A 57,105-nucleotide genomic window follows, 5' to 3' on the forward strand; every position below is an offset into this window, starting at 1 on the left:
GAATGTTCGCTTTGCGACCTTAACGTAACCTCGATTATGCGTAGCGTCGATGGCTTGGCTATGTATGGGAGGATGAAAGCGTCTCCATTTGCTGATTCAGGATGGCCTGGTGCTGAGGACGCTGAGCGCAGGGAACCGGCGAGACTTGCAGGAAGCGGTGGAAAACCGGCGTGGCCGGCACTCCACCACCGCCGCCAGCTAATTACCTATTGAGGATTAGTGCCGTGGTCGGTGACGCCCCTCTGGCAGGCTTCACCTGGAATGGGAGGCACCCCTTCAGCGGTTTAAGCAAGAAGTACGGGCTAAAGGGCTAAGCATCTGTGCTGCTTGGCTGCCCACCGCCTATCACAGGAATGAAGATGACCTCGCATACCACGGCGCGTTGATGGTGAGATTTGGTCAAACAGAATGTCGGCCGGTGACAGTAGCGCAGCGCGCTCGGAGGTTTAATATCCGTTAACCCGGCCGACATTATCTGTATTATTGCTGCTTTTTCTCGTTCTCCATAACTTCTTTAAAATCCGATTTCCGAATCAATCCATGTATGCCTTTGGTCCCATCAACAACCTGCGAAACTTCATAGTCCGTAGCAGCTGACAAATAGGCCAAGGCCGTCGCCCGATCCATCCCCAGCTTCTCATGCAAAAAGCGGATCGACTCACGCACCGCATCCTTCATGGCTTCGTCAAGGTCCTTATCTAGCCCAATGGGAACCCAGTGCGTAGGGGTTTCCCCAAATGGCTTTTCGAGGGATCCGGACGCGGAAGGTATTTGAGCATCTCCTTTTTTCAGCACAGTGAGGCGAAAGGTTGGGCGCAAGCTATGCTCTAACGCGGTCAGCGCAACCTCGCCGTCCCCTTGGGCCATATGTGGATCACCCGTGTAAAAGTTTGCTCCGTCTACTAACACAGGAAGATATATGGTGGATCCCACACCTAGATCGTTGATATCGATATTGCCACCATAGATATCAGGAGGAACGCTATGTACGGCGTCCTCTGTATCGGCGGCCACCCCCATAACGCCCATGAACGGTGCTGTTGGGAATACAACATCGGTACCCGCGTCTGTTTTCATGATGGCTTCCCAAGAACCATCATCAGCCTTTCGGATTGGCGTGAAAATAGAAACATTATGGTAGTCGCCGGGATTGTCGGCACCTCTGCCAATCGCTGGGGCGCCCACTCCATAGTTATGCTGCTTGAGTTCGACACGTTCTTTTAGCCCGGAAGCCAGCCGTAATTCCCGATGGTGTCAGTACTACCTAGCAAAAAGGTGGGCACTCTTCAGCACCAACGGCCGGCTAAACTATGAGCTCAAGAACACAGCAAGATATCGTCATCAAGCTAATGCGTATGTCGTGTCCTCATAACGACATTGATTAGCCCAAGGATCGGAAGACGTTATCGAAGAGAGCTTGGCTAAGCTGATGCAAGTGAATCCGGATCTTCTGGTTGGGACGTCGATGGGAAGATGGCTGGCGGGCATTCTGTGAGCCGAAGCCGGTATTCCGGTTGTCGCCATCAATCCTGTGACGGATTCTGCCCACACTTTCACGTCCTGGATAGGCCCGGATGTCGATCATCAGGGTAGGCCTATCAACTGACAGACGAAGTGGTTTCTGGCTACTATTCTTTCACCCGCTGGGGCAGCGGGCTGTTGCTGCTGGATCAGGGGATGAACCGCTTCCGTGGAATGACACCGTCGGGGCGCTTGGGGATTATTTTCCGGTTTATAGCTTTGAGGGTGGCAGCCACCGGGTTGAGCATATGGAAGAAGCGTTGAAGCTGATTTGGGAATATGTGAAGGATTGAAACCGAAAACCAGGACTGTATGAACGGATAGACCGAACCATGAATTATGACACTCTCAAGCAGTGCCACCGCGATGAGCGAGGCGGCTGCCCCGCCAATCTCAGCCTGCGGGTTCATCGGTCTATGAACTGGCTGCAGCGAGCAGGGCAACTTGAAGACCCCTGGATTGGAGCGGGCAAATAAGTTCCTTTGCTTGTGAGCGACTCTGCCAGGTCGATTTGCAATTAATAAAAGCAAGAAGGCCTGAGGTCGTTCAGGCCTTCTTGATATCTCAGAAGAGTAATTCCGGCAACCAGGTTGCGATCTCCGGGAAGATCATGATCAGGATGATCCCAACAATTTCTACCAGCACAAACGGTATGATCGACTTGTAGATATCGCTCATCGTGACCGACGGAGGCACTACACCTTTCAGGTAGAACAGGTTGAAACCAAACGGTGGTGTCTTGTAACCAATCTCCATGTTGATCACGAACAGAATACCGAACCAGATTGGGTCAAAGCCTAAGGCAGTAATAATCGGGATAAACACCGGCAGAGTGATCATCATGATGCCGACAGGATCCAGAACCATCCCCAGAAAGAAGATGATGATCATCATGGCAATGACGGTTCCCCAGGCTCCGCCTGGAATCATGGCCATGATGCTTTCTATCAGAGCCTGGGCGCCCATGCTCTGATAGGCGGAGCTGAATGCGTGGGCCGAAAACAGGATCCACATGGTCAAGCCAGTCAGCTTGAGGGTGCGGATCGCGGCTTCATTCAGCACTGACCATTTGAACTCGCCGTAGACCGCTGCTGAAATCAGCGCACCGAGGACACCCATGGCTGCGGCTTCTGTCGGTGTGGTGAGCCCGCCCATGATGGAGCCCAGTACCATTCCCACCACGCTGATCGGCAGGAGAACAGAGCGCAGGGCGCGGAACTTTTCAGGCCAGGATGCCCGGTCTTCTTTAGGAAGCGCTGGTGCCAGGTCTGGCTGCAGGGCGCAGCGGACAACAATATAGAGGGTGGTGAGTACCATCAGCATAATGCCGGGCATAACACCTGCAGCAAACATCTTGCCTACGGATACACCCGTAATCAGGGCATACAGAATCATCAGGATACTTGGCGGAATCAGAACACCCCAGCCGCCACCAGTATTGATCACCCCGAGTGCCATCTGCTTGTCGTAACCCCGGGAGAGCATGGAGGGGAGTGCGATCGCACCCATAGCGACCACTGCCGCACCGCTGATGCCCACCATGGCTGCAAATACCGCACAAATACCCAGAGTACCGATGGCCAGGCCGCCCCGGAGGCCGCCGAACCAGAGATACATCATGCGGTACAAGTCTCGCGCAACACCTGTGCGTTCAAGAATCATTGCCATGAATACAAACAGTGGTATGGCCACCAATGTAAAGCTTTCCATGGTGCCCCAGATCTGGGAAACCACCATGTAGAAGGAGTCAAAGCCCCAGGTGAAATAAAGAAAAACAACAGACACACCACCCAGTACGAATGCCAGTGGCAGGCCAAGTAACAGGAAAAACAGCAGCGAACCAAAGAAAAGAAGCGTCATGACTTCAATGCTCATTATGCTTCTCCTTCTTCAGAATGGCTTTTCCGCTCAGCGGGGTCGTAATAGCTCAGGTTAAATGCGATGGCGATATCCTCCAGCAACCTCACAATGCCTTGCAGCAGCATCAAAACAGAGGCAACAAAGATGGCTCCCTTGGCTGGCCAGATAGGCGGGTTCCAGGCAGAAAAGGAGGTTTCCCGGCTTTCGAACGACTCAGAGGCCATGTCAAAGCTGAACCAGACCAGCGCCAGCATGAAAATGAAAAACAGAATAGAGGTGAAAATGTCGACAAAGCCTTGGGCCCTCAGCTTAAGCGTCGAGTGCAGCAGATCGACATTCACGTGCCCGCGGTGGGCCATGATGTATCCGCCAGACATTACTGCGTATACACCGAACAGCAGCTGTGTCAGTTCATTTGTCCACACCGAAGGTGAATTGAAAAAATAGCGCAGAGCTACTTCAAGTATCAGAAAGACAAACATGGGAAAGACGATCAGGGCTATACATCGGCCAACGTACTCGTTGAGCCTGGTGACGCCTTTCATGAATGCGCTGACTACGCTCATGGCACTCTCCGGGGGACTTAGATGTGAACTGAGAAAACAGGCCCCGGGGGTTAATCGGGGCCTGTGGTGTTGCGTTTAAGATCAGAGGTAGCCAAGTTCGCCAAGGAACTGCTTGAGCAGGCTCAGAGCCTTCTTGGCCTCATCGCTGCGCTTGGCTTCTTCATCCCACATGCCCTGGGCGGTCTGGGCAAGCTTCTGCTGAACATCATCAGGCATCACGTTTACTTCAACACCTTGATCAGCAACGGCCTTGGCCAGGGCGATACGCTCTTTGTACAGATACTGGTTGGTACGAATCCAGAATTGCTCATCCAGAGCCTGCTTCACTACCTGTTGGAGGTCTTCAGGAAGTTTGTCCAAGGCCTTCTGACTGACGATGATGACATCGGTGCCGGCAATGTTCAGCGCAGGCTGAACGTGGTATTTGGCAACATCATACAGGCCCATGCTCGCAGCACCCTGGGCAGCGCCCCAGTGGGCGCCGTCTACAATGCCGGAATCCAGTGCGGTGTACAGTTCACTGCCCGGGATATAGGAAGCGGAAGCACCGGCTTCGGTCAGGAACTTCTGAAGCGCACCGGAGGAACGGATTTTCAGCCCCGTGAAGTCTTCCCAGCTGTTGATGGGTTTGCTGGTAACCATTTCGGTCGGGTAAACCTTGTCGGTTGCCCAGTAAACGCCAGACTTGGCGGCTTCATCCCGCAGCATTTGTTCGAAGCCCATGTTCTGGTGGAAGTACGCGGCTTCCCAAACGTTTCGGAATGCGAAGGGCAGGCCAGAAGCAATGCCGGCCAGGGTCATCTTGTCCTGGGCATAACCGGGAGAAATCGTACCCATTTCCAGAATGCCACGACTCACGGCATTGAAGGTTTCTGTGGCCTTGAACATAGCGCCTGCTTCAAACAGCTGGAGCTTGATCCGGCCTTCAGAGCGTTCTTCGATCACATCCTTCAGTCGACCAAGGCTGTCCTGGTAGGAGCTGCTGGAGCCTGGCCAGTGGGACTGAACCTTCCAGGTGTAGGTTTTTTCAGCGTATACAGGTGCGCTGGCGATAACAGCAGATACACCCAGTGTTAACGCGGATGCATAGGTAGTAAGGTTTTTTCTGAATGTGGCAAGGAAGCTCATAAGTTTGCTCCAGTATTTGTTATAGTTGCATTGCTCGTGTTTCGCAGTGCAGAATATAAGACTGCACCGTGAACTTTTGTTGTTCGACTTTATCACAAGATTTGCCATTTGCAATAGGACGTTTTTCTCCTGTTTCAGAGGGGGAGGGCGACACCCAGGAGATGTACATGATCAAGAAATATAGCCAAGAAAAAACGATCCATCTTGTCATAGATCGTCCGGATAAAAAGAACGCCCTGAACCGAAACATGTATGAGCAGTTGGCAGGTTATGTGCGGGAGGCAAGTTCTGACCAGCATGTGCATGCCATCGTCATCTCGGGTGCTGAAGGTGTGTTTACCGCCGGCAACGATCTTGATGATTTCCGGGCGCGGGCTACGGACGAAAACCCGAAACCCTCTGCCGGCCTTGCATTCATTGAAGAATTGATGGCGTGTGATACTCCGGTGATAGCGGCGGTGGAAGGGTTGGCGATTGGTATTGGCACCACTATGTTGCTCCATTGCGACAGCGTATTTGCGGGGCGCTCGGCCAGGTTCAAAACTGCCTTTGTCGATTTGGGGTTGGTGCCGGAGGCTGCTTCAACTGTGACCATGCCATTGCACCTTGGCTCCCGGATGGCTGCTGAATTGCTGTTGCTTGGTGAAACCCTGGATGGCACCCAGGCCGGTGAGTGTGGCCTGGTAAGCCGGGTGGTAGATGATGGACGGGCTGTGGATTCGGCCCTGGCCCTGGCGGGCAGGCTGGGAGAAAAGCCCCGAGACGCATTGCGGGCCAGCAAGCGTTTAATGAAGGCGCCATGGCGCGACAAGGTGCAGCAGGCATTGGACCGGGAGCGCAGTGTGTTCAGTGAGCGCTTGCGTTCCGATGACTGCCGTGATGCCCTGAATCGTATGCAGCGCCGTTAACCGGCGCTGTTCTCCCAGTAAGGCGTTCTTAGCTCCCGCTTCAAGACTTTGCCAATGGTAGAGCGAGGCAGTTCCTGTCGGAACTCTACGGCACTCAGGCGCTGGGTCTTGCCCAGATGCTGGTTGGCCCAGTCCCGGATTTCCTCTTCTGTTTCCTGGCATCCGGATTTCTTTACCACCAGAGCGAGGGGAGTTTCGCCCCATTGGCTGCTGGGTATGCCGATAACCGCAGCATCGGATACCGCAGGATGGCTGAGGACGACTTTTTCCAGGTCTACGGCGTAGATGTTGAAACCGCCGGAAATAATCATGTCTTTCCTGCGGTCGAGAATATGAACAAAGCCGCCTTCGTCAATGCGGCCCATATCGCCGCTGCGATAAAAGGCAAGCCCATCGGGGCTTTGCCACAGCATCTCCCTGGTCTGCTCCGGGCGGTTTACGTAACCCCGCATCATGGAAATCGCGCGCCCGACAATCTCGCCGATCTCACCCTGAGGCAGCTCCTTGCCATCTTCGCTGACCACCCTTACTTCAGCCCCTTCGGTGGGCACTCCGACGGTATCCCATTTGTCCGGATAGGCAGCGCAGTCGAGGCTGGTGGAAATGCCGCCTTCTGTGAGGCCATAGACCTCCCGGATATTGCCTGGCCAGCGTTTCATGGTTTCGGCGATCACATGGGCCCGGAGCGGCGCACTGGTACAGAGCTTGAGCTTGAAGCTTGAAAGGTCAAACTGGTCGAAGTCCGGAACCGCCAATATGCGCTCAAACTGCACGGGCACCAGCATGGCGTGGGTTACTTTGTGCTGTTCTGCCAGTTCAAGGAAGCGACGGGCATCAAACTTGGCCATCAGCACGAGGGTGCCGCCATAGAAAATGGTCGGTAGCACCGATACCAGGGTGGTGTTGGAGTACATTGGTGTCGATACAAGGTTAACGGCTTCACCGTTGAGCCCGAACCGGCTCATCCTGACCATTTGCCGCTGGCGGAACCGGTAGTCGTGGAGTATGCCCTTGGGAGTTCCGGTCGTGCCTGAACTGTAAATGATGTTGAACGGATCGTTCAGTGTTACCGGCGCCGGGTCTGGCTCGGCGGGAATCGAGCCCAGCCAGTCCTTTAAATGCTGTCCGGCAGCATCGTTGTCCAGCCCGATCACCTCATCGTGATTCAGGCCGGCCCTGAGGCTGGCTTCGGCCCAGATATCGAGGTTTTTACGGGAAACGAACAGGAACCTGGAGCCGCAGTCACGAATCATCAGAGCCAGGGATTCGCCGCTGGCCATACCGGAAAGCGGCACCATGCAGCCACCCGCCACCAGGGTTCCCAGATATAGGGCCACCATTTCCCTGCTGTTTTCCGACAAGGCCGCAACGCAGTCGCCTTTTTTAAGGCCGGTTTGTCGCAGCTTGTTGGCAATGCGGTTGACCTCATGCAGCAGACCGGCCCAGCTGAGCGCTCCCTTTTCGTCGATGATCGCGGTCTTGTCGCCTTGTCCGCTGGCAAAGGCCTGAATACGAAAACCGATGGCCTCCATGGCTTCGCCGGAGTCAGTGGGGGCGTATACGGGCATTTCGTCAAATCGCGTTTTCATTTTGTCATCCTTTGATGTTTTAGTTTTGCTAGATGAAATTAACTTCCAATTATATTGACTCATAACCGTTGCGCGTGACAAATTATCTGGAAAGCAAAATAGAACACACAAAAATAAATCATGTTAGCGGGGAGGATTTCATGGGGCGATTTGATCAGCGAGTGGTAATCGTCACCGGGGCCGGAAGTGGTATCGGGCGGGCAACCGCACTCAGGCTGGGTCGCGAAGGGGCATCCGTTGTGCTTGTTGATGTCGCCGAGGGCGGCTTGCTCGAAACCGAGAATCAGATGGCCGATGGTGTATCTGTGCTGCGTCGGGTGGCAGATGTTGCTGATGAGGCTGCGGTAACTGCCCTGGTAGCCGAAACCATGAAGACCTTTGGCCAGATTGATGTGCTGTGCAATATCGCCGGTATCGCCAGTATTTCCGGAGCCCATCCGCCGGTCACCGAGAACAGTCGTGACGAGTGGGAGAAAGTGCTCGCTGTAAACCTGCTGGGAACCATGCTGACGATAAAGCACGTTGCACCTCACATGCAGGCCCGCAAGAAGGGCAGCATTGTCAATACTGCATCGGTTGCCGGTATTCGTTCGGGGGCTGGAGGCAATGCCTACAGCGCATCAAAGGCCGGCGTGATCAATCTGACCATGACCGCAGCCTGTGACCTGGGGATGGACAACGTGCGGGTAAACGCTGTTTGTCCGGGGCTGGTTGAAACCGGTATGACCCAGAAAGTCTTTGACTATGCCCGGGCACACGAAAAAGCCCACAAACTTGGCTCCCGTTGTGAACTCCGCCGTTATGGCGACCCTGCAGAAATTGCTGCCGCCATCCTTTTTCTCGCCAGTGACGACGCAAGTTACATTACCGGCCAGGCCCTGGCCGTTGATGGCGGGAACACCGCGTCCCTCAACCTGCCTGGAATGAAAGCCTGATGAGCAACAGTAGTCTGCACATTACCGGTGGCAAAGACTTGCCGGGTTTTCACAACATGCTGGGCTACCGGCAGGTGTCGTGGGAAGAGGACGAGGCCGTGATCGAGCTGGAAATCCAGGCGGATCACCTGAATCTGGGTGGTGTTATCCATGGAGGAGTACTTACCTCCCTGCTGGATATTGCCATGGCCGAAGCCGGCACCTACTGCCCCTATCCCGGGCGCATGCGCAAAGCCATTACGCTTTCGCTGACCACCACGTTTACCGGGCAGTGCACCGGGGGCGTAATCCGGGTGACCGGTCGTAAGCGCGCGGGTGGAAGCAGGATTTTTAACAGTACCGGTGAAGTTCACGACGAGCTGGGCAACCTGCTTGCAATCGGTGAGGGCACTTTCCGGATTCGTTCTGGTAGTGAGAAACCTGAAGGCGTTCCCGTCTGAATGCCTGCTAAAGCGATTGCCGGCGTTAGTAGCAGTCGCAAATAATTGAACAGAGAGGAAACGGATATGTTCGAGCTGTCTGACAAGGCCAAGAAACTGCAGGCCGAATTAACCGAGTTCATGAATGCCTATATCTACCCGAATGAAGAAAAGCATCACCATCAGGTGGCAACCGCGGAGAACCGCTGGGCACCGGTTCCGATCATTGAAGAGCTGAAAGAAAAAGCGAAGGCTGCCGGGCTGTGGAACCTGTTCCTGCCAGAAAGTGATCTGGGTGCCGGGCTGACAAACTTCGAGTACGCACACCTGTGCGAGATTATGGGCCGTTCCGAGATGGCTCCCGAGGTATTCAACTGCTCCGCGCCGGACACCGGCAACATGGAGACCATTGCCCGTTACGGAAACGAGGAACAGCAGGAGCAGTGGCTGAAGCCGCTTCTGGATGGAAAAATCCGATCCTGCTTTTCCATGACAGAGCCGGACGTCGCTTCCTCTGACGCAACCAACATTGCTTGCGAGATTCGTCGGGAAGGTGACGAGTACGTTATTAACGGTCGTAAGTGGTGGTCTTCAGGTGCCATGACCACCACCAGCAAGATTGCCATCGTTATGGGCAAAACCGATCCCACCGCTCCCAAGCACCAGCAGCAGTCGATGATTCTGGTGCCACTGGATGCACCCGGGGTGAAAATGATTCGCCCGCTGACGGTATTCGGTTATGACCATGCACCGCACGGCCACGCCGAGATTCACTACGACAACGTGCGTGTGCCGGTCAGCAATATCCTGCTGGGTGAAGGTCGCGGCTTTGAAATCGCCCAGGGGCGCCTCGGGCCGGGCCGTATCCACCATTGCATGCGCACCATCGGTGTCGCCGAGCGGGCCCTTGAACTTATGTGCAAGCGCGCGAATGCCCGTGAGGCCTTTGGCCGCCCGCTGTCCGAATTTGATTCCATCCGGAAAGACATTGCCCGTAGTCGCATCGACATCGAGCAAGCTCGCCTGATGACCCTTAAGGCTGCCCATATGATGGATACCGTAGGCAACAAAGTGGCCCGTCAGGAAATTGCCATGATCAAGGTGATTGCCCCGAGCATGGCCCTGAAGGTCATCGACCGCGCAATACAGGTGCACGGTGGTGCTGGCGTCAGCCAGGACACCTTCCTGGCGTCGGCCTGGGCGAAAGTCCGTACCCTGCGCCTGGCAGACGGCCCGGATGAGGTTCACCTGGATTCCGTCGCCAAACTTGAATTGCGTCAGTATCGCTGAAACAGCTGTTACCCAGAGTGATAAGGATTCGGAAATGACTAATCCATTATTTGATATGACCGGGAAAGTGGCTGTTATCACAGGCTCCACCAAGGGCATTGGCCGGGCCATTGCCGAAGAAATGGCCCGCTGTGGCGCCCGGGTTGTGATCTCCAGCCGTAAGGCTGAAGCCTGTGAACAGGTAGCCAGTGAAATGCGGGCCCAGGGCTTTGATGCCATGGCCATCGCTTGCCACGTCGGCAAGAAGGAGGACCTGCAAAACCTGGTCGACAAAACTAACGAAGCCTGGGGCACCATCGACGTTCTGGTTTGCAACGCCGCGACCAACCCGGTGTATGGTCCGACCGCGGAAATGACCGACGATGCCTGGGACAAGATCATGGACACCAACGTCAAGGGAACCTTCTGGCTCACCAATATGGTGCTGCCACAGATGGCCGAAAAAGGCTCAGGTTCTGTGGTGCTGCTGTCCAGTATTGCCGGTATTCGCGGCAACACCACTATCGGCACTTACGGTGTGTCCAAGGCGGCAGAAGCTGCCCTGGCGCGCAACCTGGCCGTTGAGTGGGGGCCGAAGGGTATCCGTGTAAACAGCATTGCGCCGGGCCTGATCAAGACCGATTTTGCCAAAGCGCTTTGGGAAGACCCGGTTCGCGTAAAGCGGGCAGAAGACAAAACCCCGCTTCGGCGCATCGGTGATCCGATCGATATTGCCGGCCTGGCTGTTTTCCTCGCGACCCCGGCCAGTGCCTACATTACCGGGCAGGTGATTGTTGCCGACGGTGGTGAAACCATCTGCTGATACCGGGAAACCGGAACACCCCTGCCGCCGGGCACCTGTCTGGCGCCAGGGGTAGTCAGAACATAACGACAAGAGATAATCATGAGCATGACTCCAGAGCTGGTAGCGGTTCTGCCAGCCCACAAATTCGATGAAGCCCGCCTGCTCAACTGGCTTCAGCAGGCATTGCCGGAATTCGGTAACCAGATGGACGTGAAGCAGTTTCAGGGCGGGCAATCCAATCCCACCTTTCTGCTGGATACCGGCAACAGGCGTTATGTACTGCGGAAGAAGCCCCCGGGAAAGACGCTGCCTTCGGCTCACATGGTGGAGCGGGAATACCGCGTTATGCGCGCGCTCGCTGAACACACGTCCTTTCCGGTACCCAATGCTCGCGTACTGTGTGAAGACAGTGAGGTCATTGGCACTCCCTTCTACGTGATGGATTTTCTGGAAGGCAGGATTCACTCCCATTCAGCACTCAAAGAGCTGGAGCGTGAAGAGCGAATGAGGGCTCATCACTCAGCCATCGACACGCTGGCAGCTTTGCACTCTGTGGATGTCAACGCTATTGGCCTGGCAGATTACGGCCGCCCGGAGGGTTATGTGTCCCGTCAGGTGGCTCGCTGGAGCAAGCAATATCTCGCATCCCGGACGGATGACCTGCCGGCCATGGACAAGCTGATGGCCTGGCTGCCGGAGAACCTCCCGGCCAGGGACGAGACTTCGATTGCCCACGGTGACTACCGGTTTGGCAACCTGATGCTGGCACCGGATCGCCCGGAAGTAATCGCGATCCTGGATTGGGAGTTGTCGACTCTCGGGCATCCGCTGGCAGACCTTGCCTATTACTGCCTGCCATACCACCTGCCTGCTGATATGCCCGGTATGCGTGGCCTGAATGGCGAAGATCTGCAGGAGCTTGGTATACCAAGCGAGCAGGAAACGATTGCACGGTACTGCGCGCAAACCGGCCGGGACGGTATCGATGACTGGCACGTGTTCCTGTCGTTCTCATTATTCCGGCTGGCGGCCATTCTTCAGGGCGTTTACACGCGGGCTCTGGATGGCAATGCTGCCAACGCCAATGCGCTGGAAGTTGGCAAGCGTGCCAGCCTGCTGGCGGATATCGGCTGGCAGATTGCTTGTGAAGGCCGGAAGCCATGTGCGGAGAAGCGATGATGCAGGGAAAGATTGCCAATCGAATTCTGATTACCAACGATGACGGCATCAATGCGCCGGGTATCGCTATCCTTGAAGCCATTGCCCGGCGGTTGGCCGATGAGGTTTGGGTTGTGGCGCCGGAACATGACCGCAGCGGGGCTGGCCAGAGCATATCCATTCACAGTCCGTTACGGGTTTATCAGGTTGGGGCTAATCGTTATTCGGTTTCAGGCACACCGGCCGATTGCGTGTTGTATTCCCTGGCCGAGTGGTTCGGGGAAACACCGCCAGACCTGGTGCTCTCCGGTGTGAATTGCGGAGCGAATATCAGTGATTCGGTCCAGTACTCGGGTACCGTTGGAGCGGTACTGAGTGCACACCACATGAACATTCCGGCCATTGCGCTGAGCCAGGCCTACCTGAACCGGGACGACGTCCGCTGGTCGCCGGTGGAAACCTTTGCGGAAGCTGTCATTCGCAGGCTTTACCGCCCCGACCAGGTTCTGGCGTGGAATGTAAACTTTCCAGCCTGTGAAGCGGCCGATATTACCGCAGCCCGATGGTGTCGGCAGTCCAACGGCTCTATCCAGAAGCCAACACTGGTCGCAGGCCGTGATGCGCGCAGCCTGCCTTACTGGTGGCTTGGTTTTGACCGGAGCTCACGCCACATTGTGGCGCCGGATGCGGATGTGACCGTACTTCGTGAAAAAGCCGTTGCCATTTCACCGTTACGCCATGATGAGCCCTTGCCCGGGGCTGTTGATTATTTTGATTTGTCCGCTCAAGCGGTTGACTGAATTAACCCAGGGGGAGAACAAGAATATGTTTACACGCCACTACAAGGTTTGGCCGAAAGATCTGCCCAAAACCATGACCCTGCCGAAAACCAGTCTGTACACCAACCTGGAAGTCTCGGCACTGCGCTATCCGGACCACGATGCCATCGTTTTCTACGATGCGCCCATGACCTATGCCAGGCTTAAGCGAGAAGTCGATACTATGGCGGGTTACCTGCAGGCCCAGGGGGTCAAGAAGGGTGACCGGGTCCTGCTTTATATGCAGAACTCCCCGCAGTATGTGGTCTCCTACTATGCCATCCTGCGGGCCGATGCCGTGGTTATTCCTGTGAATCCCATGAACCGCGCGGCGGAGCTTGAGCACTATATTTCGGATACCGGCTCCACGGTTTGCATGGCGGGCCAGGAACTGGCGGGCTTCATCGCGCCGTTGATTGGTGAGACCAACCTGGAACAAGTGATTGTTGCGTCTTACAACACCTACATTAATCCGGAAACCGACCTGACGTTGCCGGCTGAAGTTGCTGCGCCCGCGTGGTCCAGGGATATACCGGGAGTGGTTACCTGGGAGGCGGCCCTGGAAGCCGGACACAAGCCCGGTGAACATACTGCCGGCCCGGATGACCTTGCCGTTATTCCGTACAGCTCCGGTACCACCGGGGCACCCAAGGGCTGCATGCACACTCACCGGTCGGTGATGGCGACAGCCGTGCACCGGGTATTCTGGAATCTGTCCACTCCGGATAGTGTTCAGCTATCCACGCTGCCGTTCTTCCACGTAACCGGCATGACTGGCTCCATGAACGGTCCCATATTCTGCGGTGCCACTTCTGTCATCATGACCCGTTGGGACAGAACCACAGCGGCACGTTTGATTGAGCGTTACAAGGTTACCGGCTGGACCAATATCGTCACTATGGCGGTGGATTTTCTGTCAAACCCGGAGCTGGGTAGCTACGACATCAGCAGCCTGAACATGATCGGGGGTGGTGGTGCCGCGATGCCTGTTGCGGTGGCGGAAAAGCTCAAAAAGCTGACAGGCCTTGATTACATCGAAGGATACGGCTTGTCTGAAACCATGGCAGCTACCCACATCAACCCCGGTAACAACCCTAAACCGCAATGCCTGGGGATTCCGGTATTCGATGTTGATAGCCGGATTATCGATGTCGACACACTTGAAGAAAAAGGCGTGGGAGAAACCGGCGAGATCGTTTCCTGCGGGCCTCAGGTCACTCTGGGCTACTGGAATCGCCCCGTGGATACCGAGGCCTCGTTCGTCGAAATCGATGGTAAGCGTTTCTTCCGCACCGGCGATCTGGGTTACTACGATGAAGATGGTTACTTCTTCATGGTGGATCGGGTCAAACGCATGATCAACGCGTCTGGCTTCAAGGTCTGGCCGTCTGAGGTAGAAGGGTTGATGTACCGTCACCCATCCATCCACGAAGTTTGCATTATTTCTGCCCCGGACCCCAAGCGTGGTGAAACGGTCAAGGCTTGTATTGTACTAACGCCTGAGGCTGAAAACACAACAACCAAGGGCGACATCATCAGTTGGTGTAAGGAGCAAATGGCGGCCTACAAGGTACCAACCATCATTGAATTTGTTGATGAGTTGCCAAAATCACCGACCGGAAAGCTGATGTGGCGGACACTTCAGGAGCAGGAGTGGCAGAAGTAGCCTCCAGAGGCTTCTTATGCGTTCATGTACCGCTGTGCGGAATATAATTTTATTTAATTGACAGAGTGGAAATGTAATGTAATTGTTTAGGTGGATACTGCGGAGACTGTTCCGCAGTATCTATGCCTCGCGCTCTCGCATAAAAACAACCAACGGAGGGGCAGTTTTGAACCTTTTCTTCCAGCAAATCATTAACGGGTTAACTCTCGGCAGCATCTACGGACTCGTAGCGCTCGGGCTGACCCTGGTCTACGGAATTCTCCACGTTCCCAACTTCGCACATGGCGCGCTCTACATGGTTGGAGCCTTCATGTCGTATTTCTTTATGGTCGACCTGGGTGTCCACTACTGGATAGCTATGGCGGGCTCAGCTGTCGTCGTCGCTATACTGGCCGTTCTCTGTGAGCGCCTGGTGTTCCACCCGCTAAGAAACTCTCCTCCGATCCACGACAAGATCGCAGCAATCGGGATACTTCTGTTCCTGGAAGCGGTGGTTCAGATGTTCTGGGGCTCTGATTTCCGCCGCATGAGCTCGCCGTTCACCGGCATCCTTAATTTCGACGGACTGATCATTCCAGAGCAGCGGTTGTTGATTATCGTGGGCGCATTTGTGCTTGTGTTCGCGCTGCAGTTGTTCCTGCGCAAGACCATGACCGGCGCCACCATTATTGCCATGGCCCAGAGTCGGGAAGGGGCATTTCTGGTGGGAATTGATGCTAACCGGGTCGCGATGATGACATTTGCCATTTCGGGTGCCCTCGCGGCGATCGCCGCGACACTCTATGCGCCTATTAACCTGGTTTACCCTGCCATGGGACACCTGGTGATCATGAAGGCCTTCGTAATCATCATTATCGGAGGAATGGGCAGCATTCCAGGAGCCATCGTTGGCGGCATGATCATCGGATTTGCCGAAGCCCTTGGCGGTTTCTACATCTCTACTGATTACAAAGACATCATCGCCTTTGGTCTGTTGGTGGTCATTCTTTCTATCCGCCCGCAGGGCCTGTTTGCGAAGGGGGCGCACTGATCATGTTATTCAAGATTGGTCGATATCTGATGACGCCCGGGGCCAAGATGGCGCTCCTGGCCTTTGCCCTGGTGTTCCCTTTCCTGGCTTCAAATGAATACCAGGTCTATGTGATGGCTTCGGCCTTTGTCTGGGCCATTGCAGTATACGGACTGAACATCATTACCGGTTACTGCGGCCAGCTTAACCTGGCCCATGGCGGCTTTTTCGCCATTGGCGCTTACACCCTGGCATTGCTGACGGCGGACGCAGGTTGGAGTTTCTGGCCGGCGTTTGTTGCAGCCCTGCTGGTGAGTGCCGCGCTGGGTTTCCTGGTGGGGATCGTGTCCTTGCGTCTCAAAGAGCACTACTTCGCCATTTTCACCTTGTGTGTCGGGTTTATCATCTACCTGCTGATCGATAAGTGGGAAGAGTTGACTCATGGTGCTATTGGCGTGCGTAACATTGCAGCGCCTTCCGGGTTTGGCCTGGTGGATTTCACAGAAACAGTGCCTTTCTACTATCTGGTCCTGGCTTTTCTGGTGTTCTGCATCTGGTTCATGGGGCGGCTGTCACGGTCCTTGCTGGGGCGCACATTTATTGCAATCCGAAACGGGGACGAGCTCGCGCAATCACTGGGTATCAACCTGATGCGTAACAAAATCCTGGCGTTTGTACTGTCGACTACCTATGCCGGCCTGGCCGGAGCCCTATACGCAGGCATGGTTCGAATTATTGGCCCGGAAGAGGCAAACATTGTTCATACCTTCGACATGATTACCTACCTGCTGGTAGGCGGCATCGGCACGCTGATGGGACCGCTACTGGGTACGGTAGGGATTGTCTGGATCACCCAGTCCCTTCAGTTCCTTGAAGAGTACCGGATGATCATCTTTGGCCCGATGCTGGTCATTCTTGTGATTTTCTTCCCCCGGGGTATTTCTGGTCAGTTCCTGACCTGGATGCACCACAAGGCGCAGTCCATGGTGCCGGGGAAAAAGCGCAAGGAAAAAAAAGTGCAGAACGCCAGCACCGAGGAGGCCAAGAATAATGCTTAAGGTAGAACATCTGACCAAAATGTTTGGCGGCCTTGCCGCGGTGAATGATGTGTCGGTCGAATTCGAAACCGGAAAAATCAACGCAATTATTGGCCCTAATGGTGCCGGTAAAAGCACCTTCTTCAACCTGATATCCGGGCTGCATCAGCCAACCTCCGGCCGCATCACTCTGGACGGGGTAGATGTGACGCATATGCCCTCTGACAAGGTAGCCCGCCTGGGTGTGGGGCGTACGTTCCAGACTACCAATCTGTTCGATCAGGCCACGGTTCTGGATAACCTGATTGTAGGGCACAGGTTGCGCACTGAATCGGGCCTGTGGGATGTGTTGATCAACAGCAAGCGTTTGCAGCGGGAAGAGAAAGCCGCCCGTGATAAGGCAATGGAAGCGCTCGACTTTGTTGGTTTGAACCATATTGCCGGGCAGTTTATTGCAGATACCACCCAGGAAGAGCGTAAGCGGGTTGCCTTTGCCCTGGCACTGGCGACAGACCCGAAGATCATCCTGTTGGATGAGCCTGCCGCAGGGGTAAACCCCGAAGAGACCGAGGGCTTTGCCGAGCTTATGCGCAAGATGGTCAATAACGGCCTGACGCTGTGTCTGATTGAACACAAGATGGACATGATCATGAGCCTGGCAGACAAAATCATGGTGCTCGATCACGGCGAAAAAATTGCAGAAGGTACACCGGAGGAGATCAGAAACAATCCCGCAGTGATTGAGGCCTACCTGGGAGGTGACGAAGATGCTGCAGCTTGACCACGTAGACGTTTGCTACGGCAGCTTCAAGGCGCTGTCAGATATTTCAATGACCGTGGATACGGGCGAGCTGGTGGTTCTGCTTGGTGCCAATGGGGCGGGCAAGTCTACCCTGTTTAATGCCATCAGCGGTTTGGTGCGGCCATCTGTCGGTGATATTCGTTTTGAAGACAAGCACCTCAATGGCATGAAAGCCAGTGCCGTGGTGTCAGCGGGTGTCGTGCAGTGTGCGGAAGGCCGCAAGCTGTTCCCACAGATGAGCGTTCTACAGAATCTGATGATGGGAGCTTTTGTGCACCGTCGTGACAGCGGTGGCAACAAGAAGCGCCTGAATGAAGTTCTTGAACTCTTCCCGATACTCGAAGACAAGGCTGACCAGCCAGCGGGCTCGCTTTCCGGCGGGCAGCAGCAAATGGTCGCTATCGGACGGGCGATGATGAGCAGGCCAAGACTGCTGATGCTGGATGAGCCCTCGCTTGGCCTGGCACCGCTGGTGGTTAAACAAATGTTCGAGACCATTCAGCAGATCAACAGTCTGGGCACTACCGTGCTGTTGGCAGAACAGAATGCCTTTGCAGCCCTGAAGATCGCTGACAGGGCTTATGTCATGGAAAACGGTCACCTGGTTATGGAGGGTGACCGGGAAATGATGTTGGGCAACGAGCAGGTTCGCAAGGCCTATATCGGCGCCTGATTGGTGATAAACAAAGCAAACCGAAGCGCAACAAACCAGGAGAAAACAATGAAAAAACTTAGAACCTTGGGTCAAGCAATTGCCGCAGCTACTCTGACAATGTCCCTCGCCGCCGGCGCTAGCGCCGGAGAGGTAAACATTGGCTTTACCGGTCCTCTGAGCGGTGGTGCCGCCCTTTACGGTGAAAACACTTTATCTGGCCTTCGTATGGCGGCAGAAGAAATCAATGCGTCCGGCGGATTCGACCTCGATGGTGAGAAAACCAAGGTGAACATCGTGTCCCTTGATGACCGTTACTCTCCTGCCCAGGCTGCAACTAACGCCAAGCGGCTCAAGCAGGAATCTGGTGTGCCGGCCGTATTTGTTCCTCACTCGGGGGGCACCTTTGCGCTGCAGGATTTCAACGAAAAAGATAACTTCATCGTGATGTCCTACAGTAGCGTGCCCAGTATTACCGAGAGTGGTAATACGATGACCCTGCGGATTCCGCCAACGTTTGATGGGTATGTAAAGGCCTTCACAGATTACGAAATGCAGAATAATGGCAGTAAAACAATGGGTATGGCCGGTGCAACCCACGAATACGCCAAGATCTGGGCATCGATGATCAAGAAGGAATGGGAGTCCAAGGGAGGTGAAATCGTTGCCGACAACCCCATGGACTACAACAAGTCGGCTGACTTCTTTACGGGTATCAGCCGGATCATGGCTTCAAGCCCGGACGTTCTTTTTGTGGGTGGTGCTTCCGAGCCTACCGGACTGGTGATCCAGCAAGCCCGCCAGATGGGATATCAAGGCGGCTTTATCGTAATGGACCAGGCCAAGATCGATGAGGTGGCCGAGGTCGCCGGTGGTCTGGACATGGTAGAAGGTGCTATCGGTGTAGTTCCCTTAAGCGTTTACGAGACAGAAACTGCCAAGAACTTCATCAAGCGCTATCGTGACAAGTACGGTAAAACTCCGGGTTCCGAGGCGGCCTACAACTACCTGGCATTGCACGCCCTGATAGAGGCTATGGATGCGACAGAGTCTACAGACCCGAAAGTTATCCGCGCTGCCATGGGCGATGCCCTGAAGAGCATGGATGTCAGCTATAACCCCTACGAAGTAACAGAAGTAACCGAGAATGGCGGCTTTGTAACACGTACAACGCTGGCTGTTGTGAAAGATGGCAAGATTGTGCGCGAAGAAATCAAAAAGTAAGCCTTAGTTCGTTAAAAAGGCGGCACCTCCAGAGAGATGCCGCCTTTTTTGTGCCACAAGTCCAGAGTCAGAGCACATACATGGCGAGGTTCTCGACCACACAGGCAGGCTTATCTTCATTTCTGACTTCAACCACTGTCTGGTAAGTGGCCAGCAGGCGGTGATCATCCACCCGCTTCACTGATACCAGCTCAACCCGGGACCGGATATCTGCCCCAGCCTTGACGGCTGCGGGAAAGCGGAGTTTGTTCAAGCCGTAGTTGATGGTGGCTGAAGTTCCCGTCACCTTGATGACTTCGCTGTTGAGCCTGGGTATCAGTGAGGCGGTCAGGTAGCCATGGGCGACCGGGCTCTTCCAGGGGGATTCGCGGTTGGCCCGGTCGACATCCACATGGATCCACTGATGGTCGCCGGTGGTTTCGGCAAAGGCGTTTATCATGGCCTGGCTCACGGTTACCCAGGGGCTGTGGCCAATGAGCATGCCCTGATAGGCTTCAAGATCATTAATATCAACAGTAATCATAGAACCTTCCTGAAAGTGGATTGATGACGGGCTCAAACGTTGTAGCCAGGAGACCTGGCATCAAGCAGTCTCAGAAGGGCGGGCCAGGTGAGCTTTGCTGCCTTGCCGAGTGAGCCTGATTGATCCGCCGTGGTGTCGATAGCCTGTTGGGTGGGCATGTATACCGGGCCACAACTCTGCGCTTTTACCTGTATCTCGCAGGCCTTCATCAGGAAGTAGAGGTATGTGAAGGTTTCCGGCACGTCGCGGCCCACGGTCAGAATGCCGTGGTTGCGCAAGATCATCATGGATTTGCTACCCAGATCCCGGATCAGGCGCTCCCTCTCATCAAGGTTGAGCGCTACGCCTTCATATTCGTGGTAACTCAGGTGCTCAAGGCACAGCATGGCGGTCTGGCTCAGGGGCAGTAGGCCATCACGGTGGGCTGATACCGCAACACCATCTGCTGCATGCAGGTGCATGACGGCTCCGGCATCTTCACGCCCCATATGTACGGCACTGTGGATGGTAAACCCCGCCGGGTTAACCCTGCGCAGCCCGCCAGCCTCCACGACTTCGCCATTTTGGTCGACTTTCACCAGGGATGAGGCGGTCATTTCATGGAACAGCAATCCGTAGGGATTGATCAGAAAGTGATGATCAGGCCCGGGCACCCGGGCTGACAGATGGGTGAACACCAGGTCGTCCCAGCCAAACAGGGCTACCAGTCGATAGGCAGCAGCCAGTTCGGTTCTTATTTTCCATTCGGCTTTTCTCAGATCAGCCTGCATTTCGTCCGGGTGGTTTTTTGTCATGATTGTTCCTCCGCAGAGAATGATTACTCAAGGTTATTCCGGGCATAAAAAAGGGGTGGCATAGGCCACCCCGAAAGAGGGTCCTGACTGAATGTGGAGGCAGACCCAAGGTTCACTGATTCAGTATCAGTTGGCTTCCAGCAGGGCGGCATAGCGCTCCAGGTGGAAATCGTCATCGCCCAGCTGGTGGTTGATCATCACCAGGCGCTTGGCGTAGTGGGCAAAGTTGTATTCCCAGGTCATGCCAATACCGCCGTGGGACTGTATGCCCTTCTCGGAAATAAACTGGGCGCTACGACTAATTACGTTTTTAGCGGCCGCAATTACCCGGCGGCGCTCGTCACTCTGAGGCTCATCAGCCACGCTGGCGGCAAGGATGGCCATTGAACGAGCCTGCTCCAGTTCGGACATCATGTCGGCCATCCGGTGCTGAAGCACCTGGAACTTTCCGATGGGCACACCAAACTGCTTGCGCTGTTTGAGATAGTCCAGGGTCAGGTCACAGGCGACTTCCATAACGCCGACAGCTTCACCACAAAGAGCGGAAATGGCACGGCCAACCTGGTATTCAATAACATCGGCAGCCTCACCTTCGTTGCCCAGCAGAGCGTCTGCGCCGACTTTGACGTTGTTCAGGAATAGATCGCAGCCCTTCGCGCCGTCGATGGTCGGGTAGCTGCGACGATCCAGGCCTTCAGCATTGGCGTCGATGACGAACAGGCTGATGCCAGCGGCATCACGGCTGTTGCCGGCTGTGCGGGCAGAAACCACCAGCAGGTCGGCACTATGGCCACCGATTACGACCGCTTTGCGACCGTTAAGAACATAGTCGCTGCCGGCTTTCTCGGCGGTAGTTTCTACGTCGTTGGTGTTGTAGAAGCTCTGAGGCTCCTGCAAGGCAACGGCTACCTGGGTTTCGCCCGTTGCTATGCCTGCCAGCCACTGTTCTTTCTGCTGTTCATTGCCGGCCTGGCTGATCAGCCCGCCGCCGAGAACCACAGACTGGAGGTACGGCTCGATGCACAGACCGCGGCCCAGCTCGGTCATCACGCTTTGAACTTCAACGCCGGTGCCGCCAAAGCCGCCGAGTTCCTCGGGGAATGGCACCGCCATCAGGCCCAGTTCGCCTAGTTGCTTCCAGAAACTTTCACTGAAGCCAAGCTCTGATTCGCTGTATTCCAGCCGTTTTTCGAAGCTGTACTCACCGCGAACCAGACGAGCCACGGTGTCCTGCAGCATTTGCTGCTCTTCGTTGAGTCGGAAATCCATGGTCGCCTCCTTAAAGTCCCAGAATCATTTTCGAAACGATGTTCTTCTGGATCTCGTTTGATCCACCGAAAATAGACAGCTTGCGGTTGTTGAAGTAATGGGCAGCCAGGGGCGCAGCATCCGGGTCAGACAAGAATTCGCCGTCATAGGCCTGGTCCATCTCTTCTTCAACAAACGGAATGGCGTAAGGTCCGATCGCCCGGCGTGCCAGGTCGTTGATAGCCTGGCGAATCTCGGTGCCGCGCACTTTCAGCATAGAGCTTTCCGCTCCCGGAACGCCGCCGCCTTCTACCGAGGCAACAATTCTCAGGTTGCTGATCGCTGCTGCCATCAGGTCGATTTCGACCTGCGCGATACGTTGGCTGAAGGTCGGATCCTGAATCAGGGGTTTGCCGTTCTTCACCCGACGGCTGGCCAGCTGCTTGAGGTGTGTCAGTGCTGCTTTGGACAGGCCGATGCCCGCCAGGCCGGTACGCTCGTAGGTGAGCAGGTACTTGGCGTAGGTCCAGCCTTTATCTTCTTCACCCACCAGGTTCTCGACGGGAACCTTCACGTCTTCGAAGAAGACTTCGTTAACTTCATGCTCACCGTCTAGCGTGATGATCGGACGAACGGTAATACCCGGGGTGTTCATGTCGATCAGCAGGAATGAGATGCCTTCCTGCGCCTTCACTTCTGTGTTGGTGCGTACCAGGCAGAAGATCATGTTGGCGTGCTGGCCCAGCGTGGTCCAGGTCTTCTGGCCATTAACGATGTAATGGTCGCCTTCGCGCACAGCCCGTGTTTTCAGGGAAGCCAGGTCAGAACCCGCGCCTGGCTCGGAATAACCCTGACACCACCAGTCTTCGCCGCTCAGAATCCGGGGCAGGTATTGCTGCTTCTGTTCTTCGGAGCCGAACTTGATGATGACCGGAGCCACCATATTTACGCCGAAGGGAATGGAGCGGGGCACACCGTAACGGCAGGACTCTTCATCCCAGATGTGCTTCTGGACCGGTGTCCAGCTGACACCCCCGTACTGTTCCGGCCAGTGCGTGGCGTACCAGCCTTGCTCGCTGAGGATTTTTTGCCACCGCTGGTGGTCTTCCTTGCTCAGCTTGCGAAAGCCTTTCACCTTGGCTGCGATGTCTTCAGGCAGCTTGGCATCCAGAAATGCGCGAACTTCATCGCGGAAAGCCAATTCCTCGGCTGTGTAATTCATGTTCATAGGTAACCCTCACCGTGCTCTTAGCGAAAATGTATACCGCATAGCAGAATTGTTCCATGATCCATCAACCAAACGGTGGATGTCAATGCTAACGGAATCAACTGTCAAAAAAATGCATCGTTGTAGACATGCAAAAAGATAAATGGACTTGTTGATCTAAAATTCTTCATCTATATTCGTTGTCGTGGAAGATGGTACTGCATAATGAAATGCAAATAACCCACCATTCCGCTGTGCGGAATTATTGCGGTAGGGTCTGTACCAGTCCCGGAGATTTAACAATAAAGACGCTAACCAACTCCGATGCGAGGTTTTTCAAGATGACAACAACAACCCGTTTTGCCACCCATCCGCTGGTCCGCGCCGTAGCCCTGGCGGGTGCACCTCTGCTGATGCTTGGCTCGGTAACTGCCCAGGCGCAGAGCAACACAGAGCTGGAAGAGCTGCGTGAGCGCATCCAGGTTCTGGAAGGAAAGCTGGAAGGTGCTGTGTCGACTGCCCCTGAATTGCGGGACGACAACCCATATCTGTTACGTGATGGTGATGGCATCAAGATTGGTGATACCACAATTTCGTTTGGGGGTTTCATCAAGGCTGATGCAATCTTTGGCTCTGGTGGTGATGGTACGCTGAACAGTTATACCATTGGCTTGCCAAGAACGTTTGCCAAGGCGGCAGGAAGTGATACCAGTGATTGGAAAACCGGGTTCAGTGCGCGCGAGTCGCGCATCAGCATAGGGACAAAGACTGAGGATGTAGCTGGTCATAACTTGACCACATACGTCGAGATGGATTTCAACCAAGATTTGAATGATGCCCTTAATGAAACGGGTAACGAGATAGTTTCCAACAGTTACTCCCCGCGCCTGCGTCAGGCTTATGGTTCATGGAATGGCTGGGACTTCGGCCAGACTTACACCACGTTTACTGATTTGGCGGCGATGCCGGAAATTCTGAACCAAGGCAAGCAGGCAGCCTTTATTTATGTGACTCAGCCGCAGATTCGCTACACCATGGCAGCTCCTGGTGGCAAATTGATGGTGGCGCTGGAGAATCCCGAGGATGGTTTCTACGGAAGGTCATATGACGACCAGTCGTATCCGGATCTCGTCGCACGATATCAAATCCGTGGCAACTACGGGTTCTATTCCGTAGCGGGTATGGTTCGTAACCTTGAAGATGACGGCGCGGACGATACAAAAGTAACTGGTGCGGTTTCTTTAAGTGCGCGTATTCCGACGATTGGCCGTGATGACCTGCGTCTCCAATACAGCTATGGCACACTTGGCCGTTATATGGGGTTGTTAACCTATCCGGATGTTGATCTGGCCGAGCAGGCTGCCGGTGAGGTAGAGCCATTGAAAACCTATGGGGTTACAGCTGCCTATCGTCACTTCTGGAGTCCGGCCTGGAGAAGTAACCTGACAGTTTCACACACAGAGATTGTGAGTGATTTATTGAATCCGGTTGCAAGACCCGTTGCGAATGGCACGCTCAGCTATTTCGACTCCTCCACCTCAGTCCACGCCAACCTGCTGTGGTCCGCTCATAAGAACCTGACTCTGGGTCTTGAATATGCCTACTGGGACTTTGGCGAGATTGCAGGCAGCGGCAGCCAGCAGTATGAGCAGGTAATGGCTTCCGCCAAGCTGTCATTCTGATCAGCGATTTCCGTTGAGTTAAAACGAATATCAGGTATTTCATCGCTTGCCCCGGGTGCGCTGCACGCCGGGGCTTTTTTATGCCAGCGCGAGAAGTTTAGGCCTCCAGACGCCGGGCACAAAAAACCCCTCCGTAGAGGGGGTCAGGAGTGCTGTTTCCGGAGGAATCAGCTGAAGGCCTGAATACCGGTCTGACCACGGCCCAGAATCAGGGCGTGGACGTCGTGGGTGCCTTCGTAGGTGTTAACCGCTTCCAGGTTCATAACGTGGCGGATAACATGGTATTCATCGGCAATACCGTTACCGCCGTGCATATCGCGGGCTACGCGGGCGATGTCCAGGGCCTTGCCACAGTTGTTACGCTTCAGAAGGGAAACGGAATCCGGGGTGGCAATGCCGGCATCCATCATGCGGCCCAGCTGCAGCACAGACTGCAGGCCGAGGGTGATTTCAGTCTGCATGTCTACCAGCTTCTTCTGGATCAGCTGGTTGGCGGCCAGGGGCTTGCCAAACTGCTTACGCTCCAGGGTGTAGTTGCGGGCTGCATGCCAGCAGAATTCCGCAGCACCCAGTGCGCCCCAGCTGATGCCGTAGCGAGCCTTGGTAAGGCAGCTCAGCGGGCCTTTCAGGCCTTCAACTTCCAGGCGGTTTTCTTCAGGAACGAAGACTTCGTCCATAAAGATAGAGCCGGTGTCGGATGCGCGCAGAGAGAATTTGCCCTGAATTTTCGGAGTTTCCAGGCCCTTGGCGCCTTCGCGCTCGATCACAAAGCCGTTTACCACGCCGTCCAGCTTGGCCCAGACCACACAAACGTCGGCAATCGGGGAGTTGGTGATCCAGGTCTTGGAGCCGCTCAGCAGGTAGCCGCCGTCAACTTTCTTGGCGCGGGTTTCCATGCCGCCGGGGTCAGACCCGTGGTTTGGCTCGGTCAGGCCGAAACAGCCAACAAACTCGCCGGAGGCCAGTTTCGGCAGAATACGCTTTTTCAGTTCTTCTTTGCCGTAAGAGAAGATCGGGTACATCACCAGTGAAGACTGTACGCTCAGGGCCGAGCGGTAGGCAGAGTCTACCCGTTCAACTTCCCGTGCGATCAGGCCGTAGCACACGTGGTTCAGGCCGGGGCCGCCGTACTCTTCCGGCAGGGTGGCACCCAGCATGCCCAGTTCACCCATTTCGGTGAAGATGCTGCGGTCGAATTTTTCGTGGCGGTTTGCCTCGACGATGCCGGGCATCAGACGGTTATCGCAGAAGCTGCGAATGCTGTCGCGTACCTGACGCTCGGTTTCGTCCAGTTGTGATTCAAAGTTCAGCAGGTCGTCCCAAGGTGCGGAAGCCATTGTTGTTCTCCTGAAAAGTTAGTTGGAAACCCGTTCAATTACCGCAGCAATGCCCTGGCCTACGCCAATGCACATGCTGATCAGAGCGTAACGGCCACCGGTACGTTCAAGTTGGCGTACCGCCGTCAGGGCAATCCGGGCGCCGGAAGCACCAAGAGGGTGCCCTACAGCGATGGCGCCGCCGTTCGGGTTGAGTCTGGAATCGGAAGGATCGATTCCCAGTTTGGTGGTGCAACCGAGAACCTGGGCGGCGAACGCCTCGTTGATCTCGATTACATCCATGTCTTTTAGTGTCAGGCCTGCCCGGGCCAGGGCTTTCTGGCTTGCCGGAACCGGGCCGTACCCCATTACATTGGGCGCAACGCCGGCGATGGCAGCCGATACGATACGTGCGCGGGGCTGGATGCCAGCCCGCTTGCCGGCTTCTTCCGAGCCAATGATGAGGGCAGCTGCGCCATCGTTCACGCCGGAGGCGTTGCCGGCAGTAACCACGCCATCTTCAGCCAGCGAGCGAAGATTGGAAAGCGCCTCGAGGTTGGATGTAGGCCTTGGATGCTCGTCGTCCTGCACGGTCAGTGGCGGTTGCTTGCGCCCCTGAGGCACCGAAATGGGCAGGATCTCGTCCTTGAAGAAGCCTTCTTGGCGGGCCGCCTCGTAACGGGCCTGACTTTGCGCGGCAAAGCGATCCACTTCCAGTCGGCACAGGTTAAGTTCGCGCGCAATGTTGTCTGCGGTTTCAGGCATGGTGTCAGAACCGAACTGACGTTCGATCAGTGGGTTCGGGAAGCGCGCGCCAATGGTGCTGTCAAAGGCCCGGAATTCACGACTGTAAGGTGATTCGGACTTGGCCAGCACAAACGGCGCGCGGCTCATGCTCTCGGCACCACCGGCTACAAACAGCTCACCTTCGCCACAACGGATAGCGCGGGCAGCATCGATGATGGCGGCAAGGCCTGAGCCGCACAGCCTGTTAACGGTCTGGCCACCGGTTTCAACCGGCAAGCCTGCCAGCAGTCCGGCGTGCCGCGCCAGGTTGCGGGCATCTTCACCGGCCTGGTTGGTGCAGCCGGCAATCACGTCTTCATAATTATCCGGAGCAAAGGCGTTGCGCTCAATGAGTGCGCGAATGACCTCGGCCAGCAGGTCGTCGGGGCGAACCTTGGCCAGGGCGCCTGCATGCCGCCCAAATGGTGTTCTCAAGCCATCATAGATGTATGCGTTCATAAGAATTGCCGTATCGATTATGGTTAGGTAATTCCGAACTGCGGAATATAGTTTTGTAAATGATATTGGAAAAGACTAATCTGGGTCTATCTCAATTGCAAGAATTGTTCATCATTGGTGGCTGACTGGTTTATGAATGGAACTCTTCGCTGGCTGATGGCTTGTGCCGTGGTCATGGAGCTTGTCGCGATTTGTCTGCAGAGCAAAGCCCTTAGCGCCTCCGCCGGGCTGGTATTCGTCCTGGTGTTTGTTCTGGGCGCGATGCGCCTTCAGGTCTATGCAAGGACGTTGTTCCTGCTTTCCCTCACGTTTAGTGTTGGTTTGTTTGTGACCGGCCGTCTCGGAATGGACGGTGCCCTTGATGCGTTGTCGGATGCAGCGTTCTATTCGGCGTTTTTGGGCAGCCTGGGGATGATGCAGTGCCTGGTGCGCCGCTTTGAAGTCCTCAGGCGTATCCACGATTTGCTGCTCGGGGGTCGGGTATCCCTTTTATACCCAAAGTATGCGGCGGTAAGCTGCGGTATTGCTTCGGTGCTCAGTTTCGGAATGATGAGCCTTTTATGTGGCACCCTCGCGGATAGCCTTAAAGAGAGGGGAATAGAGGGAGTTGCAAGGCTGCAGTGGCTCAGGAGCGTGCTGATCAGCGCCTTGCGAGGGTTTGCGCTGGTGCCATTGGTGGCACCCACCAGCGTAGCGGTTGCGATTCTCACGCGAGAGCTGCCTCAGCTCAGCTGGTCTTCTCTTTTGCCTTTCGGCTTTGTGGCAGCTTTGCTGATGATCGTGGTTGGTTGGGTGCTGGAAAGGCAGCGCTTCCGGGAAATCAGTAGTGAACGGGTTGCGCTCGACGGCTGGCCAGAAGGGACGGGCAAACTGACGCTTCTGGTTCTGGTGGTGTTTGGCTGTATGGCTTTGCTGGTTGCCTTGGCGGGCGTGAAGGTGTCGGTGGCTGCCATGTTGGCTGTTCCGGCTGTCACTTTGTCTTATATGTTGTTGCAGGAACGCTCTCCGGTGGCGGCATTGGCAGAAGGGGTGGGACAGTTGGCGGTGATGTCCAACGAAATGGCGATCTTTGCCGGCTCAGCCATGCTTGGGGTATCGATTGCCACTGTGGTGCCTGCAGATCTGTTGAACGGACTTGTGGTGAGCGGCTGGGGTAGTTACCTGATTGCAGCCGCAGGGCTGCTGATCATGCCGCTGTTCTCCATGGCCGGGGTGATTCCGATTACCGTGCTCAGCGTGCAGTCGGGCATGCTTGCGCAACTTGTGGCTAGCGGGGCTGACCCGATGCTGGTGGCAATTGGTCTGGTTATTGGTTTCTCACTGGCAATGATGGTGTCGCCGTTCGGGCCGTCGGTGATGTTGCTGTCACGGTTTGGTCAGGTTTCCCGCAACGTAGTGGCCTTTCAGTGGAACGGTGTTTTTGTCTTGCTGGTGGTGCCGCTGTTGCTGTTATTGCTGGCGGTGTTTGCGGTACTTCTGCCGGTCCTGGGTTGACCGGCAGAATCGGCTTGCGGGTTAGTAGCCGCGGGTTATGTCGACTATTCCTGTGATGGCTCGCCCGCTGGCGTGGTCCCGGATTTTCCCGGTGATCTGCTCCAGGGTGGCATCCCGAAGGGTGCGCGCCGAAATGTGCGGCGTGATTGTGATGTCGGTTCGCTCCCAGAACGGGTGGCCAGCCGGCAAAGGTTCCTTGCGGAACACATCCAGTGAGGCCCGCTGCAGTTTCTCCTCATTCAGGGCTCTGAGCAGGTCGTCTTCCACGAGGTGCTCCCCCCGGCCAACGTTGATCAGTACCGCGTCTGGCTGGAGTTGGCTGAACAGGTCGTAGTTAAGGATGTTTTCGGTTTCGCTGGTCAGAGGCAGAGTGTTAACCAGCACCCTGGTTGCCCCCAGGAATTCTCCGAGTTGCCCGTTGCCTGCGAAGGTGCGCACGCCATCTACCGTGTGCTCACTCCTGGCCCAGCCGTTTACCGTATAGTCGAGGCTTGCCAGTGTGCTGGCCACACGCTTGCCGATGTGCCCAAGCCCCATAATGCCGATGGGCCACTCTTTCCGGCTGATGGGGCGGTGTATCTTCCACAGCCGCTGGCGTTGCTGATCCCGGTACAGCTCCATCTGCCGGCTGACTTCCAGTATCTGGTGCAGTACATGCTCGGCCATCTGTACCGACATGCCGGCATCTTCCAGTCTTACCACGGTAAGGTCCGCCGGCAGGTTGGGGACTTTAAGCAATCCGTCGATACCGGCGCCCAGATTGAAAACGGCCTTCAGGCGGGTCTCACGCTCGAACAGCTTCGCCGGGGGCTGCCATACGATGGCGTAGTCTGCATTAATCGCCGGGCCGTCCGGGTCCCAGACATAGATGTCTGCTTCTGGTAGCAGTTGTTTGATAGGTACGGTCCAGCGCTCTGGTTTGGGATCGCCCGCTACAAAAAGTACCTTCATACATGCTCCTGAGTAGGGTTTGTTGTCGTGCATATGACTTGGTTCCGCATTGCAGAATAAAGTATCGCTATACTATGGTAAAGGTTGCCCGGGTTTCCGTCATGGCTATTTCGTGGCATCGGGTAATGCCAGTGTTTCGAATCTGGCATGAAATTTGATGGCAGATTGTGGTTCTTGAGTTTCTCATAGACTAGAATATGTCCACTTTTCACGCCCACGGTTCACAGGCTATCCGTGACAGGCAACGCAGTTCAGGAAATAGGCAAGTTATGGCAAAAAATCAGCAGGACAACTCACCGGAGTTGAAAGTAGCGTCTGGCGATGGCAAGCCCGTTCAGCCGGGCAAGGATCGCAAGTTTGTAGAGGCGCTGTCCCGGGGGCTCGATGTACTGCGCGCTTTCAGTCAGGGATCTGTGATTCTCGGTAACCAGGATATCGCCAGGATTACTGGCCTTCCCAAGCCTACCGTTTCCCGGATGACATACACTCTGACCAAGCTTGGCTACCTGAGTTATAACCAGCAGTTGGAAAAATATCAGCTCAGCTCGGGCGTACTGGCTTTGGGCTATGCCTATGTGTCGAATTTGAAGGTTCGTCAGCTTGCCAAGCCTTACATGGATGAGTTCGCCCGGCAAACCAACATGTCGGTTGGTCTCACCTGTCGCGACCGTTTGCACATGATTTATGTCGAGAATCGCCTGCCACCGGAAGCAACACTGCTGCGCATGGATATCGGTTTGAAGTTGCCTATGTCTACAACCTCTGCCGGCCGAGCGTATTACTGTGCCGTTAGTGACCCGGCCCGCAAGCTGATAGATGATGCCATGGCTGAGAAGTACGGTGAAAAGTGGCCGACTATTAAAGAAGGCCTGGACCAGGCGATGGAAGATTACCGGGAGCACGGTTTCTGCCTGTCGCTGGGAGACTGGGATCGGAACATTAACTCCGCCGGTGTACCTATCCACCTGCAGGATGGCACTACGATGGTGCTGACCTGTGCGGCGCCGTCGTACCTGGTGCCTGGCGACAAGTTGCGCGACTCCTATGCTCACCAGTTGGCTATGCTGGCCCGGGATATTGAATCGCTCGGTGTCTAGGCCAGGCTGCCGGTAGCAGGCCGGCTCAGACAGAAAGGTATAGAAAACCGCAGACGAAAGTCTGCGGTTTTTTTATGCCTGAATCGAAACGGTGGTTGAAATAAGGGCTGAACTTGTATTAAATCGTTAATTGATTTCGCTAGACAAAACCATATTTCATAAAAGGCGAGGGGAGATTATGTCAGAGGTTGTTGCTTATACCCGTGAAGGGAATGTTGGTGTCATTTCCGTAAACTACCCGCCGGTCAATGCCTTGAGCCATGCTGTGCGTGCCGGTCTGGTTGCCGCCCTGGAACAGGGCCAGAAGGATGCAGAAGCAGACATCCTCCTGCTGGTATGTGAAGGCCGTACGTTCATTGCTGGCGCGGACATCCGTGAATTTGGCAAACCTTTGCAGGAGCCGGGTCTTCCCGATGTGATCAATGCCTATGAATCAAGCGACAAGCCCATTGTTGCCGCTATTCATGGCACCGCTCTGGGCGGTGGCCTGGAAACGGCTCTGGGTTGTCACTATCGGGTTGCCCTGGCGTCTGCCAAGGTGGGTTTGCCTGAAGTAAAGCTTGGTCTGTTGCCCGGTGCTGGCGGTACCCAGCGCCTGCCTCGCCTTGTGGGTGCCCAGAAGGCACTGGAAATGATTACGTCTGGCAACTTCGTAGGCGCCAGAGACGCGCTGGCTCTGGGCATTGTTGATGCTGTTGAAGGCGGTGACGATATTCGCCAGGTTGGGCTGGCCTATGCGCGGAAACTGGCAGCTGAAGGTGCTCCGGTGCGCAGGGTGCGTGATATTGCCGACAAGGTTGAAGCTGACAAGGGCAGCGATGTCTTTGACCAGTTCCGTGCTGGCCTGGCCAAAAAAGCCCGTGGCCTGTTCTCTCCTTTCAAGTGTGTCGACGCCGTAGAAGCAGCTTTCACCTTGCCGTTTGCCGAGGGCCTGAAGCGTGAGCGTGAACTGTTCAAGGAATGCATGGAATCGCCGCAGCGTGCTGGCCTGATTCATTCGTTCTTTGCCGAGCGCGAGGTTTCCAAGGTCAAAGGCCTGGCCAAGGACACTCCGGTACGTGAGGTGAAGAGTGTGGGTATTATCGGTGCCGGCACCATGGGTGGTGGTATTGCCATGAACTTCGCCAATGTGGGCATTCCTGCCACCATCGTTGAGGTCAAACAGGACGCGCTTGATCGAGGCCTTGCCGTAATTCGCCGCAACTACGAAAACTCCGCCAAGAAAGGCAAGCTCACTGCAGAGCAGGTGGAAGAACGCATGGGGCTGATCAAAACCAGCCTGAGCTACGATGACTTCCGCGACGTCGACCTGGTGATTGAAGCCGTCTTTGAGAACATGGCCGTCAAGAAAGAGATCTTCGCCAAGCTGGATGAAGTGTGCAAGCCGGGCGCCATTCTCGCGTCTAACACCTCCACCCTCGACATTGACGAAATTGCCTCGGCTACCAAACGCCCCGAAGACGTTGTGGGCATGCACTTCTTCAGCCCGGCCAACGTTATGAAGCTGCTGGAGAATGTTCGCGGCAGCAAGACGTCCGACGAAGTCAAAGCCACTGTCATGGCAGTAGCGAAGCAGATCAAGAAAGTCGGCGTGATGGTTGGCAACTGTCACGGATTTGTGGGCAACCGGATGCTGCACAAGCGCGGTGCCGAGGCCATGGCGTTGGTTAACGAAGGCGCCTCGCCGCAGCAGGTGGACAAGGTGCTGACAGATCTGGGCTTCCCGATGGGGCAGTTTGCGATGTCTGACCTGGCCGGCATTGATGTCGGTTATCGTATTCGTGAAGAGCGTCGTAACGCCGGTGAAGATGTGCCGGCCAGTTGGATGGACAAGCTGGTTGAGCAGGGTCGTCTGGGACAGAAAACCCAGGCTGGCGTATACAAATATGAGGAAGGTAGCCGCGCGCCTGTTGTCGACCCGGAAGTGGAACAGCTGATTGAAAGCTTCCGCGCGGAACAGGGGATCGTAGCCCGGGAGGTTACCGACCAGGAAATCCTTGAGCGTTGCATGTATGTAATGGTCAACGAAGGTGCGAAGATCCTGGAGGAAGGCATCGCTGACCGGTCCCTGGATATCGACGTGGTCTGGATCTACGGATACGGTTTCCCGGCTTACCGTGGCGGCCCCATGTTCTGGGCAGATCAGGTTGGGCTGGACAATATTCTGGCGGCAGTGAAGAACTACAACAACACAGTGGGTGGCGAGCAGTGGAAGCCTGCGCCGTTGCTCGAGAAGCTGGTGGCGGAAGGCCGCAAGTTCAGCGATCTATAATTATAAGGAGTTCATCTTATGTCTGATGCTGTCATCGTTTCGACCGCGCGTACCGGCCTTGGCAAGTCCTATCGTGGTGCCCTGAACAACACGCACAGTGTTGATCTGGCCGGGCACGTTATCCAGCACGCCGTTGAGCGTGCCGGAATTGATCCTGACATTGTTGAAGATGTCATTTTGGGCGCAACCTTCCACGAAGGTTGTCAGGGCAAGAACATGGCACGCCTGGCGGCTATTCGCGCCGGGCTCCCGGTTACTACGGCCGGGCTGTCAATTAACCGGTTCTGCAGCTCCGGCCTGCAATCCATTGCTATTGCTGCGCAGCGAGTGATGTCGGAGAAGGTGCCTGCCATCGTGGCTGGTGGCGTAGAGTCCATCTCCCTGGTTCAGAACGACAAACTTAATGGCTTCCGTGCTACTAACGAATGGCTGATGAAGAACAAGCCGGAACTGTACCTGTCGATGATCGAAACGGCCGATATTGTCGCCCAGCGTTACAACGTAAGCCGTGAAGCCCAGGATGAGTACGCACTGATTTCCCAGCAGCGCACCGCCGCGGCCCAGCAGTCCGGAAAGTTTGACGACGAGATCGTGCCGTTCGACGCCACCATGCTGGTTAAAGACAAAGAAACCGGTGAAGTGAGCGAAAAACAGGTAACCCTGGACCGGGACGAGTGCAACCGCCCGAATACCACACTGGAAGGGCTGGCCTCACTGGACGCGGTACGTGGCCCGGGCCAGTTTGTTACCGCGGGCAACGCCAGCCAGCTTTCTGATGGCGCCTCCGTCTGTACGGTCATGGACAGCACCTATGCCGAAAAGCATAACATCGAGCCCATGGGCATTTTCCGTGGCTTTGCTGTTGCGGGCTGCGAGCCCGACGAGATGGGTATCGGCCCGGTGTTTGCTGTTCCACGCCTGCTTGCCCGCAACGGCCTGACCATGGACGACATTGACCTGTGGGAGCTGAACGAAGCCTTTGCATCCCAGGTGGTCTACTGCCGCGACCGTCTGGGTATTCCGATGGAAAAGCTGAACGTGAATGGCGGCTCTATTTCTGTGGGTCACCCCTATGGTGTGAGTGGTTCCCGCCTTACCGGCCATGCCCTGATTGAGGGCAAGCGCCGGGGTGCCAAATATGTGGTGGTCACCATGTGCATTGGCGGCGGTCAGGGCGCAGCCGGCCTGTTCGAAGTGGTATAAACGGAGAGCGCCGTCATGCAGCAGAAAATCGTCAGTACCCGGGACCTGGCTTTCCAGCTTTATGAACTTCATGAAGTAGAGAAGGTGCTCAGATTTGAGCGCTATCAGGACCATAGTCGTGAAACGCTGCAGGCGGCGCTGGACCTGGCGCTGAAAGTTGCCGCAGAGGAGTTCGCACCCCATGCTCGCTTGGTGGATGAAGAAGAGCCGACCTTCGAGAATGGCCGTGTGCACATGCGCCCGGAAGTTCACAAGGCGCTGGACGTACTGAAAAGTACTGGTCTGATGGCGGCCAGCCAGGACTACGAGCGCGGTGGCATGCAGTTGCCCAGTGCGGTTGCCCAGATGTGTGTGGGGATGCTCAAAGGCGCCAACGTAGGGACTCAGGGCTACGCCGGGCTGACTATTGCGGCTGCTAACCTGATTCTGGCACATGGCTCCGACGAGCAGAAAAGCCGTTACGCCGAGCCGATGTTGGCGGGGCGTTTTTTCGGCACCATGTGCCTGACCGAGCCCCATGCAGGTTCCTCTCTGGGAGATCTGCGCACTCGAGCAGAGCCACAGGCAGATGGCAGTTATAGGTTATTTGGTAACAAGATCTACATCTCCGGTGGTGATCACGAGCTGAGCGAGAACATCATTCATATGGTACTCGCGCGTTTACCTGGGGCCCCGGCCGGCGTAAAAGGAATTTCCCTGTTTCTGGTGCCGAAGGTCCTGGTTAACGAAGATGGCTCTTTGGGGGGGCGAAACGATGTCGCCCTGGCTGGCCTGATTCACAAAATGGGATACCGTGGCACGACGTCTACCATGTTGAACTTTGGTGAGGCAGCGGGGGCGGTCGGGTATCTGGTTGGCTCGCCCCACCAGGGCCTGGCTGCCATGTTCCACATGATGAACGAAGCCCGGATTGGTGTTGGTCTGGGTTCGGTGATGCTGGGTTACACCGGCTATCTTCATGCCCTTGAGTATGCCCGCGAGCGGCAGCAAGGGCGTCCGGTTGGAGAAAAGGATCCGGAAAGCCCCCAGGTGCCTCTGATCCGCCATGCTGATATCCGGCGTATGCTGCTGGCCCAGAAGGCCTATGTAGAAGGTGGGCTGGCGCTTTGTCTGCAGGGTGCAGCATTGGTGGACGAGAAGAAGTTTGCGGAAACTGGCGAGCAGCGTGAGCTTGCTGCCGGGCTGCTCGACTTGCTCACGCCGGTGATCAAGTCCTGGCCTTCCCGTTATTGTCTCGAAGCTAACAGCCTGGCAATTCAGGTGCATGGTGGCTACGGCTACACCCGGGAATATCCGGTAGAACAGTTCTACCGGGATAACCGGCTTAACCCGATCCACGAGGGCACCCATGGTATTCAGGGCATCGACCTGCTTGGTCGCAAGGTTTCCATGGCCGATGGCCGGTATTATCGCGAACTGGTGCGAAGGATTGAAGCCACTATTGCCGAGGCCCGCAAGCAGGAACGGCTGGCTTCTAATGCCGGGCTGCTTGAGCGGTCCCTGTCAGCAATGATTGAAGCTACCCGGGTGATCAATGAGGTAAAGGCCTCCGGTGACAAGGAAAAAGCACTGGCAAATGCCACTCTGTACCTGGACGCCTTCGGGCAGGTGGTTGTCGGCTGGCTCTGGGTGCGACAGGCCCTGAAAGCCCTTGTCGGACTAGGCGGGCCCGGTGAGCAGACGGAGGACTTCTATCAGGGTAAGTTGCGCGCCTGCGATTATTTCTGTCGGTACGAATTGCCCGGAGTGGTTGCAACGGCTGAGTTGCTGCAATCGGTGGACTCAACGGCACTGGATATGTTTGACGAGGCATTCTGACCGGCCTCGCCAACTCTGAATCAACACAAAAACAACAGGAGTCAGGGTAATGGACAGACAAGCAAAGGCGGTGGTCTGCCGGGAGTGGGGTAAGCCTGTACAGATTGAACAGATTACTGTGGAGGGGCCAAGGCGCGGCGAGATAACTATCAAGGTTGCCGCCTGCGGCGTGTGCCACAGCGACCTTTCAGCCACCACCGGAAAGATTCAGTACCCGCCGCCATTGGTGCTGGGCCACGAGGCGGCCGGTGTGGTGGTTGAAGTTGGCGAAGGTGTGGAAGGCTTCAGTGAAGGCGACCACGTTGTTAGTTCGTTTATCTCAATGTGCGGCAAGTGCCGCCAGTGTGTGCGTGGCCATCCGGTGCTGTGCGAAAACGCCCGCAAGGCGATGTTTACACTGCCCGATGGAACCGTTCGAACCCGCGACAGCCAGGGCGAGCCCTTGAATGTGTTCGGCGCCTGTGGCGTGATGGCGGAGTATGCAACCCTGCATGTGGATAACTGCGTGAAGGTTGCAGAGGATGTGCCACTACAGAACGCCGCATTGGTGGGCTGTGCCGTGATGACCGGTGTGGGTGCTGTATTTAATACTGCCGGCCTGGAGCCGGGTTCCAGGGCTGCGGTGTTCGGTATTGGCGGTGTTGGCCTGAACGCCGTTCAGGGCTGCGCAACCGCCGGTGCCGAAATGATTGTGGCGGTGGACAACAACCCGAAAAAGCTCGCCATGGCGCGGGAATTCGGTGCCACCCACACGATTGACCTCAATGAAGTGGACGATGCCGCCAAGGCCATCAGAAAACTGACCGGCGGCGTGGATTACGCCTTTGAGTGTGTTGGTGCCGGTGCCGTGGTTGAGCAAGCCTACAAGTCTCTCGGGCGCGGTGGTACCGCCGTCGTGGTGGGCGTTGCTGACCCGAAAGACAAAACCTCGATTACTACGCTCACCCTGCCTGCCGACGAGCGCACCCTGAAGGGCAGCTGGCTGGGTTCAGCCCGTCCGCAACATGATTTCCCGCGGCTTCTAGGTTTGTACCGTGCGGGTAAGCTTAAACTCGATGAGCTGATCACCCAGACTTACTCCATAGGTGAAGCTGTTCAGGCCTTTGACGACATGATCTCCGGCAAGAACGCCCGTGGCGTGATTGTCTTCGACTGAGGGAAAAACATGAAGATTCTGAACAAGAACTACATCAATGGTAGCTGGGTCGACTGGAACGGCGACATGGCGGATGTGCATGAAGCGGCCACCGGCGACGTGATTGCCCGGGTGCCCATGTCCGATCCGGGACAGATGGAGCTGGCAATTGCCGCTGCGCATGCAGCATTTGAGGTCTGGTCTGAAAGTTCTGTAGAGCAAAGGGTGAACGTGCTTGGCCAGCTGCATGCTGGACTCAAGCAAAGGGCACCGGAAATTGCGGAAGCGGTCAGCCGGGAAGTGGGCATGCCACTGAAGCTTGCCACGGCAATCCAGGCTGGCCTGCCGGCAACTGTAACCAAGACCTATACCGATATGTTGCCGGAGTTTCCGTTCGTTGAGCAGTCTGGTAACTCGGAAGTGCAATATGCGCCGGTCGGGGTGGTGGGCTGTATTACGCCCTGGAACTACCCGCTGCATCAGATCATTTTGAAGGTAGTACCCGCGATTGCTGCCGGCTGCACTGTCGTGCTGAAGCCCTCTGAGATTGCGCCGCAGGCAGCCTTTATCCTCGCTGACATTCTGGATGAAACCGACCTGCCGGCGGGTGTGTTCAACATGGTATGCGGGGCCGGGCAAACCGTTGGTGAAACCCTGATCCGGCATCCGGATGTGGGCATGCTGTCATTCACCGGCTCCACCCGCACCGGTCATGCCATTGCCCATGCCGCTGCGGATGACTTCAAGAGGATTGCGCTGGAAATGGGCGGCAAATCGGCATCGGTTGTTTTATCGGACGCTGACCTGGAAGCCGCAGTAAAAGGCACAGTGAGCAACTGCCTGCTCAACTCCGGACAAACCTGCACCGCCCTGACCCGGCTGCTGGTGCCCGCCGATCGCCATGACGAGGCGTGCAAGCTGGCGGCTGCAGCCGCGGCCAGAATGACCCCGGGCAACCCGCTGGACGAAGCCACCCGTTTGGGCCCCTTGGCCTCCGCGCAGCAGCGGGACCGGGTAGTGGATTACATCCGGCTCGGTGTTGCGGAAGGCGCCACCCTGGTAGCCGGCGGCCCGGACGCGCCGGAAGGCCTGGACAAGGGTTACTTTGTACAGGCAACCGTGTTTGGCAATGTAGACCCGAACAGCACAATCGCCCAGGAAGAGATTTTCGGCCCGGTGCTGTGCGTGATTCCCTACAACGATGAGGCAGAAGCCTTGCGTATCGCCAATGGCACTGCCTACGGGCTGTCTGGAGCGGTCTGGTCGGCGGATCAGGAAAAGGCAAAGGCTTTTGCCGCAAAACTCCGGACCGGACAGGTGACGGTGAACGGTGGCGGCTTCAACCCGCTGGCTCCCTTTGGTGGTTTTGGCCATTCCGGTATCGGGCGAGAGTTCGGCAAGTGGGGGCTTGAGGAGTTTCTGGAAGTGCGTTCGCTGCAGCTGTAATCGCAAGACAATGAAGGAGCCGCAGCAGCGGCTCCTTCGCGTTTCAGAGACCGGAAACATTTATCAACAACAAAAGAGTGATGCCGTGAAAACACGAATTACGGAGTTATTTGGAATCGAACACCCGATCGTACAGGGTGGCATGCACAACGTAGGCTTTGCCGAACTGGCATCGGCGGTATCCAATGCCGGTGGTCTGGGCATGATTACCGCCCTGACCCAGCCTACGCCTGAACATCTCGCCAGTGAAATCGCCCGCTGCCAGCAGATGACGGATAAACCCTTCGGCGTCAACCTGACCTTCCTGCCGTCCTTCAACGCGCCGCCTTATCCCGAGTACATTGACGTCATCATCCGCAGCGGTGTCAAGGCGGTTGAAACCGCTGGCCGGAGTCCTGAACAGTACATGGGGCAGTTGAAGGCTGCGGGTATCAAGGTTATCCACAAGTGCACGTCTGTTCGCCACGCTTTGAAGGCCGAGCGAATCGGTTGTGATGCCGTCAGTGTGGACGGCTTTGAATGCGGCGGCCATCCCGGTGAGGATGATGTGCCAAACTTCATTCTGCTGCCTCGTGCAGCCGAAGAGCTGAAGATACCTTTCATTGCATCTGGCGGGATGGCCGATGGCCGGAGCCTGGTAGCGGCTATGGCATTGGGTGCCGAAGGCATGAATATGGGCACCCGTTTTCTGGCTACCAAAGAAGCGCCGGTTCATGAGAACGTGAAGCAGGCAATTGTGGACGCCAATGAACTGCAGACCCGGCTGATCATGCGTAACCTGAAGAACACCGAGCGGGTGATGGATAACGCCGCCGTGCGGGAAATTATCCGGATTGAGAGTGAAAAGGGTGATCAGGAAACCATTGACGATATCCGTCACCTTGTCACAGGTGCAAAGGGTAAGCTGGTGCTGCAGGAAGGCAAGATGGATGAAGCTGCCTGGAGTTGTGGCATGGTTGTTGGGCTGATTAATGATATCCCTTCCTGCGATGAGCTGGTCAGCAGAATCATGGCCGAGGCCGAAGGGATTGTGCGCCAGAGACTTGCCGGCTTTTTGTGAATGAATAGCCCGGAGGGTGCATCACCCTCCGGGCAGGACCGTCTCAGGCCAGGGCCTTTTCCCTTCTTTCGTAGCTCTTGTGCGTCAGTGCGGCGGCGATGACCGCAGGAATGATCAACGCAGCACTAATAAGAGACAATTCCAGATTGGTCAGCGGAACCGGTCCGCCACCGGGGGTAGCAAGGATCATGCCACCGGCAATGAGTCCCAGCCGGATTGGCCATTGCAACAGCTTGCTTGCTGCCAGAGAGCCTACCCCGATCAGCCAGCCTTGCATGGCCGATGCTATCAACGTTACCCCGATCAGTGCTTGTACAATCACCAGGAGAATCTCGCTCCAGGTGCCCTGAAAGATCAGCGCCGGATTAAGCACAAACAGGAACGGGATAAAGTAGATCACGCTGCCCAGCCGCATGGCTTCCACACCGGTTTTCATTGCGTTGGAGCCGGCAACCGTTGCAGCGGCAAAGGCGCCCAAGGCAACCGGTGGGGTGATGAAACTGAGCATGCCCCAGTAAAGGATGAACAGGTGAACGGCCAGGGGATCCATGCCGCCGCCGTTTATTAGGGCCGGTGCCAGCGCAACCGCCAGGAAAATATAGGCAGCTGTAACTGTCATGCCGATGCCGAGCACAAAGCTGGTCAGTGCTCCCATCAACAGCAGTACCAGGGTGTTGCCACCGGCCAGGTAGATAAGGTCATTGGCAATAGTGCCTGACAGCCCGGTAACCGACAGTGCACCTACCAGCAAGCCAACACCGGTGAGGATCGCGATCAGCTCTGCAAACAGCTTCCCTGACTCTGCGAAGAAGTCCTTCACGTCTTGCCACTTCCAGCGCTGGTAGGGCAGTACCTGGTTGATCACCAGCAAGAGAACCGTTGCAAAGAATGGTGCCGTGGCCTCTCGTCGCAGGAAGAACAGCATCCAGATCAGCAGGGCAAACACGAAGATGAAGTACCAGCCTTCCTTTAATGTTTGCTTGAGCGATGGTAATTCACTGGCGGGCAGGCCCTGAAGCTTGTTGCGGGCAGCATAGGCATCAATCTGGATAAACAGGCCGAGGAAATACAGTACGGAGGGCACGACTGCCGCCAGTGCAATGGTGCCGTAGGGAATGTTCAGGAACGCGGCCATGATGAACGCGGTGGCACCCATAACCGGTGGCATCAGAACGCCGCCTGTAGAAGCACAGGCTTCTACGCCGGCTGCGTAGGAACGGCTGAAGCCGACTCGGCGCATTGCCGGAATTGACATCACTCCGGTTGTCATCACATTAGTGATTACGCTGCCGCTCATGGATCCCATGAGGCCGCTGGAGAAAACCGCAACCTTTGCCGGTCCGCCCCGAACATGGCCCAGCAATGCGAAGGCCAGGTTGATAAAGAAACGACCGCCGCCGGTTTTCTGCAGGGCGACGCCAAACAGAAGGAAGCCGATCACGATGTTGGCAAAGGCTTGCAAGGGCACGCCCATGATGCCTTCTCGACTCATGGCCATGTAGATCGCGGTCTGGTCGGGGGCAGATGGAAAGCCCTGGATGGGGCCCGGCAGCTTGTCTGCAAATATCGGGTACAGGCTGGCGACACCGACAATCATGGCAATCGGCAGGCCGCCGGCCCGGCGAATGGCTTCGATGACAGTAACCCAGAACAGGAAGCTGAACACTACGGCGTATTGTGGTGCCGCGTATTCCCAGCCGTAATCCAGAATAGTTTCCGCGTTGTAGACAAAGAACCCGCAGATAACCGAGGCGGCAAGGAACAGGATGATGTCGTACCAGGGAACCTGGTTCCGGGAAGCGTGGCGTGACATTGGCCAAAGCAGAAAAACCAGCGGTAGCATAAGTGCCACCACCACATAGAAAAACTGGCTTTCCACTTTGGTAACAATATTGATCAGCTGCAAATTGAACAGGTAGTCAATCGTCAGCAGTGTCAGGACAAGAGTTGCAACCCTGGGGATCCATGGCCATCCGCCGGAAAGCCGCCGGATGCCGCTGACGTTTTCTTTCGATGGTTCAGTGTTGTGTGTTTCAGACATGCAGTAAGACTCCTGAAAGAACTCCGGTGTAACAGACCCCTTGTCTTTACACCGGAATCAGGTTTCAACAAGGACAGCAGGTTTTACCGGAATACCGGATTCATGCCAGCCGCTTGAAGTGCTTCTGCCCGCGCCGTCATCCAGCCCTTTTTGAAGGCTTCCTTGTCGGCAGGCGGGTTGGCCTTGGTGTAGCTCTCCCAGGTGTCCAGGAGGATATTCTGGCGCTGTACCAGCATGTCCTGGTGCTGTTGCATATCTTCCGTCCAGTGGCCGATTTCCTTGTAGTAGTCGACGACCACATCATGCAGCGGGATGACCCAGTTGAGATTCTGGTTCTCCAGCGCATAGCCTGCATTGCCTGGTGCGGAGTCCTTGTACTTGTCGTAATCCTCGGTGAAGACACGAATCAGCCCGTCCACCAGTTTTTTATCGGCATCGGCGTTGGCGATGATGATGGGGTAGGGATAGCTGGAACCAATCCAAGGCTCATCCTTGCTGATGCCGGCGCCGGAAGTAACCCGGTGCGGTTGGAAATAGGGAGCCACGGAGCGCAGTCGCTCCCAGCCCTCGGTGTCCTCAGGATCAAGCTCCAGCCAGGATATACCGCGCGGGCTGGCGGAAAGCTGTTGTGGGCCGCCGGCGACAGAAACGGTAAATGCGGTATCGCTTTGATTGGCAACAATGCCTTCAAAGGCCCTGCCGTATCCCGGGAAGTCTATCCGCTCCACGTCATCCCAGGTGAGGTCGCCAAAGGCCAGCATGGCTTCGGTGCCGAGGTTCAGGGCATCGTCACCACGAATGTAGGAAATGCGTTTGCCCTTGAGGTCATAGGGGGTTTCTACGCCGATATCGCCGGCTACAGCAATGCTCAGGCCAAAACTGGCAATGGAGGTGGTAATAACCCGAACCGGCTGCGGCCCCCAGTTGTCCTCGGAGAACATCAGTACGCCTTCGGCGGCGTAATAAGCGGCAATGCCACAGGAACAAACCGGTACGCGCCCGGTTTTAAGTGGTGTCATCCGGGAAACGTCGTTCTCGCCAGGCAGGATCCGCAGGGATACGCCGTACTCATTACGTAGCAGGTTGCCGATAGAAACCATCTGGCTATAGCCGGCCGAACTGGTGCCATAGGCAGTCATTCCGATGGTGGCTGGCAGATCGACATTTTCTGCAGCCCACGCAGTGGTTGCGCTCCCGGCAAGAAGAGAAATTAAAATGATATTTTTTGTTGTCATCATGTATGCGCTCTTTTGAGGTTATTGTTTTGCTGTGCAGAATAGAATTCTGAATTAAGATTTAGTGTAGTCAGGCTTTTGTCTGTGTGTCAATTGATGTGATCGACGGCTAATTTCCTGCGCGTCGTTGTCAGGTCTGTAAGAGGCTGATAGGTTTCCATCAAGCTGGCTGGACCTGTCGGGCCACCGACAGGTGGGGCCAACTTTGTTCGTAAGTTACTAATTTGTAATGATAGAGTGCCCGTAAGACACGCATCCCCCTATTGCATATTACGGCCCATCATGAACACCCATTCCGGACGAACGTGAACACCGATTCTGGTTCAACGTGAACAGTCATTCCGATTGAAGGTGAACACTTTTCCGGATTTTCCGGAATCGGTGTTCACGATGCCGGAATCAGCGTTCACATTCCCGGAAACGGTGTTCACGTTCAACCGGAATCCTTCTTAACGCATTGTTTATTAGACCGTTTGCTACTCTGACTCCTTTTTCTGGGGAGCGGAGTTGTGCCAGCAAAGAGAATTCTAATGCGTAAAATCAGAGAGGTGCTTCGCCTAAGGCTGGAAGCCGGGCTCTCGATCCGGCAGATCAGTGCCAGCACCAAGACCAGTGTCGGGGCCATCCAGAAGCTGTTAGCCCGGGCCGATGCCCTGAACCTCAACTGGCCGTTGCCCGAGGATTTGGACGATGGCCGCCTTGCGGCCCTGTTCTATCCCGGTGCCGATCCCACCACATCGACTCGCTACCAGGTGCCTGACTGGGCCACCGTTCATCAGGAACTCAAGCGTAAAGGGATGACCAAGCAGCTGTTGTGGGAGGAATACACAGCTCAGTATCCCAATCGCTGTTACAGCTACTCCCAGTACTGTGACCGTTATCGGCAATGGCTGAAGCAGCAGAAGCACTCCATGCGCCAGACCCATAAGGCCGGGGAGAAGTGCTTCGTGGATTACTGCGGCCCGACCGTGCCGATCATCAACCCGCAGACCCGTGAGGTACGCACCGCTCAGGTGTTCGTGGCGGTGCTTGGGGCCTCCAACTACACCTACGCTGAAGCCACCTGGAGCCAGAGTTTGCGAGACTGGCTATCCAGTCACGTGCGTACCTTTGAGTTCTTCGGTGGCATTCCGGAGATGGTCGTGCCGGACAACCTGCGCAGCGGTGTCAGCAAGGCCTGTCGGTACGATCCAGAGCTAAACCCCAGCTACCAGCAACTGGCCGAGCACTATCAGGTGGCCATCCTCCCGGCCAGGCCCTACAAGCCCAAGGACAAATCGAAGGCGGAGGTCGGCGTGCAAATCGTGGAGAATTGGATCTTGGCCCGGTTGCGTCACCACACCTTCTTCACTCTCGCCGAAGCCAACCAGTGCATCCGGTCACTGCTTGAAGAGCTGAACAGCCGCCCGTTCCGGCGGCTCCCGGGTAACCGGCAAACCGCCTTCGAGACACTGGATCAGCCAGCCCTGCGTCCCTTGCCGAAACAGCCCTATGAGTACGTCGAGATCCGGCGTTGCCGGGTCAATATCGATTACCACATCGAGTTCGACCAGCATCATTACTCGGTACCGCACCAGTACGTGGGCGAGCAGGTGGAAGTCCAGGCCAGCGATCATCTGGTGCAGGTCCACTTCCGGCAACGCCAGGTGGCAAGTCACCCACGGCGTCACAGGCCGGGCACCACCACCGAAGCCGGTCATATGCCTGCCCGGCATCGAAAACAGCAGCAATGGACCCCGGGGCGTCTCAAGAACTGGGCCCGGGACATCGGGCCAGACACGCTGACCTGGGTCAGTGATCGACTGGCTGAGCGGGAACACCCGGAGCAGGCCTACCGGGTCTGTCTCGGGCTACTCAGCCTGACTCGGGAGTACCCCAACCAACGCCTGAATGCCGGCTGCCGCATCGCCAATCGGGAAGGTCTGAATCGCCTAAAGCACATCAAGGCCATTCTCCGGAGCAACCGGGACAAGCTGCCGGAGCAGTTGCCCCTGAACGCCGAACTCCCTCAACACCACGAGAATATCCGTGGCCCGAAGAGCTTCCACTAGGACATCACCCATGAGCACAACACAGACCCTGGCACGACTGAAAGACCTGAAGTTAGGCGGCATGGCTGCCGCCCTGGAACACCAGCAAAACCAGCCGGGCACCTACGACGAACTGCCGTTCGCCGAGCGCCTGGAACTGCTGCTGGATCGGGAGTTCCAGACCCGAGAGCACCGGAAACAGGACCGCCTGGTACGCCAGGCCCGCTTCAAGCTCCGTGCCTCGATCCAGGACATCGACTACCAGCACCCACGCAATCCGAAGAAAGCTCAAGTGGCCCAACTGGCTCAGACCGACTGGCTGGAGCGTGGTCAGAACCTGCTGATTACCGGCCCCTGCGGCAGCGGTAAAACCTACCTGGGCTGTGCACTGGGGCATCAGGCTTGCCTGAACGGCCTTAGCACCCGGTATTACCGGATCTCCCGATTACTGCTGGAACTGACTCAGGCCAAGGCTGACGGCACCTACCAGAAGACGCTGAACCAGCTGGCCAAAGTGAAGTTGCTGATCCTGGATGACTGGGGACTCGAAGCCCTGAAACCGGCACACCGGAACGACCTGATGGAGATCATGGATGACCGTCACGGCACGCACTCGACTATGATCATCAGTCAACTGCCTACCGATCAGTGGTATGCCGCCATCGGTGATAACACCCTGGCTGACGCCATCCTGGACCGGCTCATGCACAACGCCCATCGCTGGGCTCTGAAGGGGGAATCGATGAGAAAACGACTTCAGGAAATTGACTGAACGTGAACACCCGGAGTAAAAACTCCGGTGGGTGATGCGTTAAGAAAAATGGTGTTCACGTTCAACCGGTATGGGTGTTCACGTTCGCCGGAATACGCACCTATCCTTGTTGGGTTGAGCAGAGGGCTTCAGAGTTCTATCCAGAGATCAGTCGTTGCGCCAGGTCTGAGCGTCATCTTTGTGCGGGTAGGTATCACTCGTCAGCACCCTTACTAGACGAGAATCGCGGGCGGTTGGCCTTGTAGTACTCAATTATGCTGCTTCGAATCCCATAATTTTTCATAAACTTGATACATTCTGAATGTCCGCTTTGCGACCAAAGCTGAAAATGTCTGCTTGGATGGTGCTGCGAGGCTGTGCCATGAAGGTAGTTAGGTGCAAACTGTGCAAAGGTCACTTTAGTAGCTCGCGATGCATTCGCCCGAATTAACTGGGCACCGCCAAGGCACCATTCGGGCACAGGCGCAATAATGGAGAAAAACTCCCGCTTTTAATCTTACCGTGCAAAGGTCACTGATTGAATCGGAGGTATTTGGACTGCTCAGGCGCGAGCGATACAGGTGAGGGTATTGCCTTGATGCTAACTCATTGATTTTCCAATTTAATGGCCCGCCCGTCAGGATTCGAACCTGAGACCTTCGCCTCCGGAGTGCGCCTTCGAAGGTAGGCAGCAACCGGTCTAAATCGGTGAAAAGTCTGAAAGATCAAATGCCTAAAGCAAAAAACACCAGCCTCCAAAATCCCGATATATCAGCATTTTAAGCCAATTAGCGCCGAAGTTTGGCACACCTTTGTCAGGTAACCAATGTCCGGAAACAGGACATTTGATCGGTGCCCTCCAGGCACTCTAAACGGACATTTGGATCCAATTTTGTCGGGTCGGGGAGTGCAGAATTGTCAGGATTTCAGTGTCCGGAAATCGGACACGCTTTAGGGTCCGGAGAAAACTACATCGTTGAATTAAATAAACAATAGCATTCCTGCCATCATGCTACGATCAAATCTATCGAGCACGATTCGCTCGGAGAAATGCCATTTCCGCGTGGCTTCTTGATTAGGCGAGGTTGTTTGTATTGCGACATACAGTGGTGACGACTCACTGCAAGCCCTCTTCAAAAGCTTGCAGGTCTTCCTCCCTCCAACGAGTTGTCCCCGGGCCGACCTTGACCGGTCGGGGAAATCTCCCCTCTCTGACCCAGCGCCATATAGTTTTAGTTGAGACTTTGTAACGGCTACTCACTTCATCGACGGTGTAAAACATGGGCTTTCTCTCGGCAGTTGCGGAGGTTTCGATTTGTTCCGCTTCAAACGAACCTGTGATACTCCAGATGACGTTGTCTGAATTGATCGATGACAGCATTGATGAATGTCTGATTAGTAGGTATGGCCTGCTTTTGATCGTCAGACTCAAAGGCCGCTCGACTGGGTGAGTGGCGTGGTGGAAAGGCTATCCAATTCCGATGGATGTGGCGACAGATCTGATCGCCGTTGGGAGGCTTAAAGATTGAAAACGACTGATATGAAGCAGTATCCAATGAAAGTCATTAGCGGTGGTCAGACTGGTGCCGACCGCGCGGCACTTGATGCGGCGATAGACCGGGATTACCCGATCGCGGGCGCTTGCCCAAAAGGGCGCCTAGCAGAGGATGGGACGATACCGGAGCGCTACCCGCTTACGGAAATCACTGGAGGCTATCGAGCCCGAACCCGAAAAAATGTTCAGACAGGCGACGGTACGCTTGTTTTCTATCGCGACGAGCTCAAGGGCGGCACAGCATTGACTGTTTCTATGGCTCTGAAGGAGCGGAAACCGCTAAAGCTGATTGATATTTCTGTAGTAGAGCCGGGCCTGGCTGTTGAGAAGATCCGGGAATTTTGCATCGATAATCAGATAGGGACGTTAAATGTTGCAGGTCCGAGAACTTCGCAATGCGCTGGCATTTACCCCTATGTCTTTGAGGTCATTTCTGAGTTGCTAGGTGAAAATTCAGGATGTTGATGAGGCTTGGCTCCGCCAATACGTCAGCAAAAATCGATGTTGTCACGTCGATCAAGCTTGAATAGTGTCCGAAAAAATAGTAGTTTTTCTGACAATGCTTGGAGGTGTGTCATGTCCGTGAAAGAGTCCATTGAGCGTCAAATAGTCAAGCTCCCGCAAGGTGAGCCCTTTACAAATACAAGGTTTCTTCGGCTCGGGTCACGCGCAGCTGTGGATAAGGCTATGTCTAGGCTAGTAGAGGCGGGTGTGATTCAGCGGGTTGCAAGGGGCGTGTTTGTCCGGCCAAAGCAAAGCAGGTTTGTCGGGGTGGTGATGCCCGACGTGTCGCGTGTGGTTGAGGTGATCGCGAAAGAGCATGGAGAAACCATTCAGGTTCACGGGGCAGAAGCGGCTCGCCGCTTCAAGCTCAGTACGCAAATGCCAACGGCACCGGTTTACTACACTAGTGGCCCCACCCGAGAAATTTGCATCGGTAAACTTAAAGTGAGGCTTGTGCACACCAGCAGTCAGAGAAAGCTTCAGCATGCGGGCAAAAGACCTGGCTTGGCCCTCTCTGCTCTTTGGTATCTGGGTAAAAACAACATCAGTACCGAGGTAGTGAAGCGGATCAAAGAGGGGTTGAGCGAAGAAGAGTTCGAGACGTTGCTTTCCTCCCGTATGCCGGCCTGGATGAGCGAGGTGTTCAGGCAATATGAGACTGGCCGTGTCCATGGCTGAGCAGGTATTTCTCGAACTTTCCGCGGAGGAACAACGCGATATCCTTCAAACTGTTGCACCTCAACTGGCTCGCAGTGCATCTGTTTTGGAAAAGGATGTATGGGGCTGCTGGACTCTGCAGGCGCTGTTCTCCATGCCTGGTGCGCACCCGATGGCTTTTAAAGGTGGTACATCGCTCTCCAAAGTTTACGATGTGATTGATCGCTTTTCCGAGGATGTCGATATCACGTTGGATTACAGGGCCTTCGAGGACGGCTTTGACCCATTCGCAGGGGGCGTAAGTCGTACCAAAACCAAGCAGTTTAGTGAACGACTGAAAAGTTATGTTTTTGCCTATGCGAACGAAGTGGTCGTTCCACACCTAGAAAGTGAATTGGCTAAATTGCCAGTATCCGAGCATCGCACCGTTGAGCTAGACGATGGCGGTGAAAAAATTTGGGTCACTTACCCATCGGTTATAGAGGATTCGGGCCAATATATTCGGTCGCAGGTACTCATTGAGCTCGGTGGCAGAAATGTCATCGATCCCAATGAAACTCATATAGTTTGCCCATACATCTCTGAGCTGACGCAAGACCTCGTCTATCCGAGCAGTGAGGTCGTGGTGCTCTCGCCGGAACGGACATTCTGGGAGAAAGCGACGCTCATACATGTTGAATGTAGTAGGGGTAAGCTCAGGGACAGTGCTGAAAGGTTGTCCCGACATTGGTACGACTTGGTGATGCTTGCAGAGCATCCTGCCGGCCGATCAGCGGTCAAAAACCGGGAGCTTTTAGAGGATGTAGTTCGTCACAAGAAAGTTTTCTTCCATACGGGCTACGCGAACTATGACGAGTGTCTGGATGGACGGCTGAAGCTATTGCCGGAGACCGATACTCTGGAGGGGTTGCGGGGTGACTACGAGAAAATGGTGGGTGCTGGGATGATGTACTCGACACCTCCGGACTTTGAGGAAATCGTCGACTCAATCCGGGATCTCGAAAGCCGTGTTAATAGCCGGTGAGTGCGATCGGTTCCTGCCACGTACTCGGCCTGACCTGCACCCAACTTTCTAATCCATTCTGATCTTAGTAATGTTCATCACCAGAGAGGACGATGAACATGAAGAAGCGATTCACCGAAGAACAGATCATTCCCATTCTGAAGGAAGCCGAGGCTGGCCTGCCGGTCAAAGAGCTGTGCCGCAAGTACAACATCTCAGACGCAACCTTCTACACCTGGCGCAAGAAGTATGGCGGCCTGGAAGTCTCTGAAGCCCGTCGTTTGAAGGCCCTGGAGGAAGAGAACGCCCGGCTCAAGAAATTGCTAGCCGAGTCCATGCTGGGCACAGAAGCTCTGAAGGCGGCTCTCAACCGAAAGTACTGACCGTCGGGAACAAGCGCGAGGCTGTGCGCATCATGCTGTCGGAGACGACGATATCCGAGCGCAAAGCCTGTTCACTCGTCGGGTTATCCCGCGCAACGATGCGGTATCAGTCTCAGCGTTCTCCAGAAGAGCGTGAGCTGACAGAGCGCATCAAAGCCATTGCGTTCGAACGCCGCCGGTTCGGGTACCGGCGTGTTCACCAGTTGCTGCGTCGTGAGGGTGCTGAGGTGAATCACAAGAAGGTTTATCGGCTTTATCGGGAGGCAGGCCTGGCCGTCCGTAAACGCAAGCGCCGTAAAGGCGTGATGGTGGAACGGCAGCCCTTGGTGTTGCCTGATGCGCCAAACCAAACCTGGTCCATGGATTTCGTGATGGATTCCTTGGCTAACGGCCGCAGGATCAAATGCCTAACGATCGTGGATGACTTCACCAAGGAGTGTCTCGACATTCCCGTGGCCATGGGAATATCAGGTGAACAGGTCGCCCGCACCCTGGATAGTATCGCTGCCTTCCGAGGCTACCCGAAAGCTGTTAGGACCGATCAGGGGCCTGAATTCTGAGGTGGACCCAGTCAGTTGGACAACCTGATGGTGTCCCTAAGCTATGATCCGGTTGTTTCGCTGGCTCAGGCTGCCAGAGATATGGGTTGCCCGTAGTACACCTCATCGGGCGTTTGGTAATCAAGGGTTTGGTGGTACCGGGTCTGATTGTAATGCCGGAAGTACCGGTGGAGCGCCTGCTTCAAGTGTCGGCCATCCTCGAAGGCAGTGAGGTAGACGCACTCGTGTTTGACGCTGCGCCAGAGCCGTTCCACAAAGATGTTGTCATGGTAGCAGCCTTTGCCGTCCATGCTGATCCGGATGCCATGCTCTTTGAGAACGCTTGTGAAGGCCTCGCTGGTGAACTGGACGCCCTGATCGGTGTTGAAGACCTCCGGTGTTCCGTGGCGCTGTAGAGCCTCCTCCAGTGCATCGACGCAGAAGTCTGTGTCCATGGTGTTGGAGACTCGCCAGGACAACACCTTGCGGCTGTACCAGTCGATGATGGCAACCAGATACATGAAGCCCCGGGCCAGCGGGATATATGAAATATCTGTTGCCCACACCTGGTTGGGGCGGTCGATTTTCAGCCCTGTGAGCAGGTACGGGTACACCTTGTGCCCATCGCCCGGAATGCTGGTTCTGGGGCGCGGATACACCGCCTGAATGCCCATGGTGCGCATCAGCCGCTGCACCCGCTTCCGGTTGACCCGATAGCCCTGGTGCTGCAAGTGGACCCGCATCTTGCGAGAGCCATAGTACGGCGTTTCCAGGTGCTGTTGATCAATCAGGTACATCAGATCCAGATCCTCCTGACACTGCTCACGAGGGACGTAGTACACCGATGAGCGGCTCAGCTTGAGCAGCTCACACTGGCGCGAAAGACTGACTTGGGGATGACCACGCTCGATCATCGCCAACCGCTGTTGACGGCTTACTGATCGAGCTTGCGCGACAAAAAATCGCGTTCCACCGTCAGTCGGCCAATCTCTCGGTAAAGTTCGTGTCAATGGCCATTTATTTTGACCCACCTTTGGCCAATAAAATTGACCCACCTTTCATAGTCTAGTTCGTGGTTTTCTGCTTCAGCCGATAGCTTTCTCCTCCCAACATGAAGATGTGTGAATGGTGGATAACCCGGTCAATGATTGGCACCGCCACGTTGTCGTCGTGGAAGAACTCGCCCCAGCTGGTGAAGTCCTTGTTGGTGGTCAGGATGATGGAGCGGTATTCGTACAGGCTGTTGATCAGCTGGAACAGGTTGTACCGGGCCTGCCGCGTCATGGGCAGATAACCCAGCTCATCGATGATCAGCAGGTCGTATTTGGCCAATGCGCTGACCCGCTTTTTCAGCTCACCCTTCATCTCGGCCAGTTCCAGCTCTTCCACCAGATCCAGGGCGTTGCGGAACAGGACTCGATAGCCAGCCTCCACGGCTTTGTAGCCAATGCCGATGGCCAGGTGGGTCTTGCCTACACCGGGTGGGCCGATGAACACCAGGTTGTTCCGCTCGTCGATGAACTGGAAGTCCAGCAAGGCATTGACCTGACGTTTGGTAATGGTGGTCTGGTGCCGGTAGTCGAAGCCCTCCAGGCGCTTCTCGGCAGGGAACGCGGCCATCTTCCGGTTCCGGCGGATGCGCTTGTCCTGGCGCTGGATCAATTCGTGTTCGGCAAGCCGGTCCGCGAAGCTGAGATAGGACATCTCGTTGGCTTCTGCCTCCGCTAGTAAGTTGGTCAGCTCATCGGCTGCTGCGCTCAGGCGCAGGCTGCGGTAACGGGACACGGTCTGTTCAAGCTGGCTCATGGGTCACCCCCTGGCCACTGGAGTGGCCAATACGGCGATAAGCACTTAGGTCCAGTGCTTGCTTTGGTTCTGGCAGAGGTTCTGGCTGCCGTTCCCGGAGGACGGCGGTCTGGGCCGCTTCAAGGTAGCTTTGCAGGCGTGTGGCGGTCATGCCGGGGCGTTCTGCCAGAGTCGTGATTAATGCCGGATCCACGGGCGCATGGCGCTTGAGCAGATCACGGGTAGCCACCAACTGATCCTTGTAGATCTTGGGCTCGGAACGCTTGAGCTGCTGGCACAACCGTTGCCCGATTTCGCTACCGATCATCTCATTGATCTTGCTCTCAAGGGTGGTCACCCGTTGGGCATGATCGCGGTAGTGATGGGTGTTCTTGATCACCTTGCCCTTGTCGGTACACAGAGCATGACTGGCGATGACGTCGCCTGTGCTCAGGTCGCTGATGTGGAGTTGGCCGCCGGACTCCAGAACGCCCACCCGGGCCTGTTGCCAGGCCATGGGCACGGAGTACTTGTTGGCCTTCCAGGCGATCAGGTCGGTCTTGTCGGCTCGACGTGTCTCGTGGGCCACAGACTGCACGCAAGCTGGTGACAGGTAAGCTTCCAAGTGTTCTCGCTCATCCCGTTCGAAGCGCTCCCGGGGCGGTTCACCGGTGGTGCCGTGGTGGCCACGCTCTCAACCCAGTCCTGCACGTGCTGGCGCACGTGCTCAGAATCTCGGAAGACCTCACCGTAAAGGCAATCCTGCTTGACGTACTTCACGCCGGCTTCCACCTTGCCCTTGCTCTCCGGGTCATAGCCTTCGCAGGCATGGATCCGGAACCCGGCGGTGGTGGCATACTCATGGAACCGTTGGTTGAGAGTCAGTTCCCGGTACTGCTCGTTGATCACCACCAGCTTGGTCAGATCGTAAACACACTCCTCCGGCAGACCGCCAAAGTACCGCAGGGCTTCATCGTGGAGCTGGATAAAGGTCTGGGTGTCCAGAGGGCGGAATGCCATGCCCACGTACATCAGCCGCGAGTAGGACAGCACGAACACCACGAAGTGCAGCGTGCGCTCTTCGCCACCGATCAACACACCACGTAACTCGCCAGGGTCCACCTGACACTGAACACCGGGGACGTCATCCAGAATGGGTTCGTAGTAGCGCATCTGGGCTGAGGCCACTTCCTCCTTGAGCGTTCGCACGTAGCGGCGAATGGAACGGTCCGAGGCCGGTAACTCACCAACCTTCGCTTGCAGCTTGCGGGCAATCTTGACCGCGCTGAGCTTGGGAAACTTCTTGAGCAAATGCACCAGGTAATCCCGGTGATCGTCGAGGCGCTTGGTGCGTGAGGGATCTTCAATCTGTTCCGAAATCGCATTCTCATTCATTCGCAGGTACTTGCGAACGGTATTGCGGGACAACCCTAGTTCCTGACTGATGGCGCGGATCGACAACCCTTTGCCGTTATCGTGCAGTGCCTTGATCTTGTGTATCACAACCCACTCCTTCACTGACATGCCCCCGGCCATCGATAAAAGCGGGGGACAGTAGCTGGTTCTGTGGCCTGACGGCCACTCGGAGGTGGGTCAAAATTAATGGCCAGTAGTGGGTCACTTTAATTGGCCACTAACAGTTCGTCTGTGCTGGGCTCATCGGATTGCTTGCCGGCCTTCTTCTTGCCTTCGAAGAGGCCCGGGGCATTCTCCAGCAGTTCGCGCTTCCAGGTGCTGACCATGGTGGGGTGGATCTGGAAACGGGCAGCAATTTCGGATGTGGTCTGGTCGCCCTTGAGGGCAGCCAGGGCGACTTTGGACTTGAATGATGCGCTGTATTGCTTGCGTTTCTTGCTCATGATTCTCCTCCTTATGGAGATGATGAATCAGAGCTTAGGCACCTGTCCAAAATTTGGGGTCCACTTCATTCACTGGTAGAGCGCTCGACCAATGGGCCTACCGCCATGGCGTCGAGCTAAAGCTGATCCAGCCCGGGAAACCGATGCAGAACGGATACGTCGAGAGCTTTAACGGAAAATTCCGGGATGAGTGCCTGAATGAACATTGGTTCCGGGATCTCGCTCACGCCCGAGAAAAAATCAGCAACTGGCGCTTGGACTACAATGAGCAGCGCCCGCATTCATCCTTGGGGTATCAGACAACCTTGGAGTTTGCCTCCGCTCTCCGACTTGGAAAAACTGATTCAAAAGTAACGGACATTACTAGGAAGCAGCTGGATTAAAGACTGGGGGCAGGTCAAAGGGAAGATAAATGAACAACTTGAGTAGCAATCTCACCGTTAGCCCGGAATACCAATTCACGATACCCAGGCCCAAGATCTGCTACTTCCGCTTTCTCGCGACCTTGAACAAACTGAACACAAGTTGAAGGAGTGCCATAGAAAGCGACCCCCCCTTGTATTGCAGAGAACGTTTGGTGGATGTGTCCAGTGATGACTGCCCGAATAGTAGGGTAGTTTCTCAACCAAGCAAGAAAGGTGCCCCCGTCGTGTATTTGGTACTGATCTATCCAAGAACTACCGGTTGGAAGAGCGTGATGGTGCATAAATAATGCAACATGTTGTTCTGGATAGCGAATTAATAATGATGTCATTCTTCGGTACTCGTCAGTTCCAATGGCGCCATCATCAAAACCTTGTCGATGAGTATTCACGAAGATAAACAACCAATTACCCAAACGCAACGACTCACAGTAAGGCATGCCCTTCAACTCTCTCGTTATATTCGCAAGGTTGTCATGGTTGCCAGGCAGGCAATGGGGTTCGTGCACATTATATTGATGGCATAATGCCTTAAAGTGTTGGTATGACGCGGGAGAGCCATCCTCTGAAATATCTCCTGTGACTACCACTGCATCTGCAGTGGCCGCATTGATCGCCCGCATAGCTTGTGAAGCTGACCGGTAAGTATTCACGCCTTTTAGTTCAAACGAGAGGTCCTCAGCTAAGTGTAAGTCGGACACTTGGATTATTCGGACGTCGTCATTAACCATTAGTTGCTTCCTTAATCCGATCTGAGAAGGGGAGCTTTACACCACCTACTAGAAAGTTGTTGACGGTCGACACCACAATGATAACGCACCCTATTGCCGACCATAATGAGGTCGTTAGTCTCGAATCGAACCCTTGAAAACAAAGCGTCATCAGTGGGCCAAGCGCTAACAACACTGAAACTGTGAAAGATGATGAGTGAATAATACCTTTCTGAAGGAGCCATAACGGGACCAAAACACCAAAAATCCCAACCAATAACAACCCAAACAGGTCTGGTATAGTTTGAACCGTCAAACCCGGACCATTAAATGCAGCAAAGCCTGACACTGCTATTAATAGGTAGAAGCGATGGGCCATCAGTTGGCTTGCATCCCAATTCTGGTCGGCTAATCGTTTGGTTGAGAGGGTGGTTAGCACTTGTCCGAAACCACCGATTAGAGCCGCGGCCAAACCGACCACGATATGAGTCTGACTGACATTTTGCACAGCGGATTGCTCCGACACGGATGCCCAAGCCAGTACGATGGCCCCAATAATAATCCCCGTGGAGGTGATCACTTGACGTAATGACATTGCTCGTAAGAGGACGAGTCCACTCAATACGACAAACAGTGGCCCAATTCCACCCATTAACGCGCTGACTATCGCAGGTTCGATATAGCGCAGCGCATAGAAGTAACCAATCCAGCTCAAACTACTCGCTATATTCAGCAGCAGTAAGGGCCTGATCGAATCACGAGAGATACGGGTCGCTTTGGAACTTTGTGTGATCCTTAGGCGCAACAGGAAAAAGACACTTGTCGCTAAAAAGCTCCAGAACAATAAGGTAAACGGGTGCAAGGTTTGAAGTAACCATCCTGATAACACCGCGTTGGCGTTCGCCATTAGTAAAAATGCTAGCACGAATAACGCGCCAGCTTGCGAATGACTCATGAGTTTTCTTTTACAAAGTGCTTATCTTCATGCGCCGAATAGGTATAGAAATCAATTCGTATCTCCTCAAACAGGCGACTCGCTAACTCAATGGCTTCTCGCTGAGATTGGCCAGCCACACCAATATAACCAAACATATCGTTACCTTCGGGAGGACGACGATGCACATCCCCAGGCTTTGCGAGGATGGCCAAATTAAACACTTGTGGATGATTGGTAACGAGATCAGGCACGTGAATATCTTTGATACGACCTTGTCGAGTCAGCATCGTTAATCCCACGGCAACTTTTCCGGTCGGAGACAAGGTTGCGCACGCTGGTGGCTGATTTGTTGCGACTAGGTAGGCTGTTGTTATTGGACAATAGTCGTAACTTAGTTTCGCCATCTTAGCGAGGCTGCCTCCTCCGACCCGCGCGGCAATTTCAACAATATAGGGAAGCCCCTGATGGAAGCGAAACTCCGCATGGACTACACCATGTGTTATGCCCTGAGCTTCAACGCCGGCTTGTAAGGCTGCAGCAAGCAAGTCGATCTGATTATTAACCAATGCAGTGGGTGTTCGATACAAGTCGTTATCAAAGACATCGAGTTCAACAGAGAGACGATCTGCGATAGAACCGATATGAGCTTTCCCCTCTAAAACCCACGCTTCGATACAGTGTTCAGAGCCAGATAGATACCCTTCAACCAACATGGCGTTTGGCCCCAAGGCTTCACTGCTCGCTTCATGGACACAATAGGAGTAGTTTTGATTGGCCGCACTCGCAACGGGAAAGCGATCTTTGAGTGTCTGCTCATCACGGACCAGGTATACATGT

49 protein-coding genes, 1 tRNA gene and 4 pseudogenes (1 of these 54 only partly in view) are annotated in these 57,105 nt (G+C 55.4%); 31 read left to right on the forward strand and 23 right to left on the reverse strand.

What is annotated here, in order from left to right:
* Positions 1–480: 480 nt before the first annotated feature.
* Entirely contained in the window at positions 481–1,077 is a 597-nt protein-coding gene (locus tag Q674_RS31375; protein WP_081698937.1) for an acetamidase/formamidase family protein, read from the reverse strand.
* Positions 1,078–1,574: 497 nt separating this feature from the next.
* On the opposite strand from Q674_RS31375, the gene Q674_RS41110 reads away from it, so the two are divergent.
* Both Q674_RS41110 and Q674_RS41210 read left to right on the forward strand, forming a co-directional pair.
* A complete protein-coding gene (locus tag Q674_RS41110; RefSeq protein WP_152526072.1) occupies positions 1,575–1,814 on the forward strand; it encodes a hypothetical protein in 240 nt (79 codons plus the stop codon).
* A gap of 39 nt (positions 1,815–1,853) precedes the next feature.
* Positions 1,854–1,997 carry a hypothetical protein gene (locus Q674_RS41210; protein WP_156509988.1) on the forward strand — a complete coding sequence of 48 codons (144 nt, stop codon included), beginning with the start codon at positions 1,854–1,856 and terminating at the stop codon, positions 1,995–1,997.
* Positions 1,998–2,085: 88 nt separating this feature from the next.
* On the opposite strand, the gene Q674_RS31385 is transcribed toward Q674_RS41210, so the two are convergent.
* From Q674_RS31385 to dctP, 3 genes are all read right to left on the reverse strand, one after another.
* A complete protein-coding gene (locus Q674_RS31385; RefSeq protein WP_023008943.1) occupies positions 2,086–3,396 on the reverse strand; it encodes a TRAP transporter large permease in 1,311 nt (436 codons plus the stop codon).
* The gene (locus tag Q674_RS31390) at positions 3,396–3,947 is read right to left on the reverse strand and encodes a TRAP transporter small permease subunit (protein ID WP_023008944.1); all 552 of its coding nucleotides are present in this window, start codon (positions 3,945–3,947) and stop codon (positions 3,396–3,398) included. Before Q674_RS31390 ends, Q674_RS31385 begins: the two co-directional genes overlap by 1 nt.
* An 81-nt stretch (positions 3,948–4,028) precedes the next feature.
* Positions 4,029–5,075 carry a TRAP transporter substrate-binding protein DctP gene (dctP, locus tag Q674_RS31395; protein ID WP_023008945.1) on the reverse strand — a complete coding sequence of 349 codons (1,047 nt, stop codon included), beginning with the start codon at positions 5,073–5,075 and terminating at the stop codon, positions 4,029–4,031.
* Between the two features lie 167 nt (positions 5,076–5,242).
* On the opposite strand from dctP, the gene Q674_RS31400 reads away from it, so the two are divergent.
* Positions 5,243–5,983 (forward strand): enoyl-CoA hydratase/isomerase family protein, encoded by a 741-nt coding sequence (locus tag Q674_RS31400; protein ID WP_023008946.1) that lies wholly within the window; start codon positions 5,243–5,245, stop codon positions 5,981–5,983.
* On the opposite strand, the gene Q674_RS31405 is transcribed toward Q674_RS31400, so the two are convergent.
* Positions 5,980–7,572, reverse strand: a complete 1,593-nt coding sequence (locus tag Q674_RS31405) for a class I adenylate-forming enzyme family protein (RefSeq protein WP_023008947.1) — start codon at positions 7,570–7,572, stop codon at positions 5,980–5,982. The genes Q674_RS31400 and Q674_RS31405 overlap by 4 nt on opposite strands.
* 140 nt (positions 7,573–7,712) lie before the next feature.
* On the opposite strand from Q674_RS31405, the gene Q674_RS31410 reads away from it, so the two are divergent.
* The 12 genes from Q674_RS31410 to Q674_RS31465 all read left to right on the forward strand — a co-directional run bounded on the left by Q674_RS31410 (position 7,713) and on the right by Q674_RS31465 (position 19,366).
* Positions 7,713–8,507, forward strand: a complete 795-nt coding sequence (locus Q674_RS31410) for an SDR family NAD(P)-dependent oxidoreductase (RefSeq protein WP_023008948.1) — start codon at positions 7,713–7,715, stop codon at positions 8,505–8,507.
* Positions 8,507–8,947 carry a PaaI family thioesterase gene (locus Q674_RS31415; protein WP_023008949.1) on the forward strand — a complete coding sequence of 147 codons (441 nt, stop codon included), beginning with the start codon at positions 8,507–8,509 and terminating at the stop codon, positions 8,945–8,947. Before Q674_RS31410 ends, Q674_RS31415 begins: the two co-directional genes overlap by 1 nt.
* A 66-nt stretch (positions 8,948–9,013) precedes the next feature.
* Positions 9,014–10,216, forward strand: a complete 1,203-nt coding sequence (locus Q674_RS31420) for an acyl-CoA dehydrogenase family protein (protein WP_023008950.1) — start codon at positions 9,014–9,016, stop codon at positions 10,214–10,216.
* A gap of 34 nt (positions 10,217–10,250) precedes the next feature.
* The gene (locus tag Q674_RS31425) at positions 10,251–11,018 is read left to right on the forward strand and encodes an SDR family NAD(P)-dependent oxidoreductase (RefSeq protein WP_031210154.1); all 768 of its coding nucleotides are present in this window, start codon (positions 10,251–10,253) and stop codon (positions 11,016–11,018) included.
* Between the two features lie 81 nt (positions 11,019–11,099).
* Positions 11,100–12,179 (forward strand): phosphotransferase, encoded by a 1,080-nt coding sequence (locus Q674_RS31430; RefSeq protein WP_023008952.1) that lies wholly within the window; start codon positions 11,100–11,102, stop codon positions 12,177–12,179.
* Positions 12,179–12,958: a 5'/3'-nucleotidase SurE gene (surE, locus tag Q674_RS31435; RefSeq protein WP_023008953.1), complete on the forward strand. Its 780-nt coding sequence runs from the start codon at positions 12,179–12,181 to the stop codon at positions 12,956–12,958. The genes Q674_RS31430 and surE overlap by 1 nt, the downstream gene beginning before the upstream one ends.
* 25 nt (positions 12,959–12,983) lie before the next feature.
* Entirely contained in the window at positions 12,984–14,642 is a 1,659-nt protein-coding gene (locus Q674_RS31440; RefSeq protein WP_023008954.1) for a long-chain fatty acid--CoA ligase, read from the forward strand.
* A 166-nt stretch (positions 14,643–14,808) separates the two neighbouring features.
* Positions 14,809–15,672: a branched-chain amino acid ABC transporter permease gene (locus Q674_RS31445; RefSeq protein ID WP_023008955.1), complete on the forward strand. Its 864-nt coding sequence runs from the start codon at positions 14,809–14,811 to the stop codon at positions 15,670–15,672.
* Positions 15,673–15,674: 2 nt separating this feature from the next.
* Positions 15,675–16,709: a branched-chain amino acid ABC transporter permease gene (locus Q674_RS31450; RefSeq protein WP_023008956.1), complete on the forward strand. Its 1,035-nt coding sequence runs from the start codon at positions 15,675–15,677 to the stop codon at positions 16,707–16,709.
* Positions 16,702–17,469 (forward strand): ABC transporter ATP-binding protein, encoded by a 768-nt coding sequence (locus Q674_RS31455; RefSeq protein WP_023008957.1) that lies wholly within the window; start codon positions 16,702–16,704, stop codon positions 17,467–17,469. The genes Q674_RS31450 and Q674_RS31455 overlap by 8 nt, the downstream gene beginning before the upstream one ends.
* Complete coding sequence (locus Q674_RS31460) at positions 17,456–18,163, forward strand: ABC transporter ATP-binding protein (RefSeq protein ID WP_023008958.1); 708 nt, start codon at positions 17,456–17,458, stop codon at positions 18,161–18,163. The genes Q674_RS31455 and Q674_RS31460 overlap by 14 nt, the downstream gene beginning before the upstream one ends.
* A gap of 48 nt (positions 18,164–18,211) precedes the next feature.
* Positions 18,212–19,366, forward strand: a complete 1,155-nt coding sequence (locus Q674_RS31465; protein WP_023008959.1) for an ABC transporter substrate-binding protein — start codon at positions 18,212–18,214, stop codon at positions 19,364–19,366.
* A gap of 67 nt (positions 19,367–19,433) precedes the next feature.
* On the opposite strand, the gene Q674_RS31470 is transcribed toward Q674_RS31465, so the two are convergent.
* From Q674_RS31470 to Q674_RS31485, 4 genes are all read right to left on the reverse strand, one after another.
* Complete coding sequence (locus Q674_RS31470) at positions 19,434–19,889, reverse strand: MaoC family dehydratase (RefSeq protein ID WP_023008960.1); 456 nt, start codon at positions 19,887–19,889, stop codon at positions 19,434–19,436.
* Between the two features lie 32 nt (positions 19,890–19,921).
* Positions 19,922–20,683 carry a class II aldolase/adducin family protein gene (locus tag Q674_RS31475; protein ID WP_023008961.1) on the reverse strand — a complete coding sequence of 254 codons (762 nt, stop codon included), beginning with the start codon at positions 20,681–20,683 and terminating at the stop codon, positions 19,922–19,924.
* A gap of 126 nt (positions 20,684–20,809) precedes the next feature.
* Positions 20,810–21,952 (reverse strand): acyl-CoA dehydrogenase family protein, encoded by a 1,143-nt coding sequence (locus tag Q674_RS31480; RefSeq protein ID WP_023008962.1) that lies wholly within the window; start codon positions 21,950–21,952, stop codon positions 20,810–20,812.
* Between the two features lie 10 nt (positions 21,953–21,962).
* Complete coding sequence (locus Q674_RS31485; RefSeq protein ID WP_023008963.1) at positions 21,963–23,159, reverse strand: acyl-CoA dehydrogenase family protein; 1,197 nt, start codon at positions 23,157–23,159, stop codon at positions 21,963–21,965.
* Positions 23,160–23,479: 320 nt separating this feature from the next.
* Between Q674_RS31485 and Q674_RS31490 the strand changes: the two genes are divergently transcribed.
* Entirely contained in the window at positions 23,480–24,820 is a 1,341-nt protein-coding gene (locus Q674_RS31490) for a hypothetical protein (protein ID WP_023008964.1), read from the forward strand.
* Between the two features lie 167 nt (positions 24,821–24,987).
* On the opposite strand, the gene Q674_RS31495 is transcribed toward Q674_RS31490, so the two are convergent.
* Both Q674_RS31495 and Q674_RS31500 read right to left on the reverse strand, forming a co-directional pair.
* Positions 24,988–26,157, reverse strand: coding sequence for an acyl-CoA dehydrogenase (locus tag Q674_RS31495; RefSeq protein WP_023008965.1), 1,170 nt, complete (start codon positions 26,155–26,157; stop codon positions 24,988–24,990).
* Between the two features lie 18 nt (positions 26,158–26,175).
* Positions 26,176–27,381: a 3-oxoadipyl-CoA thiolase gene (locus Q674_RS31500; protein ID WP_023008966.1), complete on the reverse strand. Its 1,206-nt coding sequence runs from the start codon at positions 27,379–27,381 to the stop codon at positions 26,176–26,178.
* Between the two features lie 132 nt (positions 27,382–27,513).
* Between Q674_RS31500 and Q674_RS31505 the strand changes: the two genes are divergently transcribed.
* Positions 27,514–28,875, forward strand: coding sequence for a hypothetical protein (locus Q674_RS31505; protein ID WP_031210163.1), 1,362 nt, complete (start codon positions 27,514–27,516; stop codon positions 28,873–28,875).
* 21 nt (positions 28,876–28,896) lie between these two features.
* Here the strand turns inward: Q674_RS31505 and Q674_RS31510 are convergent, their stop codons facing one another.
* The gene (locus tag Q674_RS31510) at positions 28,897–29,826 is read right to left on the reverse strand and encodes a 2-hydroxyacid dehydrogenase (RefSeq protein WP_023008968.1); all 930 of its coding nucleotides are present in this window, start codon (positions 29,824–29,826) and stop codon (positions 28,897–28,899) included.
* Positions 29,827–30,095: 269 nt separating this feature from the next.
* Here Q674_RS31510 and Q674_RS31515 point away from each other — a divergent pair, with 269 nt between their 5' ends.
* The 7 genes from Q674_RS31515 to Q674_RS31545 all read left to right on the forward strand — a co-directional run bounded on the left by Q674_RS31515 (position 30,096) and on the right by Q674_RS31545 (position 39,857).
* On the forward strand, positions 30,096–30,923 hold the full coding sequence (locus Q674_RS31515) for an IclR family transcriptional regulator (RefSeq protein ID WP_023008969.1): 828 nt from the start codon (positions 30,096–30,098) through the stop codon (positions 30,921–30,923).
* Positions 30,924–31,101: 178 nt separating this feature from the next.
* Positions 31,102–33,195 (forward strand): 3-hydroxyacyl-CoA dehydrogenase NAD-binding domain-containing protein, encoded by a 2,094-nt coding sequence (locus Q674_RS31520; RefSeq protein ID WP_023008970.1) that lies wholly within the window; start codon positions 31,102–31,104, stop codon positions 33,193–33,195.
* 18 nt (positions 33,196–33,213) lie between these two features.
* Positions 33,214–34,398, forward strand: a complete 1,185-nt coding sequence (locus Q674_RS31525) for an acetyl-CoA C-acyltransferase (RefSeq protein WP_023008971.1) — start codon at positions 33,214–33,216, stop codon at positions 34,396–34,398.
* A gap of 15 nt (positions 34,399–34,413) precedes the next feature.
* On the forward strand, positions 34,414–36,216 hold the full coding sequence (locus Q674_RS31530) for an acyl-CoA dehydrogenase (RefSeq protein ID WP_023008972.1): 1,803 nt from the start codon (positions 34,414–34,416) through the stop codon (positions 36,214–36,216).
* A 49-nt stretch (positions 36,217–36,265) separates the two neighbouring features.
* Positions 36,266–37,372, forward strand: a complete 1,107-nt coding sequence (locus Q674_RS31535) for a zinc-binding dehydrogenase (protein ID WP_023008973.1) — start codon at positions 36,266–36,268, stop codon at positions 37,370–37,372.
* Positions 37,373–37,381: 9 nt separating this feature from the next.
* Complete coding sequence (locus Q674_RS31540) at positions 37,382–38,797, forward strand: aldehyde dehydrogenase family protein (RefSeq protein ID WP_023008974.1); 1,416 nt, start codon at positions 37,382–37,384, stop codon at positions 38,795–38,797.
* An 85-nt stretch (positions 38,798–38,882) separates the two neighbouring features.
* Complete coding sequence (locus Q674_RS31545; RefSeq protein WP_031210164.1) at positions 38,883–39,857, forward strand: NAD(P)H-dependent flavin oxidoreductase; 975 nt, start codon at positions 38,883–38,885, stop codon at positions 39,855–39,857.
* 43 nt (positions 39,858–39,900) lie between these two features.
* Here the strand turns inward: Q674_RS31545 and Q674_RS31550 are convergent, their stop codons facing one another.
* The gene (locus Q674_RS31550; RefSeq protein ID WP_023008976.1) at positions 39,901–41,898 is read right to left on the reverse strand and encodes a TRAP transporter permease; all 1,998 of its coding nucleotides are present in this window, start codon (positions 41,896–41,898) and stop codon (positions 39,901–39,903) included.
* Between the two features lie 83 nt (positions 41,899–41,981).
* A complete protein-coding gene (locus Q674_RS31555; RefSeq protein ID WP_023008977.1) occupies positions 41,982–43,136 on the reverse strand; it encodes a TAXI family TRAP transporter solute-binding subunit in 1,155 nt (384 codons plus the stop codon).
* A gap of 506 nt (positions 43,137–43,642) precedes the next feature.
* On the opposite strand from Q674_RS31555, the gene istA (Q674_RS31560) reads away from it, so the two are divergent.
* Together istA (Q674_RS31560) and istB (Q674_RS31565) are read left to right on the forward strand one after the other, a co-directional pair.
* On the forward strand, positions 43,643–45,184 hold the full coding sequence (gene istA, locus Q674_RS31560; RefSeq protein WP_031210166.1) for an IS21 family transposase: 1,542 nt from the start codon (positions 43,643–43,645) through the stop codon (positions 45,182–45,184).
* A gap of 10 nt (positions 45,185–45,194) precedes the next feature.
* On the forward strand, positions 45,195–45,935 hold the full coding sequence (istB, locus tag Q674_RS31565) for an IS21-like element helper ATPase IstB (protein WP_023008980.1): 741 nt from the start codon (positions 45,195–45,197) through the stop codon (positions 45,933–45,935).
* A gap of 605 nt (positions 45,936–46,540) precedes the next feature.
* Here istB (Q674_RS31565) and Q674_RS41115 read toward each other — a convergent pair.
* Both Q674_RS41115 and Q674_RS41605 read right to left on the reverse strand, forming a co-directional pair.
* Positions 46,541–46,623: transfer RNA gene (locus Q674_RS41115), tRNA-Arg, on the reverse strand.
* A 408-nt stretch (positions 46,624–47,031) separates the two neighbouring features.
* Positions 47,032–47,295, reverse strand: a complete 264-nt coding sequence (locus tag Q674_RS41605; RefSeq protein ID WP_023008981.1) for a helix-turn-helix transcriptional regulator — start codon at positions 47,293–47,295, stop codon at positions 47,032–47,034.
* A gap of 144 nt (positions 47,296–47,439) precedes the next feature.
* Here Q674_RS41605 and Q674_RS31575 point away from each other — a divergent pair, with 144 nt between their 5' ends.
* The 4 genes and pseudogenes from Q674_RS31575 to Q674_RS41455 all read left to right on the forward strand — a co-directional run.
* The gene (locus Q674_RS31575) at positions 47,440–47,934 is read left to right on the forward strand and encodes a putative molybdenum carrier protein (RefSeq protein WP_227501219.1); all 495 of its coding nucleotides are present in this window, start codon (positions 47,440–47,442) and stop codon (positions 47,932–47,934) included.
* Positions 47,935–48,045: 111 nt separating this feature from the next.
* Positions 48,046–48,651 (forward strand): DUF6088 family protein, encoded by a 606-nt coding sequence (locus Q674_RS31580; protein WP_011783945.1) that lies wholly within the window; start codon positions 48,046–48,048, stop codon positions 48,649–48,651.
* Positions 48,644–49,654, forward strand: a complete 1,011-nt coding sequence (locus Q674_RS31585; RefSeq protein WP_023008983.1) for a nucleotidyl transferase AbiEii/AbiGii toxin family protein — start codon at positions 48,644–48,646, stop codon at positions 49,652–49,654. The genes Q674_RS31580 and Q674_RS31585 overlap by 8 nt, the downstream gene beginning before the upstream one ends.
* Positions 49,655–49,752: 98 nt before the next feature.
* Positions 49,753–50,573: pseudogene (locus Q674_RS41455) on the forward strand (IS3 family transposase); the annotation flags it as partial.
* A gap of 92 nt (positions 50,574–50,665) precedes the next feature.
* Here Q674_RS41455 and Q674_RS31600 read toward each other — a convergent pair.
* The 4 genes and pseudogenes from Q674_RS31600 to Q674_RS31615 form a co-directional block, all read right to left on the reverse strand.
* Positions 50,666–51,442 (reverse strand): annotated as a pseudogene (locus tag Q674_RS31600) (IS3 family transposase); the annotation flags it as partial.
* Positions 51,443–51,620: 178 nt separating this feature from the next.
* Positions 51,621–52,361: an IS21-like element helper ATPase IstB gene (gene istB / locus Q674_RS31605; RefSeq protein ID WP_023008987.1), complete on the reverse strand. Its 741-nt coding sequence runs from the start codon at positions 52,359–52,361 to the stop codon at positions 51,621–51,623.
* Positions 52,348–53,843 (reverse strand): annotated as a pseudogene (istA, locus tag Q674_RS31610) (IS21 family transposase). The gene istB (Q674_RS31605) and the pseudogene istA (Q674_RS31610) overlap by 14 nt, the downstream one beginning before the upstream one ends.
* 119 nt (positions 53,844–53,962) lie before the next feature.
* The gene (locus Q674_RS31615) at positions 53,963–54,199 is read right to left on the reverse strand and encodes a transposase (protein ID WP_023008990.1); all 237 of its coding nucleotides are present in this window, start codon (positions 54,197–54,199) and stop codon (positions 53,963–53,965) included.
* A 68-nt stretch (positions 54,200–54,267) separates the two neighbouring features.
* On the opposite strand from Q674_RS31615, the pseudogene Q674_RS40890 reads away from it, so the two are divergent.
* Positions 54,268–54,582 (forward strand): annotated as a pseudogene (locus Q674_RS40890) (integrase core domain-containing protein); the annotation flags it as partial.
* A 14-nt stretch (positions 54,583–54,596) separates the two neighbouring features.
* On the opposite strand, the gene Q674_RS31620 reads toward Q674_RS40890, so the two are convergent.
* The 3 genes in view from Q674_RS31620 to Q674_RS31630 are tightly spaced (each overlapping or abutting the next) and all read right to left on the reverse strand, a layout consistent with a single transcriptional unit that may run on beyond the window.
* The gene (locus Q674_RS31620) at positions 54,597–55,352 is read right to left on the reverse strand and encodes a metallophosphoesterase (protein ID WP_023008992.1); all 756 of its coding nucleotides are present in this window, start codon (positions 55,350–55,352) and stop codon (positions 54,597–54,599) included.
* On the reverse strand, positions 55,345–56,286 hold the full coding sequence (locus Q674_RS31625; RefSeq protein WP_023008993.1) for a DMT family transporter: 942 nt from the start codon (positions 56,284–56,286) through the stop codon (positions 55,345–55,347). Before Q674_RS31625 ends, Q674_RS31620 begins: the two co-directional genes overlap by 8 nt.
* Positions 56,283–57,105, reverse strand: the 3' portion of a protein-coding gene (locus Q674_RS31630; RefSeq protein ID WP_023008994.1) for an ATP-grasp domain-containing protein. It continues 467 nt past the right edge of the window; 823 of the gene's 1,290 nt are visible here — the last part of the coding sequence; its start codon lies off the right edge, out of view; it ends in the stop codon at positions 56,283–56,285. The genes Q674_RS31625 and Q674_RS31630 overlap by 4 nt, the downstream gene beginning before the upstream one ends.

Source organism: Marinobacter sp. EVN1, from assembly GCF_000475375.1.
GTDB classification, from domain to species: Bacteria; Pseudomonadota; Gammaproteobacteria; order Pseudomonadales; family Oleiphilaceae; genus Marinobacter; species Marinobacter nauticus.

Excerpts from the sequence above, each read along its gene's own strand:
- Q674_RS31375 (WP_081698937.1), bottom strand. The coding sequence starts at position 1,077 with ATGAAAACAGACGCGGGTACCGATGTTGTATTCCCAACAGCACCGTTC.
- Q674_RS41110 (WP_152526072.1), top strand. The coding sequence starts at position 1,575 with ATGTCGATCATCAGGGTAGGCCTATCAACTGACAGACGAAGTGGTTTC.
- Q674_RS41210 (WP_156509988.1), top strand. The coding sequence starts at position 1,854 with ATGAATTATGACACTCTCAAGCAGTGCCACCGCGATGAGCGAGGCGGC.
- Q674_RS31385 (WP_023008943.1), bottom strand. The coding sequence starts at position 3,396 with ATGAGCATTGAAGTCATGACGCTTCTTTTCTTTGGTTCGCTGCTGTTT.
- Q674_RS31390 (WP_023008944.1), bottom strand. The coding sequence starts at position 3,947 with ATGAGCGTAGTCAGCGCATTCATGAAAGGCGTCACCAGGCTCAACGAG.
- dctP (WP_023008945.1), bottom strand. The coding sequence starts at position 5,075 with ATGAGCTTCCTTGCCACATTCAGAAAAAACCTTACTACCTATGCATCC.
- Q674_RS31400 (WP_023008946.1), top strand. The coding sequence starts at position 5,243 with ATGATCAAGAAATATAGCCAAGAAAAAACGATCCATCTTGTCATAGAT.
- Q674_RS31405 (WP_023008947.1), bottom strand. The coding sequence starts at position 7,572 with ATGAAAACGCGATTTGACGAAATGCCCGTATACGCCCCCACTGACTCC.
- Q674_RS31410 (WP_023008948.1), top strand. The coding sequence starts at position 7,713 with ATGGGGCGATTTGATCAGCGAGTGGTAATCGTCACCGGGGCCGGAAGT.
- Q674_RS31415 (WP_023008949.1), top strand. The coding sequence starts at position 8,507 with ATGAGCAACAGTAGTCTGCACATTACCGGTGGCAAAGACTTGCCGGGT.
- Q674_RS31420 (WP_023008950.1), top strand. The coding sequence starts at position 9,014 with ATGTTCGAGCTGTCTGACAAGGCCAAGAAACTGCAGGCCGAATTAACC.
- Q674_RS31425 (WP_031210154.1), top strand. The coding sequence starts at position 10,251 with ATGACTAATCCATTATTTGATATGACCGGGAAAGTGGCTGTTATCACA.
- Q674_RS31430 (WP_023008952.1), top strand. The coding sequence starts at position 11,100 with ATGAGCATGACTCCAGAGCTGGTAGCGGTTCTGCCAGCCCACAAATTC.
- surE (WP_023008953.1), top strand. The coding sequence starts at position 12,179 with ATGCAGGGAAAGATTGCCAATCGAATTCTGATTACCAACGATGACGGC.
- Q674_RS31440 (WP_023008954.1), top strand. The coding sequence starts at position 12,984 with ATGTTTACACGCCACTACAAGGTTTGGCCGAAAGATCTGCCCAAAACC.
- Q674_RS31450 (WP_023008956.1), top strand. The coding sequence starts at position 15,675 with ATGTTATTCAAGATTGGTCGATATCTGATGACGCCCGGGGCCAAGATG.
- Q674_RS31455 (WP_023008957.1), top strand. The coding sequence starts at position 16,702 with ATGCTTAAGGTAGAACATCTGACCAAAATGTTTGGCGGCCTTGCCGCG.
- Q674_RS31460 (WP_023008958.1), top strand. The coding sequence starts at position 17,456 with ATGCTGCAGCTTGACCACGTAGACGTTTGCTACGGCAGCTTCAAGGCG.
- Q674_RS31465 (WP_023008959.1), top strand. The coding sequence starts at position 18,212 with ATGAAAAAACTTAGAACCTTGGGTCAAGCAATTGCCGCAGCTACTCTG.
- Q674_RS31470 (WP_023008960.1), bottom strand. The coding sequence starts at position 19,889 with ATGATTACTGTTGATATTAATGATCTTGAAGCCTATCAGGGCATGCTC.
- Q674_RS31475 (WP_023008961.1), bottom strand. The coding sequence starts at position 20,683 with ATGACAAAAAACCACCCGGACGAAATGCAGGCTGATCTGAGAAAAGCC.
- Q674_RS31480 (WP_023008962.1), bottom strand. The coding sequence starts at position 21,952 with ATGGATTTCCGACTCAACGAAGAGCAGCAAATGCTGCAGGACACCGTG.
- Q674_RS31485 (WP_023008963.1), bottom strand. The coding sequence starts at position 23,159 with ATGAACATGAATTACACAGCCGAGGAATTGGCTTTCCGCGATGAAGTT.
- Q674_RS31490 (WP_023008964.1), top strand. The coding sequence starts at position 23,480 with ATGACAACAACAACCCGTTTTGCCACCCATCCGCTGGTCCGCGCCGTA.
- Q674_RS31495 (WP_023008965.1), bottom strand. The coding sequence starts at position 26,157 with ATGGCTTCCGCACCTTGGGACGACCTGCTGAACTTTGAATCACAACTG.
- Q674_RS31500 (WP_023008966.1), bottom strand. The coding sequence starts at position 27,381 with ATGAACGCATACATCTATGATGGCTTGAGAACACCATTTGGGCGGCAT.
- Q674_RS31505 (WP_031210163.1), top strand. The coding sequence starts at position 27,514 with ATGAATGGAACTCTTCGCTGGCTGATGGCTTGTGCCGTGGTCATGGAG.
- Q674_RS31510 (WP_023008968.1), bottom strand. The coding sequence starts at position 29,826 with ATGAAGGTACTTTTTGTAGCGGGCGATCCCAAACCAGAGCGCTGGACC.
- Q674_RS31515 (WP_023008969.1), top strand. The coding sequence starts at position 30,096 with ATGGCAAAAAATCAGCAGGACAACTCACCGGAGTTGAAAGTAGCGTCT.
- Q674_RS31520 (WP_023008970.1), top strand. The coding sequence starts at position 31,102 with ATGTCAGAGGTTGTTGCTTATACCCGTGAAGGGAATGTTGGTGTCATT.
- Q674_RS31525 (WP_023008971.1), top strand. The coding sequence starts at position 33,214 with ATGTCTGATGCTGTCATCGTTTCGACCGCGCGTACCGGCCTTGGCAAG.
- Q674_RS31530 (WP_023008972.1), top strand. The coding sequence starts at position 34,414 with ATGCAGCAGAAAATCGTCAGTACCCGGGACCTGGCTTTCCAGCTTTAT.
- Q674_RS31535 (WP_023008973.1), top strand. The coding sequence starts at position 36,266 with ATGGACAGACAAGCAAAGGCGGTGGTCTGCCGGGAGTGGGGTAAGCCT.
- Q674_RS31540 (WP_023008974.1), top strand. The coding sequence starts at position 37,382 with ATGAAGATTCTGAACAAGAACTACATCAATGGTAGCTGGGTCGACTGG.
- Q674_RS31550 (WP_023008976.1), bottom strand. The coding sequence starts at position 41,898 with ATGTCTGAAACACACAACACTGAACCATCGAAAGAAAACGTCAGCGGC.
- Q674_RS31555 (WP_023008977.1), bottom strand. The coding sequence starts at position 43,136 with ATGATGACAACAAAAAATATCATTTTAATTTCTCTTCTTGCCGGGAGC.
- istB (WP_023008980.1), top strand. The coding sequence starts at position 45,195 with ATGAGCACAACACAGACCCTGGCACGACTGAAAGACCTGAAGTTAGGC.
- Q674_RS41605 (WP_023008981.1), bottom strand. The coding sequence starts at position 47,295 with ATGCTGTCATCGATCAATTCAGACAACGTCATCTGGAGTATCACAGGT.
- Q674_RS31580 (WP_011783945.1), top strand. The coding sequence starts at position 48,046 with ATGTCCGTGAAAGAGTCCATTGAGCGTCAAATAGTCAAGCTCCCGCAA.
- Q674_RS31585 (WP_023008983.1), top strand. The coding sequence starts at position 48,644 with ATGGCTGAGCAGGTATTTCTCGAACTTTCCGCGGAGGAACAACGCGAT.
- istB (WP_023008987.1), bottom strand. The coding sequence starts at position 52,361 with ATGAGCCAGCTTGAACAGACCGTGTCCCGTTACCGCAGCCTGCGCCTG.
- Q674_RS31615 (WP_023008990.1), bottom strand. The coding sequence starts at position 54,199 with ATGAGCAAGAAACGCAAGCAATACAGCGCATCATTCAAGTCCAAAGTC.
- Q674_RS31620 (WP_023008992.1), bottom strand. The coding sequence starts at position 55,352 with ATGGTTAATGACGACGTCCGAATAATCCAAGTGTCCGACTTACACTTA.
- Q674_RS31625 (WP_023008993.1), bottom strand. The coding sequence starts at position 56,286 with ATGAGTCATTCGCAAGCTGGCGCGTTATTCGTGCTAGCATTTTTACTA.